General features: G+C 58.7%; 46 protein-coding genes and 19 pseudogenes (1 of these 65 running past the window's edge). 41 read left to right on the forward strand and 24 right to left on the reverse strand.

Annotated features, from left to right (window positions below):
- Positions 1-489, forward strand: a pseudogene (locus B4967_RS09670) (RNA-guided endonuclease InsQ/TnpB family protein); the annotation flags it as partial.
- Between the two features lie 148 nt (positions 490-637).
- Here the strand turns inward: B4967_RS09670 and B4967_RS09675 are convergent.
- Positions 638-1,744: a heparan-alpha-glucosaminide N-acetyltransferase domain-containing protein gene (locus B4967_RS09675; RefSeq protein ID WP_139794465.1), complete on the reverse strand. Its 1,107-nt coding sequence runs from the start codon at positions 1,742-1,744 to the stop codon at positions 638-640.
- 174 nt (positions 1,745-1,918) lie between these two features.
- Here B4967_RS09675 and B4967_RS09680 point away from each other — a divergent pair.
- Together B4967_RS09680 and recQ are read left to right on the forward strand one after the other, a co-directional pair.
- Positions 1,919-2,861, forward strand: a pseudogene (locus tag B4967_RS09680) (exopolyphosphatase).
- 58 nt (positions 2,862-2,919) lie between these two features.
- Positions 2,920-5,040, forward strand: a pseudogene (gene recQ / locus B4967_RS20315) (DNA helicase RecQ).
- 45 nt (positions 5,041-5,085) lie between these two features.
- Here the strand turns inward: recQ and B4967_RS19255 are convergent.
- Positions 5,086-5,529, reverse strand: coding sequence for a translation initiation factor eIF-2B alpha/beta/delta subunit family protein (locus B4967_RS19255; RefSeq protein ID WP_243470468.1), 444 nt, complete (start codon positions 5,527-5,529; stop codon positions 5,086-5,088).
- A complete protein-coding gene (locus B4967_RS19260) occupies positions 5,450-6,106 on the reverse strand; it encodes a translation initiation factor eIF-2B alpha/beta/delta subunit family protein (RefSeq protein WP_243470469.1) in 657 nt (218 codons plus the stop codon). The genes B4967_RS19255 and B4967_RS19260 overlap by 80 nt, the downstream gene beginning before the upstream one ends.
- A gap of 103 nt (positions 6,107-6,209) precedes the next feature.
- Between B4967_RS19260 and mtnB the strand changes: the two genes are divergently transcribed.
- From mtnB to B4967_RS09705, 3 genes and pseudogenes are all read left to right on the forward strand, one after another.
- A complete protein-coding gene (gene mtnB / locus B4967_RS09695; RefSeq protein ID WP_083024970.1) occupies positions 6,210-6,800 on the forward strand; it encodes a methylthioribulose 1-phosphate dehydratase in 591 nt (196 codons plus the stop codon).
- A pseudogene (gene mtnC / locus B4967_RS09700) lies at positions 6,797-7,315 on the forward strand (acireductone synthase); the annotation flags it as partial. The gene mtnB and the pseudogene mtnC, both read left to right, overlap by 4 nt.
- Before the next feature lie 204 nt (positions 7,316-7,519).
- Positions 7,520-8,069, forward strand: a pseudogene (locus tag B4967_RS09705) (1,2-dihydroxy-3-keto-5-methylthiopentene dioxygenase).
- Positions 8,070-8,272: 203 nt separating this feature from the next.
- Here the strand turns inward: B4967_RS09705 and mtnK are convergent.
- Complete coding sequence (gene mtnK / locus B4967_RS09710) at positions 8,273-9,535, reverse strand: S-methyl-5-thioribose kinase (protein WP_083024971.1); 1,263 nt, start codon at positions 9,533-9,535, stop codon at positions 8,273-8,275.
- A gap of 144 nt (positions 9,536-9,679) precedes the next feature.
- Entirely contained in the window at positions 9,680-10,612 is a 933-nt protein-coding gene (locus tag B4967_RS09715; RefSeq protein WP_083024973.1) for a LysR family transcriptional regulator, read from the reverse strand.
- Positions 10,613-10,700: 88 nt separating this feature from the next.
- On the opposite strand from B4967_RS09715, the gene B4967_RS09720 reads away from it, so the two are divergent.
- Entirely contained in the window at positions 10,701-11,129 is a 429-nt protein-coding gene (locus B4967_RS09720) for a DMT family transporter (protein WP_083024974.1), read from the forward strand.
- Between the two features lie 13 nt (positions 11,130-11,142).
- Positions 11,143-11,607 (forward strand): DMT family transporter, encoded by a 465-nt coding sequence (locus B4967_RS09725; RefSeq protein WP_083024976.1) that lies wholly within the window; start codon positions 11,143-11,145, stop codon positions 11,605-11,607.
- On the opposite strand, the gene B4967_RS19265 is transcribed toward B4967_RS09725, so the two are convergent.
- Together B4967_RS19265 and B4967_RS19270 are read right to left on the reverse strand one after the other, a co-directional pair.
- Positions 11,555-12,304 (reverse strand): GGDEF domain-containing protein, encoded by a 750-nt coding sequence (locus B4967_RS19265; protein ID WP_243470470.1) that lies wholly within the window; start codon positions 12,302-12,304, stop codon positions 11,555-11,557. The two genes, B4967_RS09725 and B4967_RS19265, sit on opposite strands and share 53 nt — an antisense overlap.
- Before the next feature lie 61 nt (positions 12,305-12,365).
- Positions 12,366-12,791, reverse strand: coding sequence for a hypothetical protein (locus B4967_RS19270; RefSeq protein WP_243470471.1), 426 nt, complete (start codon positions 12,789-12,791; stop codon positions 12,366-12,368).
- A 200-nt stretch (positions 12,792-12,991) separates the two neighbouring features.
- Here B4967_RS19270 and B4967_RS09735 point away from each other — a divergent pair, with 200 nt between their 5' ends.
- Complete coding sequence (locus tag B4967_RS09735; protein ID WP_083024977.1) at positions 12,992-13,276, forward strand: YrhK family protein; 285 nt, start codon at positions 12,992-12,994, stop codon at positions 13,274-13,276.
- Here the strand turns inward: B4967_RS09735 and B4967_RS09740 are convergent.
- Entirely contained in the window at positions 13,273-14,130 is an 858-nt protein-coding gene (locus tag B4967_RS09740; RefSeq protein ID WP_422821853.1) for a DeoR/GlpR family DNA-binding transcription regulator, read from the reverse strand. The two genes, B4967_RS09735 and B4967_RS09740, sit on opposite strands and share 4 nt — an antisense overlap.
- 58 nt (positions 14,131-14,188) lie before the next feature.
- Here B4967_RS09740 and B4967_RS09745 point away from each other — a divergent pair, with 58 nt between their 5' ends.
- The 6 genes and pseudogenes from B4967_RS09745 to B4967_RS09770 all read left to right on the forward strand — a co-directional run bounded on the left by B4967_RS09745 (position 14,189) and on the right by B4967_RS09770 (position 19,964).
- Positions 14,189-15,169: an ABC transporter substrate-binding protein gene (locus B4967_RS09745; RefSeq protein ID WP_083024979.1), complete on the forward strand. Its 981-nt coding sequence runs from the start codon at positions 14,189-14,191 to the stop codon at positions 15,167-15,169.
- A gap of 2 nt (positions 15,170-15,171) precedes the next feature.
- Positions 15,172-16,872, forward strand: a complete 1,701-nt coding sequence (locus B4967_RS09750; RefSeq protein WP_083024980.1) for an ABC transporter permease — start codon at positions 15,172-15,174, stop codon at positions 16,870-16,872.
- Positions 16,860-17,929: pseudogene (locus B4967_RS20320) on the forward strand (ABC transporter ATP-binding protein). The gene B4967_RS09750 and the pseudogene B4967_RS20320 overlap by 13 nt, the downstream one beginning before the upstream one ends.
- Positions 17,926-19,008, forward strand: a complete 1,083-nt coding sequence (locus tag B4967_RS09760; protein ID WP_083024981.1) for an MBL fold metallo-hydrolase — start codon at positions 17,926-17,928, stop codon at positions 19,006-19,008. Before B4967_RS20320 ends, B4967_RS09760 begins: the two are co-directional and overlap by 4 nt.
- A 9-nt stretch (positions 19,009-19,017) precedes the next feature.
- Positions 19,018-19,462: pseudogene (locus tag B4967_RS09765) on the forward strand (phosphatase domain-containing protein).
- A 91-nt stretch (positions 19,463-19,553) separates the two neighbouring features.
- Complete coding sequence (locus tag B4967_RS09770; protein WP_083024983.1) at positions 19,554-19,964, forward strand: hypothetical protein; 411 nt, start codon at positions 19,554-19,556, stop codon at positions 19,962-19,964.
- A gap of 8 nt (positions 19,965-19,972) precedes the next feature.
- On the opposite strand, the pseudogene B4967_RS09775 reads toward B4967_RS09770, so the two are convergent.
- Positions 19,973-20,657, reverse strand: a pseudogene (locus B4967_RS09775) (GntR family transcriptional regulator).
- A 154-nt stretch (positions 20,658-20,811) separates the two neighbouring features.
- On the opposite strand from B4967_RS09775, the gene dctP reads away from it, so the two are divergent.
- The 5 genes and pseudogenes from dctP to B4967_RS09800 all read left to right on the forward strand — a co-directional run bounded on the left by dctP (position 20,812) and on the right by B4967_RS09800 (position 26,637).
- Entirely contained in the window at positions 20,812-21,807 is a 996-nt protein-coding gene (gene dctP / locus B4967_RS09780) for a TRAP transporter substrate-binding protein DctP (protein ID WP_083024985.1), read from the forward strand.
- Between the two features lie 80 nt (positions 21,808-21,887).
- The gene (locus B4967_RS09785; RefSeq protein WP_083024987.1) at positions 21,888-22,409 is read left to right on the forward strand and encodes a TRAP transporter small permease subunit; all 522 of its coding nucleotides are present in this window, start codon (positions 21,888-21,890) and stop codon (positions 22,407-22,409) included.
- 2 nt (positions 22,410-22,411) lie between these two features.
- Positions 22,412-23,746, forward strand: a pseudogene (locus B4967_RS09790) (TRAP transporter large permease).
- A 13-nt stretch (positions 23,747-23,759) separates the two neighbouring features.
- The gene (locus tag B4967_RS09795) at positions 23,760-25,115 is read left to right on the forward strand and encodes a malonyl-CoA decarboxylase (protein WP_083024990.1); all 1,356 of its coding nucleotides are present in this window, start codon (positions 23,760-23,762) and stop codon (positions 25,113-25,115) included.
- Positions 25,112-26,637, forward strand: a pseudogene (locus tag B4967_RS09800) (malonate--CoA ligase). The gene B4967_RS09795 and the pseudogene B4967_RS09800 overlap by 4 nt, the downstream one beginning before the upstream one ends.
- A 97-nt stretch (positions 26,638-26,734) precedes the next feature.
- On the opposite strand, the gene B4967_RS09805 reads toward B4967_RS09800, so the two are convergent.
- On the reverse strand, positions 26,735-28,333 hold the full coding sequence (locus B4967_RS09805) for a solute:sodium symporter family transporter (protein ID WP_083024992.1): 1,599 nt from the start codon (positions 28,331-28,333) through the stop codon (positions 26,735-26,737).
- Between the two features lie 303 nt (positions 28,334-28,636).
- Here B4967_RS09805 and B4967_RS09810 point away from each other — a divergent pair, with 303 nt between their 5' ends.
- From B4967_RS09810 to B4967_RS09860, 14 genes and pseudogenes are all read left to right on the forward strand, one after another.
- Complete coding sequence (locus tag B4967_RS09810; RefSeq protein WP_044630035.1) at positions 28,637-29,050, forward strand: DUF350 domain-containing protein; 414 nt, start codon at positions 28,637-28,639, stop codon at positions 29,048-29,050.
- Between the two features lie 103 nt (positions 29,051-29,153).
- Positions 29,154-29,666 (forward strand): DUF1190 domain-containing protein, encoded by a 513-nt coding sequence (locus tag B4967_RS09815; protein WP_243470472.1) that lies wholly within the window; start codon positions 29,154-29,156, stop codon positions 29,664-29,666.
- A gap of 20 nt (positions 29,667-29,686) precedes the next feature.
- Positions 29,687-30,852: pseudogene (locus B4967_RS09820) on the forward strand (glutathionylspermidine synthase family protein).
- Positions 30,853-31,036: 184 nt separating this feature from the next.
- Positions 31,037-33,061: pseudogene (locus tag B4967_RS21330) on the forward strand (methyl-accepting chemotaxis protein).
- A 10-nt stretch (positions 33,062-33,071) separates the two neighbouring features.
- Entirely contained in the window at positions 33,072-33,608 is a 537-nt protein-coding gene (locus B4967_RS19295) for a response regulator (protein ID WP_243470475.1), read from the forward strand.
- Complete coding sequence (locus B4967_RS19300; protein WP_243470476.1) at positions 33,592-34,134, forward strand: CheB methylesterase domain-containing protein; 543 nt, start codon at positions 33,592-33,594, stop codon at positions 34,132-34,134. Before B4967_RS19295 ends, B4967_RS19300 begins: the two co-directional genes overlap by 17 nt.
- Positions 34,131-34,268 (forward strand): hypothetical protein, encoded by a 138-nt coding sequence (locus B4967_RS20850; protein WP_340638733.1) that lies wholly within the window; start codon positions 34,131-34,133, stop codon positions 34,266-34,268. Before B4967_RS19300 ends, B4967_RS20850 begins: the two co-directional genes overlap by 4 nt.
- Positions 34,269-34,324: 56 nt before the next feature.
- Positions 34,325-34,894 (forward strand): CheR family methyltransferase, encoded by a 570-nt coding sequence (locus B4967_RS20855; protein ID WP_340638734.1) that lies wholly within the window; start codon positions 34,325-34,327, stop codon positions 34,892-34,894.
- Positions 34,895-34,971: 77 nt separating this feature from the next.
- A complete protein-coding gene (locus B4967_RS20860) occupies positions 34,972-35,568 on the forward strand; it encodes a hypothetical protein (RefSeq protein ID WP_192859207.1) in 597 nt (198 codons plus the stop codon).
- A complete protein-coding gene (locus tag B4967_RS09840; protein WP_083024994.1) occupies positions 35,568-37,685 on the forward strand; it encodes a hybrid sensor histidine kinase/response regulator in 2,118 nt (705 codons plus the stop codon). The genes B4967_RS20860 and B4967_RS09840 overlap by 1 nt, the downstream gene beginning before the upstream one ends.
- Positions 37,686-37,710: 25 nt before the next feature.
- Positions 37,711-37,950, forward strand: coding sequence for a response regulator (locus B4967_RS09845; RefSeq protein ID WP_243470477.1), 240 nt, complete (start codon positions 37,711-37,713; stop codon positions 37,948-37,950).
- 173 nt (positions 37,951-38,123) lie between these two features.
- Positions 38,124-39,811: pseudogene (locus B4967_RS09850) on the forward strand (GGDEF domain-containing response regulator).
- Positions 39,783-40,325 carry a chemotaxis protein CheW gene (locus B4967_RS09855; RefSeq protein ID WP_083024996.1) on the forward strand — a complete coding sequence of 181 codons (543 nt, stop codon included), beginning with the start codon at positions 39,783-39,785 and terminating at the stop codon, positions 40,323-40,325. Before B4967_RS09850 ends, B4967_RS09855 begins: the two are co-directional and overlap by 29 nt.
- A gap of 3 nt (positions 40,326-40,328) precedes the next feature.
- Positions 40,329-40,712 (forward strand): hypothetical protein, encoded by a 384-nt coding sequence (locus B4967_RS09860; protein WP_083024997.1) that lies wholly within the window; start codon positions 40,329-40,331, stop codon positions 40,710-40,712.
- Here the strand turns inward: B4967_RS09860 and B4967_RS09865 are convergent.
- The 12 genes and pseudogenes from B4967_RS09865 to B4967_RS09915 form a co-directional block, all read right to left on the reverse strand.
- Positions 40,695-41,901 (reverse strand): annotated as a pseudogene (locus B4967_RS09865) (molybdopterin molybdotransferase MoeA). The gene B4967_RS09860 and the pseudogene B4967_RS09865 sit on opposite strands and share 18 nt — an antisense overlap.
- Positions 41,894-42,412: pseudogene (gene moaB / locus B4967_RS09870) on the reverse strand (molybdenum cofactor biosynthesis protein B). Before moaB ends, B4967_RS09865 begins: the two co-directional pseudogenes overlap by 8 nt.
- Before the next feature lie 4 nt (positions 42,413-42,416).
- Entirely contained in the window at positions 42,417-42,764 is a 348-nt protein-coding gene (locus tag B4967_RS09875; RefSeq protein ID WP_083024999.1) for a DUF1244 domain-containing protein, read from the reverse strand.
- A 103-nt stretch (positions 42,765-42,867) separates the two neighbouring features.
- A pseudogene (locus tag B4967_RS19315) lies at positions 42,868-43,882 on the reverse strand (formate dehydrogenase subunit gamma).
- 189 nt (positions 43,883-44,071) lie between these two features.
- Positions 44,072-44,638, reverse strand: a pseudogene (fdh3B, locus tag B4967_RS21335) (formate dehydrogenase FDH3 subunit beta); the annotation flags it as partial.
- A gap of 19 nt (positions 44,639-44,657) precedes the next feature.
- Positions 44,658-45,377: a formate dehydrogenase subunit alpha gene (locus B4967_RS21530; protein ID WP_243470482.1), complete on the reverse strand. Its 720-nt coding sequence runs from the start codon at positions 45,375-45,377 to the stop codon at positions 44,658-44,660.
- An 82-nt stretch (positions 45,378-45,459) separates the two neighbouring features.
- Positions 45,460-47,511: a molybdopterin-dependent oxidoreductase gene (locus tag B4967_RS09890; protein ID WP_243470483.1), complete on the reverse strand. Its 2,052-nt coding sequence runs from the start codon at positions 47,509-47,511 to the stop codon at positions 45,460-45,462.
- A 24-nt stretch (positions 47,512-47,535) separates the two neighbouring features.
- On the reverse strand, positions 47,536-47,739 hold the full coding sequence (locus B4967_RS09895) for a twin-arginine translocation signal domain-containing protein (RefSeq protein ID WP_052509959.1): 204 nt from the start codon (positions 47,737-47,739) through the stop codon (positions 47,536-47,538).
- A gap of 78 nt (positions 47,740-47,817) precedes the next feature.
- Positions 47,818-48,471: a TorD/DmsD family molecular chaperone gene (locus B4967_RS09900; protein ID WP_083025001.1), complete on the reverse strand. Its 654-nt coding sequence runs from the start codon at positions 48,469-48,471 to the stop codon at positions 47,818-47,820.
- Positions 48,472-48,475: 4 nt separating this feature from the next.
- Positions 48,476-50,188, reverse strand: coding sequence for a 4Fe-4S dicluster domain-containing protein (locus tag B4967_RS09905; protein ID WP_083025002.1), 1,713 nt, complete (start codon positions 50,186-50,188; stop codon positions 48,476-48,478).
- A 196-nt stretch (positions 50,189-50,384) separates the two neighbouring features.
- The gene (locus B4967_RS09910; RefSeq protein ID WP_083025004.1) at positions 50,385-50,999 is read right to left on the reverse strand and encodes a DUF3306 domain-containing protein; all 615 of its coding nucleotides are present in this window, start codon (positions 50,997-50,999) and stop codon (positions 50,385-50,387) included.
- Positions 50,996-51,436, reverse strand: a complete 441-nt coding sequence (locus tag B4967_RS09915) for a DUF3305 domain-containing protein (RefSeq protein WP_083025006.1) — start codon at positions 51,434-51,436, stop codon at positions 50,996-50,998. Before B4967_RS09915 ends, B4967_RS09910 begins: the two co-directional genes overlap by 4 nt.
- Before the next feature lie 151 nt (positions 51,437-51,587).
- Here B4967_RS09915 and B4967_RS20330 point away from each other — a divergent pair, with 151 nt between their 5' ends.
- From B4967_RS20330 to B4967_RS19330, 7 genes and pseudogenes are all read left to right on the forward strand, one after another.
- The gene (locus B4967_RS20330; protein WP_279384688.1) at positions 51,588-52,217 is read left to right on the forward strand and encodes a formate dehydrogenase accessory sulfurtransferase FdhD; all 630 of its coding nucleotides are present in this window, start codon (positions 51,588-51,590) and stop codon (positions 52,215-52,217) included.
- A gap of 8 nt (positions 52,218-52,225) precedes the next feature.
- Complete coding sequence (locus B4967_RS20335) at positions 52,226-52,444, forward strand: formate dehydrogenase accessory sulfurtransferase FdhD (protein WP_279384689.1); 219 nt, start codon at positions 52,226-52,228, stop codon at positions 52,442-52,444.
- Positions 52,441-53,061, forward strand: a complete 621-nt coding sequence (gene mobA, locus B4967_RS09925) for a molybdenum cofactor guanylyltransferase MobA (protein WP_083025008.1) — start codon at positions 52,441-52,443, stop codon at positions 53,059-53,061. Before B4967_RS20335 ends, mobA begins: the two co-directional genes overlap by 4 nt.
- Positions 53,058-54,312: pseudogene (moeA, locus tag B4967_RS09930) on the forward strand (molybdopterin molybdotransferase MoeA). The gene mobA and the pseudogene moeA overlap by 4 nt, the downstream one beginning before the upstream one ends.
- A pseudogene (gene moaA / locus B4967_RS09935) lies at positions 54,309-55,300 on the forward strand (GTP 3',8-cyclase MoaA). The pseudogenes moeA and moaA overlap by 4 nt, the downstream one beginning before the upstream one ends.
- A gap of 3 nt (positions 55,301-55,303) precedes the next feature.
- Positions 55,304-55,978, forward strand: coding sequence for a CobW family GTP-binding protein (locus B4967_RS09940; protein ID WP_243470484.1), 675 nt, complete (start codon positions 55,304-55,306; stop codon positions 55,976-55,978).
- A 143-nt stretch (positions 55,979-56,121) separates the two neighbouring features.
- Positions 56,122-56,331 (forward strand): GTP-binding protein, encoded by a 210-nt coding sequence (locus B4967_RS19330; protein WP_243470496.1) that lies wholly within the window; start codon positions 56,122-56,124, stop codon positions 56,329-56,331.
- Here B4967_RS19330 and B4967_RS20865 read toward each other — a convergent pair.
- The gene (locus B4967_RS20865; RefSeq protein ID WP_340638735.1) at positions 56,311-57,342 is read right to left on the reverse strand and encodes a putative bifunctional diguanylate cyclase/phosphodiesterase; all 1,032 of its coding nucleotides are present in this window, start codon (positions 57,340-57,342) and stop codon (positions 56,311-56,313) included. The genes B4967_RS19330 and B4967_RS20865 overlap by 21 nt on opposite strands.
- Positions 57,308-57,671: the 3' portion of a diguanylate cyclase domain-containing protein gene (locus B4967_RS20870; protein ID WP_340638736.1), read on the reverse strand. 362 nt of this gene lie beyond the right edge of the window; only the last 364 of its 726 coding nucleotides appear in the window; its start codon lies off the right edge, out of view — the gene reads right to left on this strand; the stop codon is at positions 57,308-57,310. Before B4967_RS20870 ends, B4967_RS20865 begins: the two co-directional genes overlap by 35 nt.

Here is a 57,671-nt window from a genome sequence, read left to right on the forward strand (position 1 = left end):
GAGCCGTAAGCAAAAAGGTTCGAATAACCGTGCCAAGGCGCGGCTAAAAGTGGCTAAATGCCATGCCAAGATTGCCGATACTCGGCGTGACCACCTGCATCAACTCACCCGCCAGATCGTGAACGACAACCAAGTGATCGCGGCGGAGAGTTTGCAGGTGAAGCACCTGGTTAAAAACCGTCACCTTTCCAAAGCGATCAGTGATGTCGGCTGGGGGGAGTTGGTTCGCCAGCTTGAGTACAAAGCGGCGTGGGCGGGACGGCAGTTCGTCCAGATCGACCGCTGGTACCCCAGCAGCAAACGCTGCCATGGCTGCGGCTTTGTGCGGGTGGCACTGCCGCTCAATGTGCGCGTCTGGGACTGCCCAGGCTGCGTACCCAGGGCATTGACCGTGACCTCAATGCCGCTCGAAACATCCTACAAGCCGGCACCGCGCTACTCGCCGGTGCCGAGAGTTGCAGCAAATACCGAGGGGCCCTCGGGAATTGACGCCTGTTGAGTTTGTGTAAGACCGGCAATGCCAAGGCATTGAAGGCAACGGACAGCGAAGCAGGAACCTGGAAGGCGACAACCAGGGAATCCCCTTCCTTTCCGCCTCAGGCGGCAGCTTCCTAAGAAGCTGAGGGAGGGAAGGAGGTCAATTGTAACGGGCGATCCAGCGCGTTAGCCAAATCCACAACGCGGCTCCAAGAATTAACAGCCCACCCACACCAAGCGCCTGTGGATAGGTGTACATGCCTTCGCCTTCCAGCAGAAAACGCAGCACCAGAAAAATCATCACAAAATGGAAAATAAACGCTTTGAGCGCGTCGCTCCCTACCATCGTTAATGGCCGTAGCGCCTTGGCTGCCGTAGCTCCACCAGCGAGTGCAGCGCCTAAAATAACCAGCGCGCCGCCCACGCTGTACAGCGTGAATTTCAGCCCAGGCGGGTGCTTGCCGTCGTTATTTGCCACCGCCAGCATCGCAGCAGAAACATCGCCTTCGGCAAAGGCCAAGCCATAGAACGCGGCGACCATGACAGCCCCTACGCACACCAGCGCCAGCACCAGCTTTCGCCTCAGCGCCGTATCAAAATAGCAGCGCAGCAGGGCTTCGCCGATTAGCACGCCCGCCAAGATCAAAGGCGCGCGGCTGAGCTGGCCCCAGGTGTAATGGTCTTCATGGTCCACCAGCAGCGCTTTTAAGGTGTCGTTACCGCCAAAGCTCAGCCCCTGCAGCCAAGCGGAGAGCGTGGTTAAGCTAATAATAAGCGCACACCGCCCCCACAGCGGTGTACGTGCCCATAATGGAAGTACCAGCGGCACCCACAGCAGGGCGATGGCGTAAAAACCGAGGATTTCTACCCAAATCGCAAAGCGCTGATAAAGCAGCGCATCAACAATATCGCCTGGGGCGTAATAGGGCAGCATCTCGACGACCGTCAACGCCTTGTACCAAAACCACACTTCAACCGCGCGCACCCATAGTTTTAGCCGCCGTTTTGGCCACGCCTCTGTTTGGGTAGACGCTAAAAAGGCCACGGCTAGCGCAATCCCGAAGACCAGGATGAACAGGGAAGAAGAGAACTTAGTGAGAAAATGGACGGGCACCATGCCCCAATCGGGGACGTTGCGTATTCCAATCAGCCCACTCACCGTATGGCTGAGAATCATCAGCCCAATCGCTATACCACGGGCGAGGTCTATGGCGTCTATACGCCCTTCCGCACGGGGCAGGCGTGGCACTTCTTGCCAGGTAAACACGTTAGCAACGTCCTTGTAGGGTATTCGTGTTAGTGAAACATTGCTTTTACCATAGCCTATTTGCCTAGTGAGCTATTGCGCTTGATTAAAACGCAGCCGATTATCAAGGGCTTATTTTAACCCTCGATAACTGCTGGTATCTTTTGATGACTATTCACCGTGTCGAGAAAACAAATGCCTACGCAACAAACACCCACGTTTCGTTTAGTTACCCGCAGCGATTTTGATGGTTTGGTATGCGGTGCCCTGCTCAAGCACTTAGGGCTTATTGATGAAATCACCTTCGTGCACCCGAAGGACATGCAGGATGGCAAAATTGCTATCGATGCCAACGACATCACCACCAACCTGCCCTATGTGCCCGGCTGCCACCTTAGCGTTCGACCACCACCTAAGCGAAACAGTGCGCAACGTTGAGCGTGCCGACAACCACATCATTAATGCAGACGCCCCTTCCGCTGCCCGCGTGGTATGGGAGTACTACGGCGGCCACGAGGTCTTCCCCGCACGCTGGGACGATATGATGGAAGCCGTCGATAAGAGCGACTCTGCCCAGTTCAACAAAGACGAAATTCTCAACCCGCAGAGCTGGGTACTGCTGAACTTCATCATGGACGCCCGCACGGGCCTGGGACGCTTCCGCGACTTCCGCATCTCCAACTATCAGCTGATGATGAAGCTGATCGACTACAGCCGCGAGCACACCATCGATGAAATCCTCGCCCTTGACGACGTGCAGGAGCGCACCACGCTTTACCGTGAGCACGAGCAATTAGCAAAGGAGCAAATCGAGCGCTGCGCGACAGTACACGGCAACGTGGTGGTGTTGGATCTACGCAACGAGGAAACCATCTACGCAACCAACCGCTTCGTAATCTACGCCATGTACCCCGACTGCAATATCTCAATTCACGTGATGTGGGGGCTCAAGCAGCAGAACACCGTGCTGGCGATTGGTAAATCGATCCTCAACCGCTCCAGCAACACCAACGTGGGCGAACTGTGCCTAAGCTACGGCGGCGGCGGCCATCTGAATGCGGGCACTTGCCAAGTTGATAATGACCAGGCAGAAAATGCGTTGGCGGAGATTGTTGAGCGGATTAGGGCGGATGGGTAAGGCGACGGCTTACTCTCCTTAACCCCGTTCCTTCACGCACACGACAAGGAGAGCAGCGATGCACGGCGACTCGGCAGCCCTCAAGGTACTGCAGGAGGTCTTTGGCTACGACCACTTTCGTGGCCCGCAGCAGGCCATCATTGAGCATGTGATGGCCGGAGGCGATGCGTTGGTGCTGATGCCCACTGGCGGCGGTAAATCGCTGTGCTATCAGATACCCTGCGCTGCTACGTGAAGGCACCGCGATTGCGGTCTCGCCGCTCATCGCGTTGATGCAGGATCAGGTGGCCGCGCTGATTCGGAACGGGGTGCGCGCCGCCTACCTCAACTCCAGCCTCGAAATGCATGAGGCGATGGACGTGGAAAACCGCCTGCGCGCGGGCGAGCTGGATCTTCTCTCCGTCGCGCCAGAGGGGTTGGCAACGGCACGCATGCAGATGCTGCTGGAGCAGACCCACATTGCGCTGTTCGCCATCGATGAAGCCCACTGCTTTTCCCAGTGGGGCCACGATTTCCGCCCAGAGTATCGCCAGCTCTCCCACCTGCACCAGCGCTTCCCTAACGTGCCGCGCATCGCGCTCACCGCCACCGCCGATGTGCCTACCCGGCACGACATCATGGAGCACCTACAGCTTCAGGACGCCGCGCTCTACAACAACGGCTTCGATCGGCCCAACATTCGCTACCATATCGCTGAAAATCAGGGCAATGCCAAAGAGCAGCTGCTGAGTTTCATCCGTGAGCATCACGACGGCGAGGCGGGCATTGTGTACTGTCTTTCTCGCCGCAAGGTGGAGGAAACCGCCGCTTGGCTGGCTCGCCAGGGGTTGACCGCGCTGCCCTACCACGCCGGGCTGCCCGCCGAGCAGCGCCAGCAGCACCAAACCCGCTTTCTGCGCAAAGACGGCGTGGTGATCGTCGCCACCATCGCTTCGGCATGGGCATCGACAAACCGGACGTGCGCTTTGTGGCACACCTCAACCTGCCCAAAAGCATCGAAGCCTACTATCAGGAAACCGGCCGCGCCGGACGCGACGGGCTGCCCGCCGATGCCTGGATGGCCTACGGGCTTCAGGACGTGATCACTCTGCGTCAGATGCAGCAAGACTACGGTGCCGCCGACCAGCAAAAGCGCATCGAGCAGCAAAAGCTCGACGCCATGCTGGGGCTCTGCGAGATCATTAGCTGCCGCCGTCAGGCGCTGCTCCACTACTTCGGCGATTCATTAGACGAGCCCTGCGGCAACTGCGACAACTGCCTCACCCCGCCTGACACTTGGGAGGCCACGGTGGCTGCACAGAAGGCGCTGTCATGTGTCTACCGCACCGAGCAGCGCTTCGGCGTCACTTACTTGGTGGATGTGCTGCTGGGCAAGCGCAACGAACGTATCAGCCGCTTCGGTCATGACAGTTTGAGTACGTTCGGCATTGGCACAGAGCTCACCGCCAGCGAGTGGAAAGCGCTGTTCCGCCAGCTGATCGCCAGCGGTTTTTTAAGCGTGGATATGGAGGGCCATGGCGGCATCAAGCTCACCGCCAACGCCAAGCCCATACTGCGCGGCGAGCAGAGTCTCACCCTTCGCAAACCCAGCAAGCCCGCGCGGCGCAGCAGTAAGGGCGCCTCCGCTGCCAAGGGCCACGGCGTACTGTGGGAAGCGCTGCGCCAGCATCGCAAGGGGCTCGCCGATGCCCAGGGCGTACCCGCCTACGTGATTTTCAACGACGCCACCCTGGCCGAGCTGGTAGAGCAAAAGCCGCAAACGCTGCAGGCGCTGGGCACCATCTCGGGCATCGGCGCACGCAAGCTGGAGGATTATGGCGAAGGCTTTCTGGCGGTGGTTCTGGCGCATCCTGATGAGCCTGCCGCTAGCGCCCCTGTGGGCAGCAGCGCTCTTGAATCTGCCGCGCTACTGCGCCAAGGGCTAACGCCGGAACAGGTCGCCGAGCAGCGCGGGCTGGTCGCCAATACCGTGTACCGCCATTTGAGCGATGCCATTCAAGGCAGCGAACTGGCACTGGAAGAGGTGGTCAACCTGGACCCAGCGACCCTGGCGCAGATTCGCGCGGCTTTTGAGCAGTTTCCCGGGCAGGGGTTGAAAGTGGTGTTTGAAGCGCTGGAAGGCCGTATTGATTACCCGGTTCTACACTGCGTGCGGGCGTCCATGGCTGCTAAGGGTTAGGCTTTTTACGAAAAGTCGGCGAGCGTAGGCTGTTTTCGTAAAAGCCTAGCGCCATCCCCGCAGATGCTCGCCCCGTGCAATCGCCGCTGAGTCGAACACGCCGGTATCCAGAATCCAGGCGGTGACCAGCTTGGCGGGCGTCACGTCGAACGCCGGGTTCCACACCGGCGCATCGCTGGGTGCCCACACCACCTCGCCAAACGCGCCTGCGGCTCCGCGCACTTCCGCGCCATCGCGCTGCTCGATGGGAATCGCCGCGCCGGTCGCGCAGGCGGGGTCGACCGTGGTGTAAGGGGCGACCACATAGAACGGCACCTGATGGTAGTGTGCCGCCACCGCCAGCATGTAGGTGCCCACTTTGTTGGCAAAGTCACCGTTGGCGCAGATGCGGTCCGCGCCGACCATCACCTTATCCACCTTGCCCGCTGCCATTAAGCTGGCCGCCATGCTGTCGGTGATTAGCTGGTAGGGAATGCCTAAATCGGCCATTTCCCACGCGGTTAAACGCCCACCCTGGAGCAGCGGACGGGTTTTCATCGACATAGACATGCAGATCTATGCCGCGTTGTTTGGCGATGGCCAACGCGCCAATCGCGGTGCCCACACCGGCCGTAGCCAGCGCACCGGTGTTGCAGTGGGTCAGCACGCGGTCGCTGGATGCCAGCAAGTCAGCGCCACGCTCGGCCATGCGTTGGCACAGCGCGCGGTCCTCTTCAAACAGCGCCTTGGCTCGTTCGGCCAAGGCGTCAGCGCCCTGGGCAAAACAGGCTTCCATGGCGTCCAGGCAGTACATCAGGTTCACTGCAGTGGGTCGCGTTGCCCGCAAGCGGTCGCTGACGGCTTGCCACTCGGATTCGGGATGGCGAGCGGCGTACTGGGCCAGCACGAAAGCAGCGCTCAAACCAATCAATGGCGCGCCGCGAATGGCGAGGTGTTTAACCGCGTGCTGCCACGCCTCGGGGGAGTCGCAGCGCACCCACTCTTCGGCCTGGGGTAGCCGGGTTTGGTCCAAATACTCAAGCGAGTCGGCATACACCCGTAAACTGCGTGACTGTAAATTGACCATGAGGGGCTCCTTGATAATGGGGCAAGCAGAACGGCGGCACGGCTTATCAGGCGCGAAGCTTATCATATAGAATGGCCGCACTAGACGAGGCGATGCTGACCCGATGAACACCTTACACACCGAACTGCTGGACGCCATCTCCTGGGCGGCGCAGCAAGGCTGGACGCCCGCCACCGGCGGCAACTTTTCCGCGCGTACCGAGGCGGGTTATTTAGTCACCGCCTCCGGGCGGGATAAAACCCGTATCCAGGCGGATGATCTGCTGCTGTGCGACCTGGAAGGCCGTGTGCTGGAAGGCAACGGCAAACCCAGCGCCGAAAGTGACCTACACGCCGCGCTGTACCGGCCAGACCCAAGCATTCACTGCGTGCTGCACACCCATACCGTGGCCAGCACCGTGCTATCGCGGCGCTTTCCCGACGGCATTGAGCTGAGCGGCTTCGAGATGCAAAAGGCGCTGGCGGGCAACGTGACCCATGACGCCACCATTCGCCTGCCGGTGGTGCCCAACTCCCAGGATATGGAGGAGTTAGCCAAGCACGTTCGCCAAGGCTGGCCGATGCCCTGGGGCTTTTTGGTCGCGGGCCACGGTATTTACGCCGTGGGCGACAGTATCGCCAGCTGCCGCCGCCATCTGGAAGCAATCGAATTCTTACTTGCCTGTGTACTGGAAGAGAACCGGTGGACCCAATGAGTCAATCAACCGTTCGCGCCATCGTGACCGATATCGAAGGCACCACCACCGATATCAACTTCGTTCACAAAGTGCTGTTCCCCTATGCCTACGCCAAGTTGCCTGACTTTCTGCGCGAGAACGCAGAAGCACCGGCGGTGGCCGAGCAGATCGACGCCGTGCGCAATGTCATACAGGACGGCTACGCCACGTTGGAAGCGGTAATTGCTACGCTGCTGCACTGGCTCGACACCGACCAGAAAGTGACGCCACTCAAAGCCCTGCAGGGCATGGTGTGGGCCGACGGCTACCAGCGCGGCGACTTCACTGGCCATTTATACGCAGATGTCGTTCCGGCGCTGCGCCAGTGGCAGGCCGAAGGCGTGGCGCTGTATGTGTACTCGTCAGGCTCTGTGCAGGCGCAGAAACTGCTGTTTGGCTACAGCGACGAAGGTGATTTGACCCCGCTGTTCAGCGGCTACTTCGACACGCACATTGGCCATAAGCGCGAGGCCGTGGCCTATCAGCGCATTGTCGAAGCGCTCGATCTACCTGCAGAGTCGATACTGTTCCTGTCGGATGTGGTCGAAGAACTAGTGCAGCCAAGCAGGCGGGTATGCAAACCTTACAACTCGTGCGCGAAGGTACTCAGGCAGGCACTGTACACGCCTGTGTCGAAAGCTTTGCTGACATTGCCCTTTAACGGCTATGTTCACCCCTTACCTCTTAGGAGCGTCTTTATGTCCCAACTGAAAGTCTTTGCCGATCAACATCCTAATGATGCGCTGCTGGACACCACGGACGGCGAGCAAATTACCGCTGAGCTGAACCGGGTAGGCATTCTATTTGAGCGCTGGGCAGCGCCGGGCGAGATTGCCGACGATGCCACCCAGGAGGAGATTCTGGCGCTCTATCAGGAAGACATCGTCCGGGTCAAAGCCAAGGGCGGCTACCAAACCGTCGACGTGCTGCACATGGTGCCCACCCACCCGGACAAAGAGGCGATGCGTCAGAAGTTCCTGAACGAGCACCGCCACCATGAAGACGAAGTGCGCTTTTTCGTGAAGGGCCAAGGGTTGTTCTGCCTGCATATCGACGACAAGGTGTATCAGGTGCTCTGCACCCGCAACGACCTGATCAGCGTGCCTGCCAATACCCCGCACTGGTTCGATATGGGCCCAGAACCGGAGTTCACCGCGCTGCGCTTCTTCGACAACGTGGAAGGCTGGGTGCCCCACTGGACCGACAGCGACAATCGCCGGGAAGTTTGATCGTTTAGATCAGCTTTGAATAAAAAAGACTGATCCCAGGCCGGTACACACCTATGCGGGGGCGCTGTGAACCCATCCATGGGCGCTACTTTTGCCATCTGACCGCCCTGGATGGCGAGAATGCCGGAATAGCATGGAGCTATTTCCGGCCATGGCGAAAGACCCCCGCTACGGTCTGTCCCGGCCTTCTCACATCGCCGTTCTGTCGTTAATAACCTCTTCCTACAACACTGCTTTCTGGTTGAACGTTTTGGCCAGCTCTACCAACGCGTTGAGATCGCAGTAAGCTTTCGGCTCCATGATCAGCGCTTGGCCCATCAGCACGTTGCGTGCTTCCAGTTTGGCGCGCAGGGCGGTGTCTTCGATCTCTTCGAAGTCGGCATTGTGGGCAAGCGACAGCACGCGGCGGTGCATTTCGATGCCGCAGTAGGCCAGCGCATCTTCACGGATCTCTTCCAGCAGCGCGTCGCAGGCGTCGTCGGCGCTGTTGCCCTGCTCTTCGAACAGCGCTCTGGGGAACAGAATGCCGGTGCGTTCGGTTTGCCAGAGGTGGCGAAACTCCTCATCGAAGCGGGTAAAGCAATCGGTGATCACTTCTAAAATCCACGCTTGATACTCCTCCAGGTCACCTTCTTTACGGTGGGCGGGCTGGCTAAAGTAGGCCATGAAGAAGTTGGCTACCGCCATGCCCAAGTCGAACGCCATGGGTCCGTACTGGGAAAATTCAGGGTCGATGACGCGCACGCTGGTGTCGGTGGCCATGATGGAGCCGGAGTGCAGGTCGCCGTGCAGCATGGTCTCGGTGTTGGCGGTGAACTTCATCAGCAGCCGCTGCACCTTGGCTTTCAGGCGCGCGTTGCGGCGCAGCTCGTCCACCACGGGCGATAGCTCGGGCGTGTGGCGGTTCATCTCCGCGCCGTAGTAGGGGTCGGTAAACACCAGCGATTCGGTGATCGCCGGAATCGCCACGTTGCCAGAGAACAGCCCGACATCAGCTTTCTTATCCGGGCTCGCCATGGAAAGCTCAGAGCCGCGAAACGCCGTGCGCGCACAAAACTCACCCAGAGTAGCGCCCAGCTCCGCCACGCGTTCGCCGCTGATCAGCTTGCGCCGCAGAATCACATGGGGGTACAGATACTCCATCACGATCAATGCCTGGGGCTTATCGAAGTAGTACACCTCGGGGGCCACGCCCGGTGCGCGCTTGGCTTGACGCACTAAGGCGTAATACTCGAAATGGGCGCGATAGAGCGGCAGCGGCCAGCTCTCGCCCACCATGCGCACATAGGGCAGCGCCTGCTTGACCACCACGCTGCCAGTGCTGCCTGTCACGATAAACACCAGATTGAGGTTGCCATCGCCCACCTCACGGATGTGCCACTCGGCGGGGTTGCCACCCACACGGCTGGCGACTACCTCCACACCGCCTAGCCGCTGGGCCAGGGTATCCACTGCTAACGCTTGATAAGTCTGCTCGTTTGCCACCGATGATTCCTCACACAAAATGGATGTGTGTTTGTCATACCCCGGCAACGTTGTCAATTCAGTGCAGCATGATGGGGGCGCTACACCACTGGCTGCATCACTTTTTAAAATGCATTTCGCTCAGTACGCTTCTACACACCTTCTCTAAGACCTATCCCAGTAAGGCTTGTCGCCGATGATGTGCTCTAAATAACTCATGAAGACCGATACCTTCGACGAGCGCAGGCGATTTTCAGGATAAATGGCGTAGATGTTGTCCAGATAGCCATCTTCAGACGCTTCCCATTGCGTCAGTAACGGCACCAACGTTTGCTGGCGCAGCGGCTCAAAGAGTAGCCACGAGGGAAACATCACTACGCCCTGCCCCGCCATCGCTGCTTCCACCAAGCTTTCGGCATTGTTAGCGACCAAATTGCCCGATAACGCGTAGCGCACCGCCCGTGGTGTGTGGGGTTCCTGGAAGTACCATAGCTGCGCTCCCTTACGTGCGTTATACAGCAGGCAGTTATGCTGGCTGAGCGCCCCTGGCGAAGCAGGCTCGCCGTGCGCCGCTAGATACGCTGGTGACGCGCAGACGATAAAACGCTGCCGGGCGATGCTGCGGGCCACCAAACTGGAATCCGCGAGCGCCCCCACGCGAATCACCACGTCGGCACCCTCTTGCACCGGATCAATAAAGCGATCCTCCAGCGTTAAATCCACCTGAATATCCGGGAACTGCTGCTGAAACCGCGCCAAGTGCGGCGCGATATGACGCCGCCCGAAGGCCACGGGCGCATTGATACGCAGCACGCCCTGAGGATGCTGCGCGCCGCCCATCACTTGCTCGGTGGCTAGCTCCAACCGGGCCAGCGCATCGCGCACTTCGTGAAAATAGCGCTCGCCTGCTTCGGTCAGCCGTACCGCTCGGGTGTGACGATAGAGCAGTCGCTGGCCCAGCGACTGCTCCAGGCTAGCGATGTGCCGAGAAGCAGATGAGGTAGGCAACCCGTAGTAACGCGCCGCTTCCGAGAAACTGCCGCTGGCGGCCACGCGCACAAACAGGCGCAGCGCCAAGAGACGAATCGAGTTGTCCAAAATGCAATAGTCCTTTGCCTTTTTAGCGCATTGTAGCAATAAGGCTTCCTCTTTAGAGTGCTGCCTCTTCATAAGAGGGGAGCAACACATGCAACACGCACTGATTCTGGTGGGCGTACTGATCGCCGGTATGGGCCTGTCGGTGGAAGCGGGACTGTTAGGGCCGCTTGGCGAGCAGGTGGGTCACCTTTCCGCCACGCTCTCCATTTTTATGGTGGGGGCGCTGCTGCTATCACTGGCGCTGCTGTTTTCGCCCAAGCGCCAGTTGGGCGCGCTGTTCAAACAGCCGCGTTGGCTGTTAACCGGCGGCGTGATGGGGCCGATTTACGTCATTATTTTAACGTTGGCCACCCCGCTGGTGGGCGTCGGCATGACCATGGTGGGCATTTTGCGCGGCCAGGTAGCGGCCAGCTTAGCCATTGACCATTTTGGCTGGCTCGGCAGCGAACGTCGCCAAGTGGATGGCTACCGTTTAGGGGCTCTTGCCATGATCCTTGCCGCGCTTTGGTTGATGTAACAGGAGAGACACCATGCTTTTACCCATCGTATTTGCCCTACTGCTAGCAGGCGGCGCGGTCTTGGCCGCTCAATCCTCCATTAACGGCCGTTTAGGTGCTCACACCGGCGTGCTGGAAAGTGCGTGGCTAACGTTTGCCGTGGGTGCCGTACTGACCTTTTTGCTGATGTTCTTTTTTGAGCCTTCCCACGAGGCGACTCTGTTTAGCGTGCCCAAGTGGCAGCTGACCGGCGCGCTGTTTGGGGTGGTGTATATGCTCGCGATTGTGTTTGCAGTGCCCCGTGTCGGAACCGCTGCTGCAACCGTCGCGGTGATTTCTGGTCAGCTGTTGATGAGCTTATTGATCGATCACTTTGGCTGGCTCAATAACGCTGAACGCGCGCTGGATGGGTCACGATATCTGGCCATGGTGCTCTTGCTGTTGGCTATTGTATTGATCTACCTAAGCCATCGCCGCTCAGCGCGTCCAGCGAGTTGATCATCACCACCCGGTTTCGCCCTTGGCGCTTGGCCTCGTAAAGCGCCTGATCGGCGGCTCGGAATAGCTGCGAAGCGGTCACGCCCACCTTGGGTTGCAGCATTGCCCCTCCTACGCTAATAGTGATGTTCCCAGGCTCTGTGCGGCCATGGTGGGGCAGTTGCAGTGCCTCTACGGCTTGGCGCAGCTGCTCGGCCTGGGCCAGCACTGCCTGATGCGACTGCCCCATACTCAGCACTACAAACTCTTCTCCTCCAAAGCGCGCTACCACGCAGGCATTGCCCGCGTGGGCATGCAACGTGCTAGCGACTTGCTTGAGGCAGTGATCGCCCTGCAAATGGCCGTAGTAGTCGTTGTAGGCCTTGAAGCAGTCAATATCGATGACCATGAGCCCAATCGTGGCGTGCTCTTCCACAGCCTGCTGCCAATGTTGGTTAAACAAGGTATCGAACTGTCGGCGATTGGCTAACTCCGTCAGCGAGTCCGTCAGCGAAAGTTTGGATAGCTCCGCGTTACTGCGCAGCGCGTGTCCGGCTCGATGGGTTTCGCGCAGCAACAGCAGGTAGGCTTTGCGTTCGCTGGCTTCCAAGCGGTAATTGGCCACCAGCGTAAAGACCGCCTTGGCACATAGGGTAAAAATCGCCAGCCGTTTAATTTCAATCGGCATCGGCTCGTAGCCCACGACGAAGCACACCATGATGGCGATGCTTATCAGAGAAGAGGCCAAGGCGTACGAAAAACGCAGCGAGTAGAGCACGTTACCCACGACCAAAATCAGGCCGAACGAGAAGATATCTAAATAGGAGGAAAGATGACTTCGATGAAATAAAAATCAAACAAGAAGCTACCATGGCGACCACCACCGTACTTGCCATCAGTGCTTCGCGTTTAGCGCCCGATACCCCTTTATAGATTGCCCATAAGACGGGTAGACCAAACGGAATGACCACCAAGCCTCTGAGCAGCACAGAGAGCCAAAACTCATCAGGGCGAAAACTATAGTCATTAATGAGGAACAGGATGTAAATCAGCGCGGCGATCAGGCCAGCCACCACCATGTGTCGGTTTGTCTGCGGCTGGGTATCGTACTCAAAACGCGCCTCTACCTCATCCGCAAAACGCAGTTGCCAGTTTGGCCGCACCAGCTCACGTTCAATGGCGCTGTTAAAGGAGTCACTGGTCATTCATACCTCGTTGAGTCCCGGCTTCTCTCGTCTATCCTGACGGAACAACGTGACGAATACACGAAACCCGCACCGCCGAGTAGGTAAACACTCACTACGCTTAACGCGGGTTAGGCTAACCTCTTTTTGACACACAACCGTCAGAACGATCAACGCTTTCTTCGCGCTATTCCTTCCCCATGCCCCGTAACGGAGACCCTATGACGCGCCCAACTACCGCCCCTCATCAAGCCTTAACCTTCACCATGGGGCGTGAGGAACTGGTGATTCACCGCCGCTACGAAGTGCTCAGTATTCTCAACGATTTCATGCTGGGACTGTGGTTTGCCATTGGCAGCGTCTGCTTCTTTTATGACGGCACCGTCAAAACCATCGGCGTTTGGCTCTTCGTGATTGGCAGCCTGCAACTGCTGATGCGCCCAGCCATCCGCCTGCACCGCTACATCTATTTTAAGCGGCTGCCAGATGAGCAGCACGATGCCTAACCTCCGCTCATAAAGCGCACACCCTGGGCGGCTAACGGGCTTCTTAAACGATCAGGCAGCGGGCTGTCGGTAATTACCGCGTGATAGTCTGCCAGCGAACCGGCGGCGCAGCGCAGCGGTAGGTCGAACTTGGACTTATCCAGCACTAAAATTCGGTATGCCGCGTGGGCCAGCAGCGCCTCACGGGCCATTACTTCGTCGTCGTTGTAGTCGTAGAGCTGGCCGTGGCTATCCATACCGCCCACAGAGACAATGCCAATATCCACTCGATAACGCTGAAAAAAGCGCCAAGCGTCGCCACCAATCACATCCTGATCACGGCGGCGTACGCGGCCTCCGGCCACCACCAGCTCACACTCCAGCGCGCATAACTTGATCAAGGCGTGCAGATTATTGGTCATAATCTGCAGCCCCTGCTTGTCCCGCAGCGCGTCGGCTAGCTGCTCTACCGTCGTCCCCGTCCCCAAAAAGAGCGACTGGTGATTGGAAATCAACGACGCCGCCTGCCGCGCAATATGCCGTTTGCCTTCCTGATTGACGATTTGGCGCTGGTCGTAGCCCACATTCTCGTGATCGGGAAAAGGCATCACCTCGCCGTGGCGGCGCAGAATCAGCCCCTGTTCAGCCAAGACGCGAATATCCCCCCGCAGGGTTTGCACGGAGACGCCAAAGTGATGGGCAAGCGCCGCCAGCGTTTGCCGCCACTCTCCCCGCACGCGAGCCAACACGGCACGCCGCCTTTCTGTCACGTTCATGCTGTACTTACCTTTCTCTTTATCGTGCTTGCTGGCAAAACGAAAAAAACTTTCCCGCCAGCGAAAGCTAACCGCTATCAAACGAAAGCGTAGTGTCACGATGTTGTAAGCCGATGACAGTAGTGTGGTGGCTGTTCACCTACTGGAGGTTTTCCCGATGTTGAAGCGCTCGTTGTGTTCCGCTGTGACTCTCGCAAGCATTGCCCTCTCCACGTCGTTGCTCGCTGATGACAAGCTGGTGCTCTACACCAGCCAACCCAATAGCGATGCCCAGCAAACGGTCGATGCGTTCCAAGCCGCCTACCCGGAGATTGAAGGGGAGTGGGTACGCGATGGCACCACCCGCCTGATGACACGCTTGCGTTCAGAGCTGGCTGCCGGTGTCAGCAACCCTGACGTGCTGCTGATTGCCGATAGCATGACCATGACCTCGCTGAAACAAGAGGGCCATCTGCAGCCCTACCTCAGCCCTGAGCGCGATGCCTACGACGAAGCGCTTTACGACCCAGAAGGCTACTTCTACGGCACCAAGCTCATCACCACCGGTATCGTTTACAACACCGGCGCCGAGCAGCAGCCTCAACGCTGGGAAGACCTGACCGGCCCTGAGTATGAAGGCCTCGTCACCATGCCTAGCCCGCTGTACTCCGGCGCGGCGCTAATTCATATGGCAGCCATCAGTGAAAACCCGGCATTAGGGCTTGAGTACTACGAGGCACTACAGGCCAACCGCACGGAAGCACAGGGCGGTAACGGCGGCGTGTTCAATGCGGTGGCCGCGGGCACCAAGCCCTACGGCATCGTGGTGGATTTCCTACCCATCCGCGAAGCCGCGAAAGGCTCGCCCGTGGCGTTTGTGTTCCCTGAAGAGGGCGTGAGCGCCGTCACCGAGCCCGTGGCCATCATGCAAGAAGCTGAGAACCTAGACGCCGCTCAGAAATTTGACGACTTCGTGCTCTCCCAACCGGGGCAAGAATTGGTGAGCCAGCAGGGCTACCTGCCTGCTCACCCGGATGTGACGCCGCCGGAAGGCTTCCCTGAGCGCAGCACGATCAACCTCATGCCGGTGGATATTGAACAGGCGCTCGAACAGGAAGAGACGCTCAAGCAGCGCTTTAGCGATCTGTTCGTCGGCTAACCATGACCCCTTCGCTCAACCTTGGCAGCCAGCATCGCTGGCTGCTTAGCCTGATCACCCTACTCATCGTACTGCTCAGCCTCGCGCCCAGTTTGCGGCTACTCATCGAGGCACTGAGCGACCTTGGCCAGGGTAGCCAAGCGCCGCTGTGGAAGGTGCTCAACGCTGCCAGCACGTGGCGTGCGCTGTGGCACAGTGTGTATACCTCGGGCCTCGGTATGCTGATTGCGCTGGTGCTGGGTAGCCTGTTCGCGTTTGTGATCACATTGACGGATATGCGCGGCAAAGCGTGGCTAGTGTCCTGCTTTATGCTGCCCATGATGATCCCGCCCCAAGTCACCGCCCTGAGCTGGCTACAGCTGTTTGGCCCCGCCAGCCCCTTGTTAAAAAGCATCGGCATGGCTCCACCGTTAGGCAGCCCGCAGCCGCTCTACTCCGCAGAGGGTATTGCGCTACTGCTGGGCATCCAGAGTGCGCCCCTGGTGTTTTTGGCGCTACGCACGTCTCTGCTGTCCCTGCCACGTGAATTGATTGAAGCCGCGCGCATCAGCGGCGCGCGCCAAACCCAGGTGTGGGGCCATATTATCTTGCCCATCACCCGCCACGGCCTAATTGCCGGGGCCGCCATGGCGTTTATCTCCAGCCTGGGTAACTTCGGTATTCCCGCGATGCTGGGCATTCCCGCCGGTTATTACGTGCTGCCCACGCTGATTTATCAGCGCATGGCCAGCTTTGGCACCGGCGTACTGGCAGAGATGGCGGCGCTTTCTCTGTTGATCGGCATCCTGGCGCTGGCAGGCGTGGCCTTGCAGCAGTATTGGATGAACCGCAGCCGGTTTGGGTTAGGCGGCCATAGCGGCCGCGCCCACGATTTTTCGCTAGGCCGCTATCGCTCCCTCGTGACAGCTTTGCTGGTCGGCGTCCTGCTGGTGATTCTGGTCGCGCCGCTAGCCGCGCTGGTGGTGAGCTCCTTGGTGCCTGCCATGGGCGTGCCACTGAGCGTTGAGTCCATTACGCTCAATGCCTATCACGAAGTGATTGGCCGTCAAGGAGCCACTTGGCGGGCAGTGCGTAACAGTCTTTGGCTGGCAGGCGGTGCCGCGCTGGTACTGATGCTATGCAGCCTGCCGCTCGCTTACCGCCTACAGCGCCTTCCCCCGCGCCTGCAGCAGCTCACCCTTAGCGCCATTGAGCTGCCGTACGCGCTGCCCGGCGTAGTACTGGCGATTGCCTGTATTTTACTGTTTGTCCGCCCGTTACCGCTCATCAACCTAGCGCTTTACGGCACGCTCGGATTGATCTTTGTGGCCTATCTGGCGCGCTTTTTGGTGGTCTGCCTGAAACCGGTAAGTGCCAGCTTGGCCCAGCTAGATCCCTCACTGGAAGAAGCCGCTCAGTTGGCGGGCGCAGGCCCCTGGCGTCGGCTCATCACCATTCTTTTACCGCTGATTGCGCCCTCGCTGTTTGCCGGCGGGCTGCTGGTATTTTTGCTGGCAGTGAATGAACTGACCGTCTCCGCGCTGCTCTGGAGCGCCGGGAATGAAACCCTGGGCGTACTGATTTTCAACTTAGACGAGGGCGGCGAGAGCGTGCTGGCATCAGCAGTCTCCGTGCTGGTAGTGATCATGGTCGCCTCGCTGATGCTATCGCTCAGCCTGCTGGCCCCACGTCTACCTAAAGGAGTCGTGCCGTGGCAGGGCTAGCTATTCATCGTGTCACCAAACAGTTTGGCGATCACCAGGCGGTTGATGATCTGTCGCTGGAGATTGCCCCCGGCGAGTTTGTGGCCCTACTCGGTCCCAGCGGCTGCGGCAAAACCACCATGCTGCGCATGTTGGCGGGGTTTGAGCAGATCAGCAGCGGCATCCTCACGCTCAACGGCACGCTACTCGCCAGCGACCAGCACCATGTGCCCCCTGAGCAGCGCAACATGGCGACGGTGTTCAGTCGTACGCGCTGTGGCCGCATATGAGCGTGGCCGACAACGTGGGCTACCCGCTGAAACTGCGCCGCATTCAGGGCAGCGAGTATCAGCGCCGAGTCGCCCACGCGCTGGAGCAGGTTGCGCTTACCCCCTACGCCCAGCGCGCTCCACAGGAGCTCAGCGGTGGCCAGCGCCAGCGGGTGGCGTTAGCGGGCTGCCTAGTCACCGACCCAGACGTGGTACTGCTTGATGAGCCGCTCGCCAACCTAGACCGCAATCTGCGCGCGTCCATGGAGCACGGCTTTGTCGACTTCCACCGCCGCACTCAAGCCACCATGGTGTATGTGACCCATGATCAAAGCGAAGCCATGGCGATGGCGGATCGCATTGCGGTGATGCGTGACGGCGCGCTGGTACAGTGGGCAACGCCTGAAACGCTCTACCGAGAGCCGCGTAGCGAATGGGTGGCTCGGTTTATCGGCCAAGGTAGCCAGCTCAAGGTCGCAGGCGGCGCACCGGGCCAGCGACTAAGTGAACCAGCGCTGATGCAAGGCTTGGCCGCGCCGCTCGAGGCCCGCACTCAGCCCGTTTTGGTACGTCCTGAACATATCCGTATTGAGGCACACTCCCCTGCACCGTCGTCCGCGCAATCGCCTAACTCTCACGCCTTAACCGGACGCGTGGAGCGGCTCACCTTTCGCGGTGAACGCTATGAGCTACACCTGCGCTTATCCACGGGAGAAGCGCTGCTAGCCTATCATCACACCGCGCTCAACGAGGGTCAGCACGTCGCGGTGCGCTTGCTGGAAGGCTGGTGCCTGGAGCCTGACCAATGAGCGCCGCGATTCAGATCCTCAGCGGGCTGGGCGGCAAAGGGCCGGCGGCCATCGTGGTGGAAACGCAAGGCAAACGCCTTCTGCTGGATGCCGGAGGCGCACTGCACCCCGGCGAGCCGATTACCTGGGCAAGTGGGCTGGACGTAGACGCCGTATTGATCAGCCATGACCACGTGGACCACATTGGCGGCGTTGCGGAACTGCCCGCGCCGATTCCGCTTTACTGCACGCCGTTAGTCGCCAAGGCGCTGCCCCCACAACGGGCGTGGCAGCCACTGCCCTACCGAGGTCGTATTAACGTCGAAGGGATTGCGGTGACCACCGGGCAAGCGGGCCATTCGCTAGGCGGTGTCTGGCTACATCTCGACGTTGCAGGCGGCATTTTCTACAGCGGCGATGCCTGTTTTGAGTCGCGCCTGTTTCCGTTTGATGCGCCCCCACCCGCACACACGGCGCTGCTGGATGCCTCCTACGGCCGCTACGACCAGCTCCAAGCGCAGTGCATCCACGCCATAGGCAAAGCGTTAGACTACCCGTTGGTGCTGCCGGTACCGGAAACGGGGCGTGCCCTGGAAATGGCGCTATGGCTGGCGGAAGAGGCGGACCAACGCCACCTGCCCTTGGCGATTGATTCGATCATTCGCGATAACCTGGCCGCCCTACTCGCGTTGCCTAATGACCTTCGCCGTGAAGGGTTAGACGAGGCTATCCAAGCGCTTTTAAAACGCCCTAATGCCCGCGACCCGGCGCTTTGGCTGGTCAGCGACCGTGACGATAACCCTGCCGATTGGCCGCATCACCGCCTGCTCCACACCGGCTACTTAACCCCACAGCGCCGCCAACAGCTCGCCGCTGGCGAGGTGCTTTGGCAGCGCTGGAACGTTCATTTGCGCGCCTCGCACTTGGTGGCCCTGGCCAACCAGCTCCAGGCCACCCAAGTGGCTCCGCTTTTTACGCCGCTCCATGCCGATGCTGAGGCCACTTGGCGTGCCCTGCTGGGCGAACGGTTCATCACCCAGCCTTCGCTAAACGCCCCGTCAGCGGCGCGCCCGCTCTCTTCACTTCTGTTAACGCATTAGGAAACGTCTATGAACGCAGTCATTGTTGATGTCGACGGCACGCTGGCCGAGTTTCACCCTGCGATGTCCACGAGTGGGTACTTGGCCCCGCCAAACAGTGGGATCCTTTCTTTGCCCACATGGCGAACGCGCCGGTGATTGAGCCCGTCGCCCGGCTGGTCAAACTGCTAAAAGCCCAAGGTCAGCAGATCGTCATCTGCAGTGGCCGCCCAGACAGCCACCGAGAGCACACCCAGCATGGCTCACCCGCCATGACATTCCTTTCGACGCCATGTACTTACGCCCGGAAGGCGACGACCATGTGGATGACGAAGAGGTGAAATCAGCGCTACTGAACCAAATGCACAGCGACGGCTTCGCCCCCTGGCTCGTGCTGGATGACCGCGATGCCGTCGTCGCCCAGTGGCGCGCACTCGGGCTGACCTGCCTACAGTGCGCACCGGGGGATTTTTAAAGCCGTATATAGCGCTTGTTGCCACTCAGCGATAAAGTCTTTGCGCGAATACACATTTCACGGATGAACCAAAACATAAGGAGTATGTTGCATGCGCTTACACCGACTAATGTGGGCACCTACGCTTGTGCTGTTAGCTGCCTGTGGAAACGACGCCAGTACTGATACAAGTAACGATGCAAGTAGTGGCTCCAATGAAGCATCCATCTCGCAAGACATGCTGTATGGGCGTTGGGCGGCAGAACCCACATGGTGCCAAGAGGGGCAAGAAGGTGCCCCCATCACGTTAGCGCAAGGAAGGTTTGAGGGACGTGAAAACCGTTGCGATATGGCATTGGAGGAGAGCGATGAACCACATACTTGGCAAGCAACACTCAGCTGCCAAGGGGAGGGAATGACCAGCGAAGAGCGTCTTCAGCTCATCCTGGAAAGCGATAATACACTGACCCTTACTTATCTGGATCGTGATCGCCAGCAGATATCGCTTAGCCGCTGTGATTAACGCTCACACTAGCCCGTGCGCTCCATCGGCGCTTCCATACGGCGCACGCTGGCAACGAAGTCGCTAAAGCGCTCGCCTTGAATCAACACGTGGTCGCAGAGCGCCTGTTGGGCCTGGGCGGCGTCGCCCTGCTCGATGGCGTCGACGATCGTTTGGTGCTCATGGAGCGAGTTGTTCATGCGCTGGCGGACCTGCAGTTGCAAGCGGCGGTAAGGCTTTAAGCGCTGCTTGAGCTGGCGGGCTTCGCTGGCTAAAAACGTGTTGTGGCTGGCGGTGTAGATACAGTCATGGAAGGCTTCGTTCTCGGAGTAGTACTCATCGGTGTCGCCCGCCAGAGCGGCGGCTTCGCAACGCTTGTGTGCGGCCTTGAGCGCCGCCAGCTCTGGCTCGCTGATGCGCCGCGCGGCCAAGCGGCCACACATGCCTTCAAGCTCTGCCATCACTTCAAACATTTCGATTAGCTGATCGATACCCACCTTCGCAACGAACGTGCCTTTCTTCGGCGAGACCGTGACCAGCCCGCTGGCCACCAATTGTTGAAACGCCTCACGCACTGGGGTGCGCGATACATTGAACTCTTGGCCAAGGGCTTCCGGGTCTAGCCGCTCGCCGGGGGCGCGCCGCCCGTTGATGATGTCATCCTCCTAAAGAATCCCTTAGCCGCTGTGCGTTGGAACGCTTCGTATCCGCCATGACTGACCTCCTTCGGTAACGCCGCAGGCTATGACATAAATATGGCATAAATTTGACATTAGCATACATAACCGCTATTGAAATATATATCAGCTCGCCTGATAAACACACAACGCTAATCCAAACACACAACAACAACTGTTGGAGACGCCACATGAAACGCTTCTTACTGCCCACCGCTGCGGCCCTGGGCCTCGCTATTGCAGCCTCCCACGCCAATGCGGATACCGTCCTACGCGCTTCTCACCAGTTCCCAGGGGGCCAAGGCGATATTCGCGATGAAATGGTGCAGATGATGGCACGCCACGTCGCCGATGCGGATGTCGGCTTGACCATCGAAGTTTACCCAGGCCAGTCGCTGTTTAAGGCTCGTGAGCAGTGGGGCGCCATCGCCCGCGGCCGCCTGGATATCACCTCGCTGCCGCTGGATTATGCCAGCGGTCGCCACCCGGAATTTTCGGCCACGCTGATGCCGGGCTTGGTGCGTAACCAGGCCCACGCCCAGCGGCTGAACGACTCCGAGTACATGACGATGATTAAAGACGTCATCATCGAAGGCGGGGCACGCGTGCTAGCGGATGCTTGGCTATCGGGTGGTTTCGCCTCTAGCGAGCAGTGCATTACCTCCCCAGAAACGGTGAATGGGCAGAACATCCGCGCCGCTGGCCCTGCGTTTGAAGAGATGCTGGAAGCGGCCGGCGCGTCGATCTCCTCCATGCCCTCCTCCGAGGTCTACACCGCCATGCAAACCGGCGTGCTGGAAGCCGCCAACACCTCTTCTATGTCGGTCATCTCCTTCCGCCTTTACGAACAGGTGGAGTGCTTGACGGAACCCGGCGATTACGCCCTCTGGTTTATGTACGAGCCCATCCTGATCTCTGAGCAGGTGTGGCAAGGCTTAACCGAGGAGCAGCAAGCCGCGCTCATGGAAGCCGGTGAGGCCGCCGAGGTCTATTTCGCGGAAGAAGCGGCCGCCATCGACCAGCAGATGGTCGACGTGTACGAGGAGAACGGCGTCGAGGTGGTCAGTATGAGCGAGGATGACTACAACGCCTGGCTTGAGATTGCCCGCGAAACCTCCTACAAAAACTTTGCCGATAACGTTCCCAACGGTCAGGCCATCATCGACGCAGCGCTTGCCGTCGAGTAAGGCGCGCCTCCATTGACCGTGCTGGCCACTCGCTGAGTGGCCACGTTTGTCCGCTGCTTGCTGAGCTTGACGAGGGAACTATGGCAACTTCAACCACTCACCCCCCTGCCGTACGCAGCGGGGTCATCGGCGGCTATATCCGTTTGATGGATATGCTGTCGCGCGCGTCGGCTTACCTAGCCTGTGCCATGTTCGTGGCAGGCGTTTTGGTGATCTGCCAGATGGTCTTTATCCGCTACGCCTTGGGCATGAGCACAAGCTGGCAGACCGAATTCACGATTTTCTCCGTGACCGGGGCCATGCTGATGGGCAGCCCCTACGTACTGATGACCGGTGGCCATGTGGCGATCACCATCGTACCGGACGCCCTCGGCGGCCTAGCGCAAAAAGCCATGCGTTTAGTCGCATCGCTGTTTGGCCTGCTCTTTTGCGCGGCGCTGGCCTACGCCTCTTGGGTGTACGTCTTTGAAGCGCTGCACGGCGAATGGACCACTGGCTCGGTGTGGAACCCACCGCTCTGGCCCGCCATTCTGCCCATGGCCGTGGGGGCCACGCTGCTCTCGCTGCAGTACGTGGCTGAAATTATGCGCGGGGAGGGCTAATCATGGATCCCATTACGCTTGGCATTATCGTGGCCATTGGTTTGATTGTGCTGATGGCGATTGGTACCCCGATTGCGTTCGCGCTTGGCGGTGTGTCACTGCTGGCGCTGCTGTACGACCGGGGCCTGCCGGAACTTACCTACTTTGGCGAAACGTTTTTTGATCGCATCGCGGAGTTTGGCTTTGTTGCCATCCCGCTGTTTATTCTGATGGGCGCGGCGGTGGCCTCCTCCCCCACCGGGCGCGTTCTTTACCGCTCGCTAGACCCGTGGATGGGTCGCCTGCCCGGCGGCCTGGCAGTCGCTAATATCGGTGCCTGCTCTATTTTCGCTGCGCTCTCGGGTTCCTCCCCCGCCACCTGCGCCCCCATCGGCAAAATTGGGCATTCCTGAAATGCGCACCCGTGGCTACCCGGATGGCGTGGCGGCGGGCTGTATCGCCGCAGGCGGCACGCTGGGGATTTTGATTCCCCCCTCGGTCACCATGATTATCTACGGGATCTCGACCGAAACCTCGATTGGCCGCCTGTTTATTGCCGGGGTGGTGCCGGGCTTTATGCTCGCGGGCCTGTTTATGATCTGGACCATGATCGCCTGCAAGCTGGCCGGGGGTTACAACAACCCACTGGCGGCCTCTGCTGAAAAGATGAAGGAGAACATCAAGCAGAACGTCGATAGCAACATGAAGGCGCTGGTGCGGGTGCTGCCCTTCTTGGGTGTGGTCGCGGGTATTCTATTTGCCCTTTACGGCGGCGTGGCGACTCCGTCGGAAGCCGCAGGCGTGGGGGCATTTCTCTGCTTGGCGCTGGCGATTGTAATTTACCGCATGTGGCAGGTGGGCCCACCAAGCTGCTCATGCGCGACTCGCTGCGGGAAAGCGTGATGATCATGCTGGTGATCGCCACCGCCGAGGTGTTCGCTTACGCGCTCTCGTCGATGTTCATCACCCAAACCGTGGCCGCGGCCATTGCCGATTTAGAAGTGAATCGCTGGGTGCTGATGGGCGTCATCAACCTGTTCTTATTAGTGGCAGGATTCTTCCTCCCCCCTGTTGCTGTCATCGTGATGACCGCGCCGATTCTGCTGCCGATCATTTTGGCGGCGGACTTCGACCCCTACTGGTTCGCGGTCATTCTTACCATCAACTTGGAAATCGGCCTGATCACGCCGCCGGTGGGGCTTAACCTGTTCATTATTAAAGGCATCGCACCCGATATCTCGCTGCGGGATATTCTGATGGGCAGCCTGCCCTATGCGCTGTGCATGGTGCTGGGCATTCTGCTGCTTTGCCTGTTTCCGGGGATTGCGCTATGGCTACCGAACCTGATCATGGGTTAAAGGGGGACGCATCATGAACATGACCTTTCTCCAAGAGATGTTTAACAGCATCACCCAGCGGGACGCGCTGTTGCGGCGCAAACACCCGGAAACGCTGACGCCCGACCATCATCAGCTGGTCAAAGCCTGCCAAGCGCTACTAGCTAGTGACGGCGAAGCCTCCAGCATTGCGCTGGCCAGCCGCGCACTGGCGATTTACCAGCGGCTGTCGGAAGGGGAAAAACGCCAGTTTTTTAAGCGCCTAGCCGACGACTTTGCCGCGGAACCGCAGCAGATTGATAGCGCCTACCAAGCCTATCAACAGGCCCGAGACAACCACACGCTGCAGGCGCTGTTTGAAGCCTGTGAGCCGCGTCGCCAGGAGCTGTTTAGGCGCTTGAACCTCGCCACCGACGGTACTTACGACCTCGTCAAAATGCGTGAGGATCTGCTGCAGCTGCTGCGCGAGGAGCCCAACTTAGCGCCCATTGATGATGACTTTGCGCACCTGTTTGGCTCCTGGTTTAACCGCGGCTTTTTGATGCTCAAGCGGATCGACTGGAACACACCTGCTTCTATCCTAGAAAAAATCATCCGCTATGAAGCGGTGCATGAAATTCAGGACTGGAACGACCTACGGCGGCGCTTGGATGCTAGGGATCGCCGCTGCTTCGCATTTTTTCACCCCGCGATTGGCGACGAACCGCTGATTTTCGTGGAGGTCGCACTCCACAAAGGGCTACCCAGCCGTATTCAACCCATTTTGGCAGGCGTTGAGGATGGCTTGGCGGACCCAGATGATGCCGATACCGCAGCCTTCTTCGGTATCAGCAACTGCCAAACCGGGCTGCGCGGCATTTCATTTGGCAACTTCCTCATCAAGCAGGTAGTGCAGGAGCTCAGCCAGGAGCTGCCCCAGCTCAAGTACTTCGTTACCCTCTCGCCGGTGCCCGGCTTCGCCCAGTGGCTTGCCGAACAGCAGCAGGAAGCCCAGTGGCCCGATAGCATCCGTGAGGCGCTCGACGCGCTAGCAACGCCCAACTGGCAGCAGGACAAGGCCCGCGAAGAGCGCCTCAAAACCGCCATTCGCCCGCTCGCTGCCCACTATTTGGTCGATCAGAAGAACCGCCATGGCCTGCCGCTGAACCCGGTGGCCCGCTTCCACTTGGGCAACGGTGCCGAGCTGCATCGCATCAACTGGCTGGGCGATGTGTCTGCCAAAGGGATGAAGCAAGCGGCAGGGCTGATGGTGAACTACCTCTACGTGCTCGACGATATCGAGCGCAATCACGAAAACTATACCGCAAAGGCCACCGTTGCCTGTTCAAGCGAGGTGCGCGACCTAGCTCGCCGCGCCCGCAAGCTGGCCAAGGGAGAGACCACCAAATGAACCACAACTTATTTGACACCTTTGCCGCGCGTATGCGCGAGCGTGCCAACGCCCCCTTTACCACCACCCGCGAGGGCCGCCACTACAGCTACCAAGACGCGCTCAGCGCCAGCGCCCAGCTTGCCGGGGCACTGACCGCGCTAGGCGTGAACGTAGGCGACCGCGTGGCGGTGCAGGTGGATAAAAGTCCGGAAGCCATTTTGCTCTACCTCGCCTGCCTGCGTATCGGCGGCGTCTATTTACCGCTCAATACCGGCTATACCGGCGATGAGATCCGCTATTTTTTGAAAGACGCCGAGCCCGCGCTGTTCGTTTGCAGGCCTTCAGACATCGACACCGCCCGCGCCATTGCCAGCGATACCGGCTGCCCGGCGGTCGAAAGCTTAGGCACCGATGCCCATGGCAGCTTGATGGAGAAAGCGCAACAGAGTGACCCAAGAGACGACATCGTCACGCTGGGCGAGCGAGATTTGGCAGCGATTCTATACACCTCGGGCACTACAGGCCGCTCAAAAGGCGCGATGCTGACCCATCGCAACCTTGCCTCTAACGCGGAAACGCTGGTCTCATCTTGGCATTTTAGCGCTGAAGATCGGCTGATCCATGCGCTGCCTATTTTTCATACCCACGGCCTGTTCGTGGCGTGCAACGTCACGCTGATGGCCGGTGCCAGCATGTGCTTTTTGCCTAAATTCGATGCCGATGTCATTTTCGATGAGCTGCCCAAAGGCAGCGTGATGATGGGCGTACCCACGTTCTATACCCGCTTGGTTCAAGACCCGCGCCTGACCCCCGAGATCACCGCTCATATGCGGCTATTTGTGTCAGGCTCGGCACCGCTCACCGCAGAAACCCACGAAGCCTTTGAAGCCAAAACGGGCCACGCCATTCTTGAGCGCTACGGCATGACCGAAACCAATATGAACATCTCCAACCCCTACACCGGGGCACGCCGAGCAGGCACCGTGGGCATGCCGCTACCCGGCGTTGAAATGCGCATTACCAGCCGGGAAACCGGCGAAGAAGTGGCGCAGGGTGAGATTGGTATGCTGCAGATTCGCGGCCCGAACGTGTTCATTGGCTACTGGCGCATGCCGGAAAAAACCCGTGAAGAGCTGCTGGAAGATGGTTTTTTCATCACGGGCGATCGCGCCATGGTCGATGAGCAGGGCTACGTGCATATCGTGGGGTCGGGATAAAGACCTGGTGATTTCCGGCGGGTATAACGTCTACCCCAAAGAGGTCGAGCAGGTGATTGATTAGCTGCCGCAGGTGGGGGAATCTGCCGTGATTGGCCTGCCCCACCCCGACTTTGGCGAAGGCGTCACTGCTGTAGTGATAACCCAGCCACGGGGAGCAGGTGGATGAAGCCGCCATTCTGAATCATTTAGAGGGGCGGCTGGCCAAGTACAAACAGCCGAAGCGGGTCTTTTTTGTCGACTCGCGGCCGCGCAACACCATGGGCAAAGTGCAAAAGAACGAGCTGCGCAAACGCTTCGACACCACCTACCACGCCGCTTAGCCGATTCGTTAAAAACGCCCCACCCAAAACAGCCACGCCCCGCAAAACGGGGCGTGGCTGTTTTTTCTCAAATGCTGCCTTTTAAACGCGGGCGTGATTAGCCACCCGCAAAGGAGGCGTACATAATCACCACCAAAACCACCAGCACGATACCGGTAGGCACCGCACCTTTCCACGGAGTGAGATCGACATCGCCGGAGTCTTCCTGCACCCAGCCCGTTGCGCGGGGGCGCAGCTTACCGATCACCAGCATGACCGCCACCAGCAGCACGAACACCGCAGCGACGAAGTGGAACTCGTGCATCACCATGGGCAGCTTGTTGAACGGCGGCACGAAGTAGCCCGCCGCAATCAGCAAACAGCCGCCGACCAGCGCTCCTTTCGCCGCCATGGGCGGCACGCGTTTTGGCAGCAGGCCCACCAGCACCACGGCGAGAATCGGGATGAAGTAGATCGCGTTCATCTTCTGCAGGTAGCCGAACAGGCTGTCCTGGCCCGCCAGCAGCGGGGCAATGATCATGGTGGTAATCGCCATGATCCAGCCAAACACCTTGCCGGATTTCACCACCTGCTCTTCCGTGGCGTCCTTTTTCAGCACGCCTTTGTAGATCCCCAGGCTGAAGATCGTCGTGGTGCTGTTCAGCGCGGAGTTAAACGAGGAGAGAATCGCCCCGACCATCACCGCCGCAAAGAAGCCGGTCAAGTAGGGCGGCAGCACGTTGAATACTAGGTGGCCATACGCCTCGTCTGCGCGGATGCCCTGGTCGGCATACAGGTGGTAGGCGATGATGCCGGGCAGCACCAGGTACAGTGGCCCCAATAGCTTCAGAAAGCCCGTCAGCAGGACGCCCTTCTGGCCTTCGGCCAGGTTCTTGGCGGCAAAGGTGCGCTGAATGATTTGCTGGTTGGTGGTCCAGTAGAAGAGGTGAAGCAGCAGCACGCCGGTAAAGATGGTTGAGAATGGTACCTGCTGTTCCGGGCCACCCATGGAGTTGAATTTGCTGGGGTCGCTCTCTTTCAAGATATTCCAGCCTTCCATCACGCCGGTGCCGCCGCTCACCGCCTGTAGGCCGAAGTAAACGATCACGAAGCCGCCAATCAGCAGGCCTACCCCGTTGAGGGTATCCGATACCGCCACCGTACGCAGGCCGCCAAACAGCGCGTAGACCGCACCAATCAGGCCCACCGCCCATACCGTCGCCCAGAGCAGCGCAGTGTTGGATTCAATGCCGGTCAGGCCCTGTAAGTCCAGCATGCCCTGAAGGCCGATGGCCCCGGAGTAGAGGATGATCGGCAGCAGCACCACCGCGTAGGCAATCAGGAAGATAACGTTGGCAATCAGCTGCGTGCCTGTATCAAAACGAATCGCCAGCAGTTGCGGCAGCGTGGCAATGCCGCTTTTCAAAAAGCGCGGCAGGAAGAACAGCGCCAACGCCAACAGGGCAATCACGGCGATCACTTCCCACGCCATGACGCTTAAACCATCGGTAAACGCGGACCCGTTCAGCCCCACCATCTGCTCGGTGGAGAGGTTGGTCATCAGCATGGACGCTGCGATCAGCGGAAAGGTCAGCGTGCGACCTGCCAGGAAATAGCCGCTGGTGCTGCGGTGGTCATCACGCCGTGTGATGCGCCATGTGACAAAGGCCACCAGGCCCGTAAAGAACAGAAACGATGCCAGGGTTAGGGCATGCATGGGGGAGGATCCTTCGATGCGGTCGCGTCTGAAGCGGTGCCCAACAGGGGCACGAAGAGCGGTATCAAGCGATACGACACGGTGAGTTTAGGTAAAAATACCAAGCATCGCGGGATTTTAAGCGGGTGACACGATTCATCTATTAGCCTTTAGTCGCAACAAAAGTCAAAAAATAGGTTTTTTTACTACTTACTAAGCGGCGCGACGAAAGGCGGTGGATGATTGCCGCTCTCCGGCTAAGCTATGTCACAATGCTGACTGTTGACTGACCACACGTCATTAACCACAAGGATGCGCACCGCCATGTTGCACTACCTACAGGGATTACCGTCTTTCTTTGCCTACCTGCTCGGCGCGCTCGCGCTGCTGGTGGCTTTTATGTACTGCTATAGCCGCCTAACCCCACACCACGAGTGGGCACTGATTCGAGCGGGCAATGCGGCGGCCGCCACCGCTTACGGCGGCTCTATTCTGGGTTTCACCCTGCCGCTCTACAGCGCCATGGCCCACTCCATTAGCTATATCGACTTCATTCTGTGGGGCGTGGTGGCCTTCGGCGTGCAGATCGCCACGTTCTTTGGCCTAAAACTATTTCTACGCCGCCAGGGCGAGAGCTTGTCTCAGCACATCACCGAAGGTCATCAGGCCTACGGCACGCTGGTGGGCAGCATCTCGATTGCCGTGGGCTTGATCAACGCGGCCTCAATGACCTGGTAACGGAGCGCTCTCATGGAAAAGCAGACCCAACCTACCCACCTGCCCCGCCGTAAGCGCAGCGCGCGCCTCTCTTTGGCGATGATGGGAGCGAGCGCCCTTCGGTTTGACCGCCTGCACCCAGCCCGCAGAGGACGAGCACCTGACCGATGTACGCTTCGACGAGCCCAAAAGCTATCAAGGCGTCGAAGAGTGCGTAGCCGCCAACGTGTACACCCGCAGCGCCTGCGAAGATGCTTACGAGGCCTCTCTAGAGTCCGTGCCGCGCTTCGACACCCTAGAAGCCTGCGAAGCCGAACACGGCGAAGGCGCCTGCGCAGCCCCCACCGATGAGCAAGCCCAGGCAACGGGCGGCGGCGGTTGGTTCATGCCCGCTATGATGGGCTATATGGTCGGTAACATGCTGGCGAATACCAGCCGAGGGCGCTCGTTTGAACGGGTGTATCAAGAGCCGGTCTATCGCAACCGCCAAAACCAGGGCAACTGGAACACCGCTACTAGCCAAGCTTCCCAGCGGGTCAACCAGCGTAACGAGGCTTGGCGTAGCGGAGTGGTACAAAACCGCCAAGCCACAACGCGGCGCGGCCTGGGCACCCGCTCGGCCTCTTGGGGCTCTTAGCCACTCCCTTGGGAGCCACTATGCTGCGAATCAACGTTCCTGAACGCCCGCAATGGAAGACCCTGGCCAAAGAGCTGGGGTTTCATTTCCACACCATCGATGGCGAGCCTTACTGGAAAGAGGACGCCTACTATCAGTTTACCCTGGAGCATGTAGAGTAAGAGATCCAAGCGGACACCGAAGCCCTGCACGAGATGTGTATGGAGCTGGTCGATAAGGTCTGCCACTCCAATGCTTTAATGCAGCGCCTCGCGATCCCCGAGCATATGTGGGACATCATCCACCACTCCTGGCGCAGCGGGCAGCCGCCGCTGTATGGGCGCATGGACTTTGCCTATTCAGGTAACGGCCCCGCGAAGCTTTTAGAGCTCAATTACGACACGCCCACCTCGCTCTATGAAGGGGGCTTTTTCCAGTGGGTGTGGCTGGAGCAGTCCATTGAGCCAGGCATCCTGCCCCGCCATGCCGACCAGTACACTCGATTCAAGAACGCCTGCTCAATGCCATGGCGCATCTGGGCGACCGCTTGGAAAACCGCACCCTTTACTTCTCCTGTGTAAAAGGCAGCGACGAGGAGCGCGCCACCGTCAGCTACTTGCAGGATATCGCCCTGCAGGCAGGCTTACAGGCGCCGTTTATTTACACCGAAGACATTGGCGTTGCGCAGGGAGCCGAGCACTTTGACGATTTGGATGACCAACCGATTACCGCGCTGTTCAAGCTCTACCCATGGGAAGAGATGGCGGTAGAAGAGTTTGGCGAGGCGGTCACGCAGCTCAACACCCACTGGTTTGAGCCGCCCTGGAAAGCCGTGCTCTCCAATAAAGGGATTCTGCCGCTGCTGTGGGAAAAGTTTGAAGGGCACCCGAATCTGCTACCGGCGTATTTTGAAAAAGATAGTCACTCGCCGCTGGAAGCAGGCTGGGTGCGCAAGCCGTTTTTCTCACGGGAAGGGAGCAATATCAGCTTGATAACGCCCAGCGGCCAGCAAGAGAGCGTCGGCGGGCCTTACACTGATAACCCGTGGAAACGCCAGGCATACCACCCGCTCCCACGCTTTGGCGACAAACACGCGTTAATTGGTAGCTGGGTAGGGGGCGATCGCGCCTGTGGCATGGGCATTCGAGAGGACGTGGGGCGTATCACTAAAGATACGTCGTGCTTTATTCCCCACGCCATTATTTAATTGCTCGATCATTCTTTTTTTCTAGGAAACCGATTAAGCCGCGTTAGTATAAAAACTGGACACACACCCTAAAAGTCGCTGAAATCGTTGTTATCATTGCGTACTAGCGGCGGTTTAATACGCTGGTAACAAGGGGTAAGGCGTCCCTCTTTTGGTCATCGGTTCACTTGGAGCAATAGCAATAATGACAGCGCACTGGAAATCCCTGCCATTGCGGCTACGGCTGTTTATATCTTTCGGCACCGTACTAGCACTTGCCATGCTGCTGGCGCTATTCCTTCAAGCACGTTCCGATAGCCAAGCAAATCTTAGTAACTTCTATGACGAGGAGCTGCCTGCCCATGTGGAGGGGCTTGCCGCACGCATTAACCTGAGCCTTAGCCAGGACCTTAGCGTTTCTGCAAGTCTGGCCAACAGTTACTTTATTGAGCAGTGGATACGCGACGGGCTCCCTGAAGATCGCCAGGCAGATATTACGACCTACCTATCACGCTTAATGGGCCAGTTGGATAGCGAGCTGCTGTTTATTGCCGCCCACTACCAGGGACAGGGCCACTATTTCCAGCTGCGCGACGGCGAATTTTTACAGCGCTCTATTCAACCACCCGGTGGCGTAGATGACTGGTACTATCAATTTATTGACCGAAACAATACGTATGAACTTAATTTAGATAGTGATACTTTCTCGCCTTCCGAGCCTTTTGTTTTCATTAACTATCGCAGCGCCGTAAACACGAGCAGTGGCCAGCCCTTAGTCGTGGCGGGGGCGGGTATCGATCTTTCCCAAATCACCACACTGATTGAGGATTTTCGCTTAGGCGACACCGGACAAGCCTACCTGGTAAGTAGCGAAGGCGACCAGCTTGGCAACGATGGCGAAGGCATTGTGGGAACGCTGCCCGAGCCGCTATCGCAGCAACTACTGCGCGACGGCACAACCCAAATCCATGAAATAGAGCGCGACGGCCAAATCTGGTTGGTTGGCACGCTTTGGCTGCCTAAATTGCAGCGCCACTTAGCGGTTGAGGCAAATAAGACCGCGTACCTTACCCTGACCCGTAAACGCTTCATGGAGTCGAGCGGCATTGGCCTGCTTATCCTATTCGCCGGGCTGGTTGTGCTGTACCCACTGACCAGTAGTCTGACTCGGCCGTTGACACGCTTTCAGCATCAGCTCAAAGAGATCCCGCACAGTCTCGACCTGTCGCGGCGCATAGAAACCGACGACCAAGCCGAACTAGGCGACCTAGCCGATCAAACCAATGAACTACTGGAACGCCTCTCCCGAGCTATCCAAGCGGTCTCCACTAACGCGGCGGCACTCACCCAGGTTGCCGACCGGCTAGCCCAAACAGCGGGACTTTCCGGTGTCCAGGGTGGCGATATTAGCCACGAAGCCAACCAAACTATGTCGGCGGCGGTTGAATAAATGGCGTCATCGGTTGCCGAAATCACCTCCACTATGGAGGAGCTATCCACTTCGTCTACCCAGATTGGCGACCATTCGCAGTCGGTGGTGGACGTGGCTAACCAAACGCTAGAGCGCAGCCGTAAAGGCAGCACCTCCATGCAGCTGCTGCAGGCCAAAATGCAGGATATCCGTACCGATAGCGAGCAAAGCCTGACCGAAATTATGACGCTGGGCGCCAAATCCAAACAAATCAGCAAAGTAATGGAGCTGATCAATACATTGGCAGCGCAAACCAAGCTCATCGCCTTCAATGCCGCCCTGGAGGCCTCCAGCGCCGGGGAGTCGGGGCGTCGCTTCACCGTCGTGGCGAACGAGATCCGTCGCTTGGCCGATAGCGTAACGGATTCCACCCATGAGATCGAAGGCCATACCGACGATATCCAGCAGGCTATCAACCGGCTCGTCGTGGCTTCTGAAAAGGGCGCGACCACCATCGAGCAAGGGGTTGAAGCCAGTAAGAGCACCGCACAGGACCTAGAGGCCCTGTTAAAAGCCGCCAGCCAAACCAGCAGCGCCGCCCAGCAAATCTCGCTCTCTACCCAGCAGCAGAAAACGGCCAGCAACCAAGTGGTGATTGCGCTGCGCGATATCGATACCGCCAGCACCCGCAATGCCCAGTCCGTTCGCAGCATTACCGAGATTAGCGAGGATATGATCCAGATGTCGGCAGAGCTTAACGAGCTTGTCCAGGAGTTTACGCTGGCACAGCAACAAGACGGCCCGCCACGCACCACGTGAGGATGCTTTGATGAGTGCAATTCGGGTAGTGATGGTGGATGACAGACAGCTAGCGAGGGATGTGCTGCGTGATATCCTGACCAACGATGGCGATATTGAGATCGTCGGTGAAGCCGCCAACGGCCAGGAAGCCATTGATATGGCGCGACACCTTGCACCGCAGCTCATCACGATGGATCTGAATATGCCGGTGATGGATGGCCTAAGCGCCATCGAAGAGATCATGCATACCAAAGGTGTGCCGATCCTTGTGATTAGCGACCGTTCAGATGCGGAAACGGCCTACCAAGCGCTGGAAGTCGGTGCGCTCGAAGTGCTGCCTAAACCAACGCTGGATAGTGAAGATGCGGAGCGGCTCCGAGCTAGAGTGCGGCTGCTCTCCGGCGTGGCCGTCATCACCCGGCTACGCCGTCGTCCCCCCCCTTCGCCACCGTTAACCGAGTTTCCCGTGGCAAGCCCTTGCCCAGCCGCCCACCCGCCACTACCAGCGCATTGTCGCCATTGCCTGTTCAACCGGCGGCCCACATGCGTTGGCCAGGTTACTTAGCAAGCTCCCCCAGAACTTCCCTGCTCCCATCATGATCGCACAGCATATTAGCCCTGGTTTTATCGAAGGGATGGCAACCTGGCTTGGCACTCTCTGCGCCTTACCCGTCAGCGTCGCAAAAGAGGGTGAGCGGATAGCGCCGGGGCATATCTATTTGTCGCCTTCGGAAAGCAACCTATGCGTCACCCCCCAGCACCGTTTTCGCTTGCTGCCCAGCTCCCAGGATGCCCTCTACCGGCCCAGCTGCGACGTGCTCCTGCATAGCGCCGCCAGTGTCTACGGGCCTGATACGATCGGCGTCATTTTGACGGGCATGGGGCGTGATGGGGTAAGGGGCCTGCGCGCCATCCAGCTTGCCGGCGGCACAACCCTTGCCCAGGATGAGGCAAGCTCGGTGATTTACGGCATGAACCAAGAAGCCGTGAACGCAGGCGTCATACAAAAAGTGGTCGCGTTAAGCGACCTACCCGAACAGCTGCTGCATGAGGTTGGCTCCCCCCATCCGTCTCGGCGGGAGCCGCAATGAGTACGCTGGCCCCCTTTAAAGGCTGGTACACCAACGCTGCGGGCTACACCTGGAAGGACTGGCCGAGGCGCGGCTGGCCAGGGCGGTCGCCCTACTCAACGACCTTACCGGTATTTACGACTCAGAAACGCTGATCGCCCGCCTCCAGCAGGACAGCGTCCTGTTTGATAATTTCATTAGCCAATTAACGGTGAATGAAACCTACTTTTTCCGTGAGCCCGAAGCTCTGGATTGGCTAACCGACACCTATTTGCCTCGCCAACTGGTCAACAAGCAGCCACCGCTACGCCTACTGAGCGCCGGTTGCTCGTCAGGAGAAGAGCCATATAGTATCGCCATGGCGCTGCTGGAGCGTTACGGCGAACGCGCCAAGCAGCTGTTCCAGATTACCGGCGGCGATGTGGATCATCAGGTGCTGAACAAAGCCCAAGCAGGTGTTTACGGCGGAATGGCTTTTCGCGCGCTGCCTACCGCTCTTAAAGCGCGTTACTTTTCCCCGGCTGGGCGCAGTTTTCCGTTAGTCGATGCAATAAGGCAATGGGTCACATTTCGTTCCTTTAACCTGCTGGGACCCGGCGAGCATGAGCTAGATGGCCCCTTTGATGTGATCCTGTTCCGTAACGTTTCGATCTATTTTGACGAAGCGACTCCGGCGGGCGATTCAGCAGCACTTAAAACAGCTACTGGCGCCTGGCGGTATTGTGCTATGTGGAGTCACCGAAACCCTGGGCAACGACTTGGGTGTGTTATCGCTTGTTGAAGAGCACGGGATTTCTTTATTTTCAAGCGCAGCCATCAGCGACTGTCCAGCCTGCCCATAGGTACCGCCCTACCCCTATGAGCGTTGAACTTATTGATGAATCAGACAGCGTCCCCTCTACGCCTTCCTTGCCTTCTACACCCAAAGAGAGCAGTGAGCTTGCGATTGAGCATAGCCCCCCGCTTCACGCCGAGCCTCCTCCTTGCAAGCCAGAGGCAACAGCCCCTCAGCCGTCCACGCACTCTTTCCATGACACGCTTCGCCATGCCCATGAGTTGCTCAACCAGAATAGCTTTAGCGACGCCGACCACCTGCTTGCCCCATTGCTAGCAGCGCAGCACTGGTGCGTGGATGCACTGCTGCTAGCAGGCTTGGTTGCCCGCTGGCAGCAGCAGCCTCAGCAGGCGTTTGACTACTTCAAACGGGCCTTGTATGTCGCCCCAGAGTGCTGGCCTGCCCATTTTTATCAAGCTGAGCTGCTGCGCCAAGGTGAACTGCCTGATAACCCGACACAGCGCCAACGGGGCTATGCGGCGGTGGTGCGCCTATTGGAAACCTCGCCTAAAGCCACCGGCGCGCTACAAGCCATTAGCCCACCGCTACCGCCTGGGGACGCCTGTTTCCTCGCACAACGCTACTTAGATGAGCAAACCGCCATACAGGGAGTTGGTTAATGGCGCTGGATATTCGACGTTTCATTCAGCGGTTTGTGGAAGAAGCCGCCGACCATATCCCCCGTTTGCGGGAAGGGGTAAGCACACTAGAGCAGGGAGATGCCGACAAGGAGCGCATCAACGAGCTATTTCGTGCAGCGCATACGCTAAAAGGCTCCTCGCGGATGCTGAAGCTCGCTCCTATCACAGCCATCGCCCACAGCACCGAAGAGCTACTGAGTGCTTTGCGTGATGGTAGTCAAACGCCTTCACCGGCTGCCATCAGCCTGCTTAATCAAGCTATTGATGCTTTGTCAGATCTAGTCGACAAGCTGAATCAGGGCGCGAAGCCTGAAGAGCTTCCAGACACCAACCACGCCCTTTGCCAAGCACTGGAAGCCGCCGCGACGGGCACGCTACCTGAAAGCACTCAGCCTACTGCGACAGCCGCCCCCACTGTAGAGACACCAGTGGCAGCTGATAGTGAGCAAACTCCTCCTGTCTCCTCTTCACTAGCCCTCACTGACACCGTGCGCGTGCGTGTAGACCGCTTGGATGACGTGATCCGATTGATGGGCGAGGTCCTTTCCGGCCACCACCATTTACATAGCTTAGTGGAGCAAGCCCAAAGGTTAGGGAAGGCACTACCGGCAGAGCACCAAAGTACCTTTCACGCTTTCAGCCGCGAGTTAAAAAATAGCGTGCTAAGCCATGACTCACTGATGAGCGACCTACACGAGCGGGCACTGCAAATGCGCATGCTGCCGCTAAGCGTGGTCTTTGACCCACTTGCTCAAATGGCCCGAGAGCTAGCACATTCATTAGGTAAAACCGTAGACTGCCGAGTGCGAGGTAGTGAAATCGAGCTAGACCGTCAAATGATCGATCGGCTCTCCGACCCTTTGATCCACCTGCTACGCAACGCCCTGGATCACGGCTTAGAGACTCCTGAACAGCGCCAAACCGCAGGCAAACCACCACGCGGCCAGCTAACGATAGAAGCCTGGCAGGACGGTGGCTGGGTCGTGGTAGAAATGCGCGATGACGGTGCAGGGATTAGCCTAGAGGCCGTGCGCCAAAAAGCCCTGGCAAAACAGCTACTCACCGAAGAGCAGCTGATAGCGCTGAGTGAACAGCAAACCCTGGAACTAATATTGCTACCCGGGTTCTCTACGAAAACCATGATTACCGATTTTTCTGGTCGTGGCGTCGGTATGGACGTGGTTAAACGCACCATTGCTGACGAACTCAGCGGCGATTTACAGCTCACCAGCGAACCTGGCAAAGGAACGCGCTTTACCCTTCGCCTGCCGCTGTCGCTCGCTATGATGCGGGTACTCCTGGTCAAGGTTGGGCAAACTCCCTTAGGCGTCACAGCTCCTCACGTTGCAGAGCTTGTTGAGCGCTCACCTAGTAGCTTTATTGACGCTGCTGGTCAGCCTACCCTCATTCTGCGCAATGAGTTTGTGCCAGTCGTCTCACTCGCGGCGTTATTATCGCTCCCGACTCCAGAACGCCTGTCAGAAAACGTATTGTTGCTGGTCGTGCATCAGCGTCAGCAGAAGCTGGCGCTGATTGTCGATGCGCTAGTCGATGAGCGCGACATGGTCATTAAGCCGCTCCCCGAACACCTCCGCTACCTGCCGCTGGTATCCGGCATGGTGTCTCAAGGGCGCAATGAGCTGGTCAGTCTATTGCACGTTCCTGCCCTTTTAGAGCAAGCCCGGCATGTTGTGCAGCGTGATAGCAAGCCGACGACGGCGGCTCCTCAAAGGCACCGCGTCCTTATTGTGGATGACTCGCTCAACGCCCGCGAGATTGAAAAAGATGTACTCGAAGCGTGGGGCTATCAGGTGACGCTGGCAGAAAACGGCCGCGACGGTTTAAACAAAGCTCTAGCCGAATCCTTTGATGCTGTGCTCACCGATGTTGAAATGCCCGTAATGGATGGTTTTGCTCTGACCAGTAGTCTGCGCGAAAATGACCACTACCGTCATAAGCCAATTATTATTATCACGTCACGTGAAAAAGAGGCTGACCGCCAACGCGGTATGGAGGTAGGTGCCGACGCCTACATCGTGAAAGGCAGCTTTGATCAAAATAACTTAGTGGAGACGCTAAAAGCCCTACTGGGCTAAGCCTTCTTCAAGACAGGGGATTAACATGCGTATATTGGTCGTAGACGACGACCCCCTCGCTGGGAAAATGACGGGGGCGCTACTGGAGTTTCAGGGCCACGATGTCCTGCTCGCCAACGACGCTATGGAGGCCATCAGCCAGTTGGACACGCATGACGATATCGCGCTGATCGTCAGTGACATGCACATGCCGTTAATTAATGGCATTGAGCTACTTGAGATGCTGAGAGAACAAATGGGGTCACACTGCCCTTTATTTTGCTAACGGGCGACATGCCGAATGAACAGTTGCACCAAACGTCTGGCCTAAGCGCCTGCCTGCAAAAAGATGCCGCGCTTGAAACCACTCTTGAGCACGCGGTTGCTCAAGCGCTTGGTAGTTAAATCCATGCAGTTATTTGGCCCGCTCACTGTTCGCCCACTTGCACAGGTAGTCTGATGTCACCTCCAGCTCCTTCGCTGCACGATAAACTCAACCAACTGCGCCAACGGTTTATTGAACAGTTACCGGCTCGTCTGCAGCAAATCACTGCCCAATGGCAGCAAAGTCGCACATCCCCAGAGGCTGAAGCACGGCTTGCCCCCGAGCTGCACCGTTTCTTTCATAGCCTGAAAGGTACTGGCCGCTCCTTAGGGTTTGAACGTATTGCCATGCTGGCGGATCAGGGTGAAACCGCTCTCAATAACCCCTCCGTCTCGGCAGAGGTAGTGGAACTTATCTTCACACAGCTGGCCCAGGAGCAGCAGCGCTTAGAATCGCTGCCGGGTCAACAGAAAGCGCTAGCTGCGCTGAACAGCGTGGAATTTTCGCCCGCACCAGCACAAACCCGCAGTAAGCGTCAGCGTTTAATCTATCTATGCGACGATGAGCCCGACCAAGTTAGCCAGTTACTGCATCATTTACGCTGTTTCGGGCACGAGGTGGTGCACTTCGAAGATACCGATACGTTCTTTAATGCCGTTATTACTCGCCGTCCCGATGCCATTATCATGGATGTGCAGTTCCCTTTAGGGCATACCGCGGGCACCGAAACGCTCACCAGCTTAAATAAGCTAACGGGCGAGCGCTTACGCTCTAGTGTCCTCTCATCACACAATGACTTTCACTCCCGGCTAAGCGCTGTGCGGGCAGGATGTAACGGCTATTTCACGAAACCGGTTAAACCACTAGACCTCATGTTAGCAGTGGATGAACTCACCACGCCGTTAGATGACGAACCGCTGCGCGTGATGGTAGTAGACGATGAACCGGAAGTAGCTGCCTACCATGCATTACTCTTAGAAGCAGCAGGTATGGTAGTACAGCAGGTCAATCACCCTGCAGAAGCCTTGAACGCCCTTGAGCGCTTCAGCCCCGACCTACTACTGGTCGATGTGTATATGCCTGTTTGCTCAGGTGAGGAGCTAGCCAGCATTATCCGCCAGCAGCCTGAATACGTTGGCCTGCCAATTATTTATCTTTCCAGTGAGACCGATAGCCAAAAGCAGCTCTCAGCCATGACGGCGGGCGTCGAAGCGTTTATCACCAAACCGGTGGTGCCTGAAGAGCTGGTATCGGCGGTCAAACTGCGCGCGGAGCGGCTGCGCCTGCTGCGCTCACTAATGACCCGCGATAGCATGACTGGGCTTTACAACCATAGCTCTACCACTGATCTCATCAGTAAAGCGCTAGCTCAACGCTCCCGAGATAACACCAGCACGCGATGGCTATGATCGATATTGACCACTTCAAGTCGGTCAATGACACTCACGGCCACCTGGCAGGTGACCAAGTGATCATCACTCTGGCCAGGCTACTCAAAACCCGCCTGCGTATGACCGATATTATCGGCCGCTATGGCGGCGAAGAGGTTGTGATACTGCTCAAGGGTGTTAGTGCTGAGCGCGCCAGCGAATTGATTGATACCCTGCGTATTGATTTCGAGCAGGTAGAGTTCCATGCAGGCGGCGCGCGTTTTAGCTGTACTTTCAGCGCGGGGGTTAGCAGCTTTCCCACACAGCCGTCTACGGAGTCGCTGCGCCTAAGCGCCGACCAAGCGCTCTATCGCGCCAAGCACCAGGGGCGCAATCAGGTGGTCACCAGCAAGGAGCAGGACGATGACGGATTCCCCACAGCCCACCCATGAGTCACAGGGTGTGACCTTTGAGCAAGCGTTCAGCGAACGCAGTGACGTCACAACGATTGTCGATGTAGACGAGCCAAGTCAGCAGGTGGTGTTGTTTCAACTATCCGGCCAGCCGTTTGCTCTGCCCGGTCATGCGGTGAGTGAAATTCTTAAGGGTGATACCCCCTTTTATTTTGTGCCAGGCTTGCCCGCCTCTAGGGAAGGGGTGATTCACTTACGTGGCAATATAGAGTCGTTGATTACGCTACAGCGCTTGGTTGTGCTACCCGATACTAACGCGGAGGGTATGCTCTTGATCGTCCATACGGGAGAGATACGCAGCGCAGTACGTATCGACCAGCTCGACGATGTTTGCGAACTGCCTGTCAGCGCCTTCAAAACGCCTCCCGAAACACTGCCTAGCACGTTACGCCCCTACGTCAGCGCTTTGTGGCAACCTAGTGACGAGCAGCGTGCCACGGGCCTCCTGGACCCTGATGCCCTGTTTCGCGCCTATCCAAAAAGGGCTTGGTAGGCCGTGAGCTATGTCGCCTGCGTATGCTTTCAAGCTAGCGGCCACCGTGTGGCCTTAGAAGCGCGCTATATTCAACGCATCGATAGTACGCCCACTCATCATCGACACATCGCTGCCGATGCGCTACTGCTTAATCAGCCTAGCCACCCAACGCGCTGGCTAACCCTACGCGATGCCGAGGGGCCATGGCAGCTAGGCATTACCGGCGACAGTGAGATGATGCGCCTGCCCACCGCCGCGATTTACCCACTACCGCCACTGCTGGCTGCCCGCTCCCGCCAACCGGCGCTGTGCGGCATCGCCCTGGAAGGGGAGCAGCTCACTCTGCTCCTAAACGGAGCTCGGCTAAGCCCACCTTCCGAGGCAAGTTCAACCCACCATCCATAAGCAGCGCATGTGGCTGCCCTTCTCCACCTGGCTATGCGGATCAATCACCGCCAGCGCATCGGCAGCAATGCAGGAAGAGAGCACCGCTGAGTTTTGGTCATCAAAAGCATCGGCCTCGATACCGCTAGGCGTAAAGCGCAGCGCCACCCGCATGTAGTGCTGGCGTGGGCCAGTATCGGTGGCAAAGGTCGCGGTGGCCGTTAGGCACGGAAGCTCCGCCAGCGCAGGGCAGCCCAGTAGCACCCCCATCAGCGGGCGTAGAAACAGCCACGCGCCCACCAACCCCCGACACCGGGTTGCCCGGCAGCCCAACAATCCTCGCTTGGCTGCCATCGTCGCGGGGCAAGCGGCCTAACGCTAGCGGCTTGCCGGGACGAATCGCCAGCTTCCACATATCGAGCTGCCTAAGCGACTCCAGCGCCGCTTTGACGTGATCCTCCTCCCCGACGCTGACACCACCGGTGCTCACCACCACATCGGCCTCGGCAGCGGCGTGGTTCAAGAGCGCCACGGTTTGGGCGTAGTCATCGGGCACGCTCACCAGCTGAACCACCTCAGCCCCGAACGTCTCCAACAGCCGCTTGAGCATGGGGCGGTTGGAGTTATACAGATGGCCCGGTTGTAACGGCGTGCCGGGGTCGACGATCTCATCACCGGTGGAGAGCAGCGCCACCCGAGGGCGACGGCATACCCTGACATGAGTGATGCCTTGCCCCGCCAAATGCCCCAACGCGGCGGCTTCCAAGCGTTCGCCAGCATTGAGCAGCACATCGCCTTGGCGCACGTCGCGGCCCTGCAGGCGAACGTTGTCTCCTTCAGGCACGTCCGCGGGGATGAGTGCCTCGCCGTTCTCCTCAGTCCCCCGCTCCTGCATTACCACGCAGGCAGCACCGGGGGGGATCTGCCCGCCGGTAAAGATTCGTGCGCAGGTGCCCATCGCCAATGGCCGTGCCGTACTGCCCGCGGCAATCCGCTGGCTAACCGGCAGCCGCTTACCCGCATCCATAGCACGCAGCGTATAGCCATCCATTGCGCTGTTATCGAACGGCGGCACGTCCAGCGTGGCCGTTACCGATTCGACCAGAACACGGCCAGCGGCGTCATTCAACGCGATCTGCTCGGCAGAGAGCGGCGTCACGTCGGCTAATAGCGCTTTCAGCGCCGCTTCAATCGGCTGTAACTCAGCCATGCTGCCCCCGACCGGGGATCACCAGGTTGGCAAAATTACAGGGTTTGTGGCGGCTATCGAGCTGCTCGGCCAGAATGCCATCCCAGCCGGTACGGCACGCACCGGTAGAGCCTGGCAGGCAGAACACCACCGGGGCGTTAGCGAAGCCACCCAATGCGCGACTCTGAATCGTGGAGCTGCCGATCTCATCGCCGCTGAGCTGGCGAAAGCGCTCACCAAAACCTTCGATACGTTTATCCAGCAACACCGAGATAGCTTATGGGGTAGAGTCGCGCCCGGTAAACCCTGTGCCGCCCGTGGTTAGCACCACCTGCACGCCGGTGTCGGCAATCCACTGCGCTACCACCGCACGGATCTGGTAAACGTCATCCGGTACGATGCGCTTATCCGCCAAACGGTGCCCCGCCTCGGTTAGCCGCTGCACCAGCGACTGGCCCGAGCGGTCAGTATCTTCCGTCCGCGTATCGGAGACGGTGAGCACCGCAATGTTCAGCGCTTCCATGGCATCCATGTCGCTACTCCTTGTGCTCGTTGGGGGAGGCGTTGGCCTTTTTCTTGGCTTGGCGCGCTTCAAGAGCAGCCAGCTGTTCCGGCGTTGCCTCACCCTGGTGATTGGCTTTCCACTCGCTGTAGGGCATGCCGTAGACGTACTCGCGGGCGGCGTCCAGTTCGGGCGCGGTACCGCGCTCATCGGCGGCGGTCACCAGCCACTTCGAGAGGCAGTTACGGCAGAAATCCGCCAGAATCCTCAGGTCGATGTTCTGCACATCTTTATTGTCGTCCAGATGCTTGAGCAAGCGCCGAAAGGCGGCGGCTTCCAGCTCAGTGCGGGTGGTGGCATCCAGTTCGTCAAATGTCGCCATGGTGATTCCTCTTTCAAAAGTCGTTGGAGTGCAGCATAACAAAAGACACCGCCCGAAGGCGGTGTCGAAGGGCGTTCACGTCCACTTATCTCGACGGCGTGACTCAGCTTGGCTTGGCTGCTGAAGGCTCACCGCTGCCGCCCGCTTTACGCGCGGCCAGTTCCTCTTCACTAACGGTCTGATCTTTAACCGCTTCATACCACAGGTTGTGGTGTTCTTTAGCCCAGGTTTCATCCACGTAGCCGGTGGTCATGCCTTCCAGCGCGCCTTCCGTACCTAACGTGCCGATGTAGATATGGCCCAGCGAGACGGCGGTAAGGCCCAGCGCACCCACGGCGTGGATGATGTTGGCCCACTGCATGGTGTCGCGGCCCTGGTCAAAGTTGGGGAAGTCGAGCACGAAGCCACTCGCCACCACCAAAATGCCCACCGACGCTAGCAGCCAGTACCAGGCTTTTTCGCCCCCGTTGGCAAAACCAGCATCTACATGGCCTTTGCCAATCATACCGCCGCCCTTTTTAAACCATACCCAGTCGTGCTTCTTGGGAATGTTCTCTTTGATCAGGCTAACCAGCATGATGACCAACAGTACGCCAAAAATCGGTCCCAGATAGTTGTGCAGCACTTTAGAAGCCGCAATCATCCAGGCCCATACCGCATCACCAAACAGCGTACGGAACACGAACTTGCCTAACAGTAGGTTAAGCCCCGTCAGCGCTAGGGTGATGAACAGCGTCGCCACGGTCCAGTGAAGCGCACGCATCAGCAGCGACCAGCGCAAGAGCTTGCGGCCCGTACGCGGCTCTTCCAAGTACTTACGGCCGACGATGAAGTAGAACAGCGCAAATCAGTGCCGCCATACCACCAATGGCAATCATGCCAAACGGCGACACCCAACGATTGCGCAAAATCCGCCACGTTTCGCCGCTGGAGTTGATCAGGTTGTAGTTACTCTCGTGACGTGAGTCACGGTAGTTCGGCCCGGTTTCACCGCTACGTACTTGGCGCCACTGATCCGCTGTAATGCCGGGGGCAGCAGTGGTCATTTCGCGATCCGGGTCGGCTTGCGCCACGGCCATGTGGGTGACCCCCAAACTCGCAACCAACAGCACCAGCATTAGGCATAGACGCCAGCCACGCTGTAGCCAGCTAGCGGTGCCGCTAGGTGCCCGTGAGGGCACCTTTGTCATGGTCAACGTTGTCATGACACGCCTCCTTACCCCTTTGCGGGCAGCATCATAGGCAAGGTTGTCAGTGCTAGCCCGAGGATTGTTCGACCACGCACCATCTTTATGGCCACGGTGTACCACGCGCTGGCGGAAGATATCGGCCACATCCTGCGCATCACCGGCCAGTAGCGCTTTGGTAGAGCACATTTCAGCACACAGCGGCAGTTTGCCTTCCGCGATGCGGTTGGAGCCGTACTTCTGGTACTCCTCTTCTTTGGTTTCCGCAGGGCCACCGGCACAGAAGGTGCACTTGTCCATCTTGCCGCGCTCGCCAAAGGCGTTCTGCTGGGGGAACTGCGGCGCGCCGAAGGGGCAGGCGTATAGGCAGTAACCACAGCCGATGCACAGGTCCTTGTCGTGCAGCACGATGCCATCGTCGGTTTTGTAGAAGCAGTCGGTAGGGCAAACCGCCATACAAGGGGCATCATCACAGTGCATACAGGCAACGGAAATGGACATTTCATCCGCTTCGCCGTCGTTCAGCGTGACCACGCGGCGGCGCTGGATGCCCCACTCGACGTCGTTGGCATTTTTACAGGCGGTGACGCAGCCGTTGCACTCGATGCAGCGCTCGGCGTCACACATAAATTTCATTTGAGCCATGGTGTTCTCCTCTTGCCGGTGCGGGCGTGCCCGCACCGGCATGCTGTCAGGTCAGGTCTTATTAGCTGGCGCGTTCGATACGGCAGATGGTGCACTTGGTCTCTTGCATCAGTGTCACCGGGTCGTAGCCGTAGGTGGTGGCGGTGTTGGCCGCTTCACCAATCACATAAGGAACGGTGCCTTCCGGGTAGCGGTCGTGCAGGCTTTCGCCCTGGAACACACCGCCAAAGTGGAACGGCATAAACGCCACTTTACGATCAACGCGGGGCGTGACCAGCGCTTTCACCTTGACGCGGCCGCCCTCGGCGCCTTCGACCCAGACATCGTCACCGTCACGTACGCCGATATCGTTGGCGTCGGCAGGGTTCATCTCGACGAACATTTCCTGTTGCAGCTCCGCCAGCCACGACATGGAGCGTGTCTCTTCACCGCCACCTTCATACTCCACCAAACGGCCGGAGGTCAGAATGATCGGGTAGTCCGCGCTGTTGTCACGGTCCTGGATGGTTTTGTACATCGTGGGCAGACGCATGATGGAGTCAAAGTCGTCCCACGTGGGGTAGCGCTCGACCAAATCACGACGGGTGGTGTAGAGCGGCTCACGGTGCTTCGGCACCGCATCCGGGAAGGTCCACACCACAGCGCGGGCTTTGGCGTTACCGTAAGGCGCCCAGCCGTGTGCAATAGCGACACGCTGGATACCGCCGGCGAAGTCGGTCTTCCAGTTCTGGCCTTCAGCCGCCACTTTCTCTTCAGCGGTCAGGTTATCCCACCAGCCCAAGTCTTTGAGCAGCTGGTCGGCGAACTCGGGGTAGCCATCGTCGATATCGCCGCTACAGGAGCGGAGCCTTCCGCCAGCAGGTTCACACCATCGCCCTCGATACCAGAGCGGGCGCGGAAGCCCATGCCGCCTTCCATGACCGGAATGCTAGTGTCGTAGAGGTTAGGCGAGCCGGGGTGCTTGAACTCAGGCGTGCCCCAGCAGGGCCACGGCAGACCGTAGTAGTCGCCATCGGCGGGGCCGCCCTCAGCACGCGATTTTTAAAGCTGAAGGTATGCCAGTTTTGCTGGTGCTCTTTCAGGCGCTCCGGGCTTTGGCCGGTGTAGCCAACGGTCCACATTCCGCTGTTGATTTCACGCAGTACGTCTTCAATGACCGGACGGTTGCCATCCATCGCGAAGTTTTTCACGAACTCGTTGCCAAAGCCGAGCTTATTGGCAAACAGGTACATGATTTCGTGGTCAGGCTTCGATTCAAACAGCGGCTCAATGACCTGATCGCGCCACTGAATCGAGCGGTTGGTGGCAGTCACACTACCGGTGGTTTCAAACTGCGTGGCAGCGGGCAGCAGGTAAACGCCGTCGGTGCGGTCATGCATAACGGCTGCAACGGTGGGATAAGGGTCAACGATGACCATCATCTCCAGCTTCTGCATCGCCTTCTGCATTTCAACGCCGCGGGTTTGCGAGTTGACCGCGTGACCCCAGTAGAACATCGCTTTCAGCGCGGTGCGCTGGGAGATGTTTTCGTCCTCTTCCAGCACGCCATCTACCCAACGCGATACAGTAATACCGCTGGAGTACATGGGCTTGCCGTCGGCGTACTCGGTGTCGTCGAAGCGGCCTTTCAGCCACTCGTAGTCTACGTCCCACACTTTGGCCCAGTGCTGCCAAGCGCCTTCTGCTAAGCCGTAGTAGCCCGGCAGGGAGTCACAGCCCAGACCTAAGTCGGTGGCACCCTGTACGTTATCGTGGCCACGCAGGATGTTGGCACCGCCACCCGATTTACCGATATTACCCAGCGCCAGCTCCAGAATGCAGTAGGCGCGGGTGTTGTTATTACCGGTGGTGTGCTGGGTACCGCCCATACACCACACTACGCAGCCAGGGCGGTTGTCGGCAAGGCGCTTGGCCACATCGAACATTTCCGCTTCTGGTACGCCAGTAATATCTTCTACAACGCTGGGCGGGAACTGAGCGACTTCTGCCCGCACGTCGTCCATGCCGTAAACACGTTGATTAATGTACTCGCTATCTTCCCAGCCGTTTTCAAAGATGTGCCACAGCAGGCCCCAGATATAAGCAACGTCGGAGCCAGGGCGCAGACGCACATACTTGTTGGCTTTCGCAGCGGTGCGGGTAAAGCGCGGGTCAGCTACGATGATGTCGCAGTTGTTGCGCTCTTTCGCAATCAGAATGTGCTGCATAGCGACCGGGTGCGCTTCACTGGGGTTAGAACCAATGAAGAGGATCGCCTTACTGTTATGCATATCGTTGAGCGAGTTGGTCATCGCTCCGTAACCCCAGGTATTCGCAACCCCTGCCACGGTGGTGGAGTGACAAATACGCGCCTGGTGGTCGGTATTATTGGTGCCCCACATAGAGGCGAGCTTGCGCATCAGGTACGCCTGCTCGTTACTGAATTTTGCTGAACCCAGCCAGTAAACGCTGTCGGGGCCGTGGGCGTCGCGCAGCTCAATCAGCTTGTCACCAATTTCGTTGACGGCGGTATCCCAGTCCATACGCTGCCATTCACCGGCGACCAGTTTCATCGGGTACTTCAGGCGGCGAGTGGAGTGGCCGTGCTGGCGTAGCGATGCCCCTTTGGCGCAGTGAGCGCCGCGGTTGATTGGGTGGTCGAAGGCGGGCTCTTGCTTGGTCCAGATGCCCTCTTGAACCTCGGCATACACACCGCAGCCTACCGAGCAGTGGGAGCAGATGGTGCGCTTCGTTTCTACCGGGGAATCGAGCACCGGCGTTTTATCAGCCGCTTCAGTGCGCTGCATCATCGGCGCGCCCATAAAGCCTGCCGCAGCCACCCCACCGGTGGCCACACCCGTGCGCTTTAGGAACTGACGACGGGAAATACCCAACCCAGTGGTAGCGGGGGTGTTCGTTTTGCGAGTTAGACGCATGGCAAATCTCCTGGCAGTTCGCCGTCAGTCACGCAGCGAGGCGTAATAAGCACGAATATGGTCGGTCTCGCGGTAGTTCACCGCCTGCTTGTCGCGCTCAACCGGGCTTTTATCATCTGCCTGTGCCAGCGTGACGTGGCCTACCGCAACGGCTGCGCCCGCAGCGGCGGTGCCTAAACCAACGGTTTTCATAAACCGGCGGCGCTCAGGGTTATGTGACTGGTGCATGGGGTTCTCCTCTTTCATGCCCTTTTTTATGCGTGGCCCGTAGGCCCTGTTGTTCGCTTACCGCTGCGCACGGTCACGTCACGGTGTGGCTTTGCGCGCTGCACCGGCGTCATAGGAAGCAGGCTCCACTATGCGCACCGGTTGATAGGCCGCTTGATCGCTCAAACGTGCCTGTTCGCTCTCCATAAAAGCACTACCCAACTGCCCCAGCGCTGAATAGAAAGCGGTGTCTACTTTTGCAAGGTCATCCCAACAGCGGCTGGCCCAAGGGGCAAGGTGCTGTTGGAAAAAGGTGAACTGTTCACTACTTTGCGCGGCGATGAGCATGGCCATCACTTCGCACATCGCCGCCAGGTGGTCTTCTGGGTCCCGGGTATGCTCGCTGCGCTCAAAGCCTAGCGCACGGAGATCTTGGCGCAGCGCGACCAGCGCGGCTTCCATCAGCTCGCCGTTGCGATACCAGGATGCATAGGGCACAACGTCGCCTTGAATGACGCCTACTAAGTGGCGGAAATGCGCACGCTTCAGGCTGTCCACATCGCTTTGGCTTGCCGCTTTTGACAGCGCGGCCCAGCATTCGGCAATGCGGCTGCCATCTTGCTCAATATCGAGACTTTCCAACCACGCCAGTAGCTCGCTGTCGGGGGCCTGACGCAGCAGGCTAGCGAACAGCTGGTAGATATCCATTCGCAGCGCATCGGTTTCACTTAGCGTCGGCATTGCATCGCTCATTGCTTTACACCTTTAGTTGCGCTTCAGGGTCACGAGCCATGGTTTTCCACACGTCTTTCACCCGGCAGTCTTCACACATTTCTAAGCGCGTCATGGCATCACCGGCAAAGTAAGGGTGATTGGCCAGCTTGGCTTTAATGGTGGCAACGGTGCTGGCGGTGGCAAACGGCTTGCCGCAGCTAATACATTCGAAAGCCGCCTCTTCGTGGCAAATATGCCGCGTTTCGCGCGCAGGTGCCGCGAGGAAGCCTGGCTCCAGCGTGATGGCGTCTTCAGGGCAGGCCTGTTCGCAGAGCCCGCACTGTACACAATCGGCTTCCAGGAAGCTGAGCGCGGGGGTATTCCCACCCGATTTAAGCGCAGGCGTTGGGCAATTGCTGACACAGGCGTGGCAGAGCGTACAGGCAGCACTATCGACATTAATGCCGCCGTAAGCCGCCCCTTGAGGCATGGTGTGGCGCTCACCGCTGGGCGCCCCCAGTTCAGCCAACCGCGCCAGCACCACGTTCAGGCGAGCACGCTTATTAGGCTCATTAAAGCTCAATGGCGACTCGGTGAGCGGTGTTAGGCTGGGCAGCGCATCTCGCTCGCCCTCGGCATCTACCGGCAGTAGCTTAATACGCGCGGCGTCGTGGCCTAGCGCGTCCAGCAGACTATGAGCCTGAGTGATTTGATGCTCTAAGAATGCGCTGAGCCGGGGCGGCATGCCGTCGTGAAGCTGAATGCGCACTTCAGAAGCGCCGCTGGCGAGCGCCGTCAGCCACTGGTCGTGGCCCGCCGCGCCCAGCTCTTCCAAGGGGGCATCAATGATGTGACCCGGCGTGGTAATGCCTGCAGCACGCTCAGCTTCCAGCGAGTCATGGGTAATAAAGCGTAGCACCGGCACCTCACCACCGGCTTCCCGATAGGCGGTTAGCCAGTTGGCCAGCGTCTCCTGCTGGCGGCGGGTTTCCGGCAGGCGAAACTCGATGGCACCCGTAGGGCACGCACTGGTGCAACTGCCTACGCCTTGGCAAAGGAAAGGATCAATCTCAATGCGCGACTCAATGCGGCCTTGGATGCTAGAAATCGCATCCGCCGGGCAGACGTCGAGGCAGCGAGTGCAACCGACGTTACCACTGGAAGAGTGGGCGCAAAGATCGGTATTGACCTGGAAATAGCGCGGTTTATCGAACTCACCGACCAGCTCCGTCACGCTCTCTAACACGTCGGCACGCTCAGCTTCCTGGCGCTCCCACGCGAGGCGCAGGTAGCCCGGCGGGGGCAGTTCCCAAGAAGCGACGTTAAGTGCTCCCTCCGAAAGGTCCAGCACTACGTCAAATACGTCCCGCTCAATCAGCGCTTGGGCAAGATTGAGAGAGTCGCCATCGTCTTGGCTCAGGGTGGCACGAAAACCACCCAAATGCCCCGCGATGTTAAGCCGTGACTGTGGATGCGCACTCAGCACTTGAGCGATCAGCGGCTCGCTGGCGACGGGAAGATCAACGGCCTCATCCGTGGTCAGCATCGTGAGGGACGCTAATCCCCGCCCCTGAAGCACTCGTGCCGCTTGAGTCACTGACGGCGCACTACCGAGCAACAGCACATGACCGCGGCTGTGGTAGGTCACGTTGGCAGGCGTTAAATTCACCGGCCATGAGATACGCCGACGCACCGCTTCACGAGCGGCGACGTTGCGCTGGTCGTCAATCGACGCCAGTTGGATTCGTTGGTTCATGCATTCTCACGGTCAAGAGGTCGTTTTTGTTATAATTAGAGATTATGTTTTGTCATCTCATGGATGACTTTCGGCGTTATAACGACATAGCTTTTGTATCAGAGTATGGCGCAAACAGCTTTTTTGCCACTTCCTTTGGTCGTACCGCTGTCAACGCAAGCCCGCCATACTTACCATAACCCACTGATTCAAAAAGCTAACTGTCTTTTTTTCGCTCTCCTGGAGCGTGATCAGGATAATCAGACTGGTCGTCTAGTGAGGCACTTTGTACAAAACTGTCATCACTTGTGCAAGCGCTCACCTGCTCAGGCGGGCTCTCAGCCGCTACTTTTTCGCTGTGTTCAGCGTCTTTTTGTGCCGAATCTTCCAGCTTCTCTAAGGTCTCTTCCGCCTTATTGGCCCAACGCCGCAGCTTGCCCGCTAGCTCGCTGGCCATGGGCTTTAACTGTTGAGTGTAGTCGGCGTCGTAATCATCCAAACCATCGCGCACATTGTAGTTACCGGTGGCCCAGAGCCTACGCAGGGCACGGCGGCGCAGCGCAGCACTGACGCCAGGCACCATAAAGGCGCTGAAGTCACTGCCGGCAGGCAGGGTGTCTGGGTCGGGCAACGAGTGGTCCAGGCTGCCCGGCAGGGGCGGAGCTGCGGCCTCTTGCTTGTCTACCGCAGGGGGGGAGGCATCTATACCGTCAGACTCAGGCGCGTGCGCCTCTACCTCTAACTGAGGCTCTATCGGTTCCGCTGGCGGCCTGTCATCACTCTCATGTTCAATGCCGCGCTTTTTACGCGACCAGCGCTCCAAACGGCTCACTGTGGCTGCTCCTTGGTCGGGGTCCCTTTACCGCGCCCGGCCCCTTTGCGTTTTTTCTTGCGGGTTTCCACCGGCGCTTCACCGTGGCGCGCGAGATAGTGCTCTATCCACACCTGAATCGCCATCGGCATCGCGGCTTCTGACACTTGCTGCTCGCCATCTAGCCAGCCTGCGGCCACATCCTGGCTGGCGGTGATCGCATCGGGCTTCGGGGTTTGCCCGGTGAAACCGGCACGCACAAAGAGGCGCGGCGTCGGCGCGGTGAGGTTAAATCGGTAGGCCGCTCGCTCGGTCATATAGAGCTGCAGGTTGAGGACGCACTCCCCTTCGTCCCCCGGCACTAGCTCGGCAATGCGCCACTGGGTCAGCGTGAAACTGCGCACCTGCTTGGGCTCGGCGACTAAGGTAACGCTTAATGCGCGTAAACTATCACTCATGGGTTTCACCACCTTAGACCTTGAACGGGTAGACAAGTAAGCCTTTTGAGCGCCATCATCGTCAACTCAGACAATTTTACTCAACTATTATGATCTTGTACGCCGTGTTTGCGTCAGCCACACAGCGTTTTGGTATCAGTGAGGATTGCGGATGCCCGCCCTTCAGTTAAGCCGAGCCCGCTTACCGGCCACGAACACCATTGATGTCATGAGTGCCTACGGCGACACTCGCCCGCAGGCCATTGCCGCCGAGCGTGCGCTTACGGTGTATCTTAACAAGCGTGAAATTGTCACCCTGATGACGCTGGGCGATGACCCCGAGGCACTATTGGTAGGCTACCTGCGCAACCAGGGGCTATTAAGAAGCGCCGAGGACTTAACCGCGGTTCAGGTTGACTGGGACGTCGAGGCTGCGGTGATCGTTACCCGCCACCTGCCTGATGATTTGGAAGCACGCCTTAGCACGCGCACCGTCACGACGGGCTGCGGTCAGGGCACGGTGTTTGGTAAACTGTTGGAGCAAACTTCTCTCACAGCGCTGCCTGAGACACCGCTGGCCCAATCGGCGCTATATCAACTGTTGACCAATTTGAACACCTCTAACGACACCTACCGCAGCGCGGGCGCGGTACACGGCTGCGCGCTGTGCCACCAAGCTCAGGTGCTGGATTTCGTCGAAGATGTGGGCCGCCACAACGCCGTGGACACACTGGCGGGTCGCCCGGGGTTAACCAAACCGATAGCCGTAGCGCCGATATTTTTTACACCACCGGCCGTTTAACGTCTGAAATGGTGCTGAAAGTCGCGCAAATGGGCATTAGCGTACTGGTATCGCGTTCAGGCGTGACACAGAAAGGCGTAGAGCTGGCCGAGCGTTTCGGCGTGATGCTGATTGCCCGTGCGAAGGGGAAAGGCTTCCAAGCCATTAACGCCGCTGGCCGCTTGACGCTGGACGCGATTCCCCCCAAGCCGCCGAGTGCGCGCTCGTCCAAGGAGGCAGGCGTATGATCGCCAAGCACGAACTGACTGGCATGATTCTCGCGGGCGGTGAAGGCCGCCGTATGGGCGGGCGAGATAAGGGCCTGGAGCCCTTTGCAGGCTTGCCGCTGGTAGCGCACACCGTTAAGCGCTTCGATGGCCACGTGCATTGGTTGATGATTAACGCCAACCGCAATAGCGATGCGTATGCGCTGTTTGCCGACCGTGTGATTGAAGATGCCGAAGGCGGCTTCAAAGGCCCGCTGATGGGTATTTACAGCGGCCTGCTTGCGGCTCAAACGCCGTGGCTGCTGGTCGCACCCTGCGACTCCCCTGCGCTGCCCCACGATTTGGTGGCGCGCATGGTCGCAGGTATTACCCAGGCGGGTGTCGAGCACGATATCGCAGGGGCGTTCGATGGCGAGCGGCTGCACCCCGTCGTCGCGCTGCTGCGTACGTCGCTGGCTGACGATTTAGCGGCCACCCTGGCCGAAGGCGAGCGTAAAATCGATCGCTGGTACGCGCGCCACGCATGGTGCCGGGTGGATATGTCGGACTGCCCTGAAGCGTTCGCCAACCTCAATACCGAAGAGGAGAAAGCCCGCTTGGAGCTGGCCCTGACAACGCCTTCCCAGGAGACGCCATGAGCCTGTCGTGTTTTGAACTGGGCGAGCAGATGCTCAGCGTCGATGACGCCCGCGATGCGCTGATGACGCTGGTTGAGAAATCGGTAGCGGTAGAACAGGTGGCAATAGGCAGCGCCTACGGACGCAGGCTGGCGACTGATATCACTGCGCCTATTAACGTGCCACAGAATACCAATGCGGCGATGGATGGCGTTGCCTTGTCCTGGCCCAAAGAGCCACCCTACACCACACATATTCAGATTGTAGGTGATGCCTTCGCCGGGCAAGCGTTTGAGGGTGAGGTGCCCTCTGGCCAGTGCGTACGCATCACCACCGGCGCGCCGCTGCCCAGCGGCACCGATACGGTGATTATGCGTGAGCAGCTCATTGAGGTTGACGACAGCGTCACCATCGATGCGCCAGAGCGGGTCAGTTTTGGGCAGCATGTACGCCAAGCCGGGGAAGATATTGCCAAAGGGGCCGTTGCATTGACGGCGGGCACACGGCTGGATGCTGCCAGCATGGGGCTGATTGCTTCATTAGGCCATGCCACCACCGCCGTCCATCAGCGTCCAAAGGTAGCGATCTTCTCCACTGGCAACGAAGTCACGCCGCCGGGAGAGCCGCTCCCAAGCGCCGGAATTTACGACAACCAATCGCTTCACCCTGATCGGCATGCTTAGCGAGCAAGGGGCCGAAGTGGTGGATTTAGGTATTCTGCCCGACGACCCGCGCGCTATTGAGCAAGCGCTTGCGGAAGCAGCGGCGCAGTGTGACCTTGTGATTACCAGCGGCGGCGTGTCCGTGGGCCACGCGGACTACACCCGCGCTGCGCTGGAAAAGCTCGGACGGCTGGCCTTTTGGCGGGTGGCGCTACGTCCTGGGCGCCGGATGGCCTGCGGCCAACTGAGCGACTCCCGCACGCCGTTTGTGGGGCTACCCGGTAATCCGGTGGCGGTGATGGTTACTTTCAGCCAGTTTGTGGTGCCGCTTTTGCAACGGCTGCAGGGGCAGCTGCCTTCTCCGCCCTTACGACTCACAGCGATTGCCCAAACACCGCTAAAAAGCCGCCTGAAGCGCACCGACTTTCTGCGTGGCATTTATACTTGTGATGAGCAGGGCGTGCTACATGTGCGCAGCACAGGTGCCCCGGGCTCGGGTAATTTGACTTCCATGGTGATGGCCAACTGTTTGATTGAACTTGGCGATGACGAGGCAGACGCACAGCCAGGCGAGGCGGTCTGCATTCAACCGATAACGAGCTGGCAATGACCGAACAACTGATTGACGATTTTGGCCGCCGAGTGCGCTACGTGCGCATTTCGGTGACCGACCGCTGCGACTTCCGCTGCGTGTACTGCATGAGCGAGGAGATGACATTTCTTCCCCGTGCGCAGGTGCTCACGCTGGAAGAGCTCGCCATGGTGGCGCGCGCCTTCACCGAGCTTGGCGTCGAGAAGATCCGCCTGACCGGCGGCGAACCGCTAGTGCGCAAGGGATTGAGCAACTGGTGGACGAGATTGGCGCCCTACCGGGGCTGGACGATTTCACCATGACCACCAACGGCGCCAGCCTGCGCAAGCACGCCAAGCGGCTGTATGACGGTGGCCTACGTAGGCTCAACATTAGCCTGGACTCCCTCGACCCCGAGCGCTTTAAGCAGCTGACGCGCACCGGCGACTTAGCCAAAGTGATCGACGGTATCCACGCCGCCAAAGAGGCGGGCATCAAGCGCATCAAGCTGAACGCGGTGATCTTGAAGGGGCGCAACGAAGACGAAGTGCTCGACTTGGTGACCTTTGCCCGTCAGGAAGGCCTCGATATTAGCTTTATCGAGGAGATGCCGCTGGGCGATGTGTCGGACCACTCCCGGGCAGAGACCTTCTACTCCAGCGACGACGTTCAGGCGTTGATCGAAACACGCTACCCGCTGACACCCACTACGGAGAGCACACCGGGGCCGTCGCGCTACTTCAAAATGGCCGACAGCGACAGCCGGGTGGGCTTTATCTCGCCCCATAGCCATAACTTCTGCGATAGCTGCAACCGCGTACGGGTCACCGTGGAAGGCCGCCTGCTGCTCGGCCTGGGTAATGAGCACTCGGTAGACCTGCGCGCCGTATTGCGCCGCCATCCTGGCGATATGCAGGCGCTCAAAACCGCCATTATTAACGCCCTACCGCTTAAGCCCGAACGCCACCACTTCACCACCGATGGCGACGTGCAGGTGGTGCGCTTTATGAACATGACCGGAGGTTAACCGTTGGCAGCCGCTTCACGCGTTCCCGTTCACATCGTCACCGGCTTTTTAGGTAGCGGCAAAACCACGCTTATCCACAGCCTGATTGAACAAAAGCCTGTGGGTGAGAAATGGGCCATTCTGGTCAACGAATTTGGCCAGATCGGCATTGATCAGGCGATGTTTGATGCGCGCGATGATGTGGTGGTGAAAGGCTTGCCCGGCGGCTGCCTATGCTGCCAGCTAGCGTTCGTGCTTCAGGCGGCGCTGGTCAATTTATTGGCGCGCAGCAAGCCCGACCGAGTGATTATTGAGCCCTCTGGCCTTGGCCACCCGGCAGGGTTGCTGGACCTGCTGCGCGGCGAGGCGTTTCAAGACGTGGTGGCGGTGCAGGATAACATCGCCACGCTTGACCCACGCCGATTGGATGAAGCCCGCGTGCGCGAGCACGACACGTTTCAGGATCAGCTAAATATGGCCGACGCCATCGCTATCACCATGGGCGAGCAGGCAAGCAACGCCCAGCACCAACAAGCGCAGCAGTTTATCAGCACGCTATGGCCGGCCCGTAAATGGGTGTACACCGTTGAGGAAGGGGTACTGCCGGTTTCGCTCATCTTGGACAGCGGCCAGGCGCGCCAACAAGATCAGCCTGCGATGCCTGCCGAGCATCAGGCTCTGGCACCAGCCCTAGCCTAGAGGGCGCTTTTTTCGATTTTCCGCCCCCTCCTGGCCAGCCCCAACAGCAAACCGCCACTGCCCTGGGTTACACCAGTACGGGCCTGCGCTGGCACCCTACCGAGCGATTCGACCTTGATCATCTCGCCTATTGTTTTAGCGAGCTGCCCACTACGGCGCGGGTAAAGGGAGTATTCCACACCGCTGACGGCTGGAAACGGTTCAACCGCGCGGATGGTGCCCTAAGCGTTGCCAGCAGCGCTTGGCGGCAAGACTCGCGGCTTGAGGTGATTACCCCCGAGAGCTTTCAGCACGCCGCGCTGATCGCGGCGTTACTCATCAAGCTGCATGCCTCAAGCGTAGGACTGAGCTAGCACGGCTGCTTCAATGTCATTAACGGACACCGGCCGTCCGAACAGATAGCCCTGAAAGGCGTGACAGCCATGGGCCATCAGCCACGCCTGCTGTGCTTCCACTTCCACCCCCTCGGCAATCACATCCAGGTTTAAGCTCTTCGCCAGGGCAATGGTACTTTCCACAATCGCCGCGTTTGCTTTGCTCTCTAGCACTTGCTGCACAAAGGATTGGTCAATTTTCAGCTGGTCCAACGGCAGTTGGGCCAAGTAAGCCAGCGACGAGTAGCCGGTGCCGAAGTCGTCCAGCGAGAAACGAACGCCCAAGGCTTTTAGACTGAGCATTTTATCGCGTGCATCGTCACGCGCCTCTACAAACAGCGTTTCAGTGACTTCTAATTTCAGCTGCTCTAGCGGCGCTTGAGTGCGCTGAAATACCTGCTCGACCCGCTGCAGAAAGTTGTTCTCGCGGAATTGTAATGGGCTGATGTTCACCGAAATCGTGAGCCTATTCAGCAGCGGCGAACCTGCCCACTGGGCTAACTGCTGGCAAGCCTCTTCCAGCACCCACTCCCCGACATCATTAATCAGCCCTGTGCTCTCTAGCAGCGGTATAAACTCGCCCGGCGAGACTAACCCACGCCCAGGGTGCTGCCAGCGCAGTAGGGCTTCAACGCCTATTAATCTACCCAGACGATCAACCTGAGGTTGGTAATGCAGCCGCCATTGCTGATGCTCAAGCGCTTGGCGAAGCTCCGACTCTAGTTTTACCTTAGCTAGCAGTTTTGCCTGCATGGAAGGGTCAAAAAAACGCACTGCGCGTCGGACGCTGGCTTTCGCTTGAGAAAGTGCCATATCTCCCTGTTGAAGATAGTCGTCTGCGCTGCGCTGGCTATCTGCGATGATCGTAATACCTACGCTAGCGGTGACTAACGCACTCTCTTCCCCCACGCTGATCGGCTCATCCAGCGCCGCCAGCAGCTTATACGCGATATGTTCAGCCAGTTTCCTGAGTTTGCCGTGGGCTACCATCAATCCCTTCAATCAGCACCGCAAACTCGTCGCTTCCCAACCTTGCCAAGGTGTCGGTATCTCGCAGCATTCGCCCAAAGCGCCGGGCAATACTTTGCAACAGCTGGTCGCCCGCATGGTGGCCTAGGGTATCGTTAACATGATTAAAGTTATCAATATCGATCAGGATTAACGCGCCGCAGCGCTGATGGCGGTTAAGCTCTTTTAACGCTGTACCAATACGATCAATAAACAGTCTACGGTTAGCAAAGCCGGTTAACGGGTCATAAAAGGCAAGCTGGTGGATCTCCTGCTCGGCCGCTTTACGCTCACTAATATCGCTCATGGTC

The organism is Vreelandella lionensis, from assembly GCF_002087295.1.
In the GTDB taxonomy this organism is placed as follows: Bacteria; Pseudomonadota; Gammaproteobacteria; order Pseudomonadales; family Halomonadaceae; genus Vreelandella; species Vreelandella lionensis.

Coding starts and splice junctions, on each gene's coding strand:
- B4967_RS09760 (WP_083024981.1), top strand. CDS start 17,926: ATGAGCGCCGCGATTCAGATCCTCAGCGGGCTGGGCGGCAAAGGGCCG.
- dctP (WP_083024985.1), top strand. CDS start 20,812: ATGAAACGCTTCTTACTGCCCACCGCTGCGGCCCTGGGCCTCGCTATT.
- B4967_RS09890 (WP_243470483.1), bottom strand. CDS start 47,511: ATGCGTCTAACTCGCAAAACGAACACCCCCGCTACCACTGGGTTGGGT.
- mobA (WP_083025008.1), top strand. CDS start 52,441: ATGATCGCCAAGCACGAACTGACTGGCATGATTCTCGCGGGCGGTGAA.
- B4967_RS09795 (WP_083024990.1), top strand. CDS start 23,760: ATGAACATGACCTTTCTCCAAGAGATGTTTAACAGCATCACCCAGCGG.
- B4967_RS09810 (WP_044630035.1), top strand. CDS start 28,637: ATGTTGCACTACCTACAGGGATTACCGTCTTTCTTTGCCTACCTGCTC.
- B4967_RS09745 (WP_083024979.1), top strand. CDS start 14,189: ATGTTGAAGCGCTCGTTGTGTTCCGCTGTGACTCTCGCAAGCATTGCC.
- B4967_RS09900 (WP_083025001.1), bottom strand. CDS start 48,471: ATGAGCGATGCAATGCCGACGCTAAGTGAAACCGATGCGCTGCGAATG.
- B4967_RS09785 (WP_083024987.1), top strand. CDS start 21,888: ATGGCAACTTCAACCACTCACCCCCCTGCCGTACGCAGCGGGGTCATC.
- B4967_RS20335 (WP_279384689.1), top strand. CDS start 52,226: ATGGTGCTGAAAGTCGCGCAAATGGGCATTAGCGTACTGGTATCGCGT.
- B4967_RS20865 (WP_340638735.1), bottom strand. CDS start 57,342: ATGGTAGCCCACGGCAAACTCAGGAAACTGGCTGAACATATCGCGTAT.
- B4967_RS09770 (WP_083024983.1), top strand. CDS start 19,554: ATGCGCTTACACCGACTAATGTGGGCACCTACGCTTGTGCTGTTAGCT.
- B4967_RS20860 (WP_192859207.1), top strand. CDS start 34,972: ATGAGCGTTGAACTTATTGATGAATCAGACAGCGTCCCCTCTACGCCT.
- B4967_RS09805 (WP_083024992.1), bottom strand. CDS start 28,333: ATGCATGCCCTAACCCTGGCATCGTTTCTGTTCTTTACGGGCCTGGTG.
- B4967_RS20850 (WP_340638733.1), top strand. CDS start 34,131: ATGAGTACGCTGGCCCCCTTTAAAGGCTGGTACACCAACGCTGCGGGC.
- B4967_RS09875 (WP_083024999.1), bottom strand. CDS start 42,764: ATGGCGACATTTGACGAACTGGATGCCACCACCCGCACTGAGCTGGAA.
- mtnB (WP_083024970.1), top strand. CDS start 6,210: ATGAACACCTTACACACCGAACTGCTGGACGCCATCTCCTGGGCGGCG.
- B4967_RS09735 (WP_083024977.1), top strand. CDS start 12,992: ATGACGCGCCCAACTACCGCCCCTCATCAAGCCTTAACCTTCACCATG.
- B4967_RS09845 (WP_243470477.1), top strand. CDS start 37,711: ATGCGTATATTGGTCGTAGACGACGACCCCCTCGCTGGGAAAATGACG.
- B4967_RS09895 (WP_052509959.1), bottom strand. CDS start 47,739: ATGCACCAGTCACATAACCCTGAGCGCCGCCGGTTTATGAAAACCGTT.
- B4967_RS09750 (WP_083024980.1), top strand. CDS start 15,172: ATGACCCCTTCGCTCAACCTTGGCAGCCAGCATCGCTGGCTGCTTAGC.
- B4967_RS19295 (WP_243470475.1), top strand. CDS start 33,072: ATGAGTGCAATTCGGGTAGTGATGGTGGATGACAGACAGCTAGCGAGG.
- B4967_RS09725 (WP_083024976.1), top strand. CDS start 11,143: ATGCTTTTACCCATCGTATTTGCCCTACTGCTAGCAGGCGGCGCGGTC.
- B4967_RS19265 (WP_243470470.1), bottom strand. CDS start 12,304: ATGGTGTGCTTCGTCGTGGGCTACGAGCCGATGCCGATTGAAATTAAA.
- B4967_RS19260 (WP_243470469.1), bottom strand. CDS start 6,106: ATGGTCAATTTACAGTCACGCAGTTTACGGGTGTATGCCGACTCGCTT.
- B4967_RS09720 (WP_083024974.1), top strand. CDS start 10,701: ATGCAACACGCACTGATTCTGGTGGGCGTACTGATCGCCGGTATGGGC.
- B4967_RS19270 (WP_243470471.1), bottom strand. CDS start 12,791: ATGACCAGTGACTCCTTTAACAGCGCCATTGAACGTGAGCTGGTGCGG.
- B4967_RS09905 (WP_083025002.1), bottom strand. CDS start 50,188: ATGAACCAACGAATCCAACTGGCGTCGATTGACGACCAGCGCAACGTC.
- B4967_RS09840 (WP_083024994.1), top strand. CDS start 35,568: ATGGCGCTGGATATTCGACGTTTCATTCAGCGGTTTGTGGAAGAAGCC.
- B4967_RS19255 (WP_243470468.1), bottom strand. CDS start 5,529: ATGGCCGATTTAGGCATTCCCTACCAGCTAATCACCGACAGCATGGCG.
- B4967_RS20330 (WP_279384688.1), top strand. CDS start 51,588: ATGCCCGCCCTTCAGTTAAGCCGAGCCCGCTTACCGGCCACGAACACC.
- B4967_RS09855 (WP_083024996.1), top strand. CDS start 39,783: ATGACGGATTCCCCACAGCCCACCCATGAGTCACAGGGTGTGACCTTT.
- B4967_RS09915 (WP_083025006.1), bottom strand. CDS start 51,436: ATGAGTGATAGTTTACGCGCATTAAGCGTTACCTTAGTCGCCGAGCCC.